The sequence below is a fragment of the Sphingomonas rosea genome (assembly GCF_039538065.1).
In the GTDB taxonomy this organism is placed as follows: domain Bacteria; phylum Pseudomonadota; class Alphaproteobacteria; order Sphingomonadales; family Sphingomonadaceae; genus Sphingomicrobium; species Sphingomicrobium rosea.
Genome location: NZ_BAABBR010000001.1, coordinates 110,137 through 164,598, shown reverse-complemented (window position 1 = coordinate 164,598; position 54,462 = coordinate 110,137). Strand labels below are relative to the sequence as shown.

Here is a 54,462-nt window from a genome sequence, read left to right as displayed (position 1 = left end):
CCACAGGTTCGACCGCTCGGTGTCGATCGCTGCATTGTCCATCAGCAGCTCGTCCTTGCCGCTCTGCAGGCGGGCGAGGATCGCGCTGATGTGGCTCTGCGCGCTCTGATACTGGCGGAAGTAGCCCTTCACCGACTTGCCGAAGGGGATGAGCCCGAACAGCTTGCGGCCCGGCGAGAGCGCGCCGTTGCGCTTGGGATCGAGCTCCTCGACCGTGGTGCGCAGCTGGGTGAGGTCGGCGCCGATGCCGGTGTCGCTGTCGATCGCCTTGACCGGACGGTCGAGAAAACGGTTCGACGCGCCGGCGGCCTCGGAAATCTCCTTGCGGCCCATGGCGGTGAGCTGGTCGACCTTCTTGCCGAATTCGGGGCTGTTGCTGTCGAGCGCCACAAGCTCGTCGACGAAGGTATCGACCTTGGTTTCGAGCTGGGTACGCTCGGCGTCCTTCAGCGGCACGAGCCCGGCGGCCTCCTGCGGCATGACCGGCTGCAGCACGTCGGGTGCCTCAAGCTTGAGCTTGGTCGCGGTCGTCGTCTCGGATGCAGTGGTCGCCATCGAAATCATTCCCCTTCTCGGTCGCCAACATGGCGGGGGTGCCATGAACGCGCAAGAAGCTGGGGTGTTTTATAGGAATAGCACAGTGGTGCTGCAAGCGGTGGGCGGCGTCAACACGGCGTTAACCCTGCTTCCAAGCAATTCGCTCACCTTGTTGGGGCTAGAGCCGGCTTCGAGAACATGATTTCGCGAGGCGTTTGAGATGCTGCGATTGCTGAAAAAGCTCCGGCGCAACGAGCGCGGCAACGTGCTGATCGTGGTTGCCGCGGCCATTCCCCTGCTGGTGGGCTCGGCCGGCCTGGCCGTGGACACCATCCAGTGGGCGCTGTGGAAGCGCCAGCTGCAGCGCGCCGCGGACTCGGCCGCAATGGCGGGCGTCTACACGCGCATCGCCGCCAATGGCGACGCGAGCGGCGTCAGTGCCGCCGTGACGCAGGACCTCGCGCTCAACCAGAAGACCGGCATCACGCTCAAGAACGCGGCCGAGATCGATACCAGCATGGCGGACACGTCGACCATGACCAACCAGGTTAAGGTAACCCTGGCGATCCAGAAGCCGCTGACCTTTAGCTCGGTCTACATGACCTTCACGCCGACGATCACCGCCACCTCGACGGCCGCGGGCGTGATCACCTCGGGCGGCGAATTCTGCGTCATCGGCCTCGACCGGCGGACGAGCATCACCGGCATCAACATCCAGGGCTCGACCACGCTCGACATGGGCAAGTGCTCGCTGATCGCCAATTCGGCCAACCCGACCGCGGCCGCGACCAACACCGGTGTCGGCTCGACCGTCATCGCCAAGCGGCTTGCCGCGGCGGGCGGCATCGCCAAGTCGGCCAAGTGGACCGTCGAGGGCTACGATCCCTACAGCCCGCCGATCGCGGATCCGTATGCGTCGGCGCCGATGCCATCGAGCTCGAGCCAGTGCACCAGGACCATCTCGATCCCGAAGCAGCAGAACCAGTATCCGCTCGACCGATCGACCATCGACAAAAAGGGCGACATCGTCTGCGTCACCGGCGGGATGGACATCGGCGGAAAACTGACCCTCGGTTCGGCAACCTACGTGCTGACCGACGGCGGCGACCTGAACATGAATTCCTCGGGGACCGAATTGAACTGCACGAGCTGCAGCTTCCTCCTGACGAATTTCAGCGACCCGACCGCTTCCGGCAACATCAAGCTGACCGGCGGCAAGATCAACGTTACCGCGCCAAGCGCCGATGGCGAGACCTACAAGGGCATTGCCTTCTACCAGGATCGCCGCGCGACCGACGGCAGCAATGCCAACTTCCAGAACCGCGTGACCGGCAACGACGGGTCGATGGTGACCGGCGCGATCTACACGCCGAACCGCTTCCTCCTCTATAACGGTGCGTCGAGCGTGACCTCGGGACCGGCCTGCGTGCAGATCATCGGCAAGCGCGTCGAGTTCAGCGGCAACAGCAAGATCAAGTTGAGCAGCGAATGCACCGGGTCGGGCCTGAACCCGATCGGCAGCAATGCCGTGAAGGTGAGGCTGGTCGCATGATCGGGCGCCTTCGCCACTTCCTCCGCGACGAGGGCGGTGCGGCGGTCGTCGAGCTGGCGCTGTGCACCACCATGTTCTCGGTGATGATCGCCGGCGTCGCGGACATGAGCAGTGCCTACAGCCGCAAGCTCGCGCTCGAGCAGGCGGTGCAGCGCGCGCTCGAGAAGCAGATGCAGACGACCGCGGACGACCTGCCCGAGGCGACGATCAAGTCCGAGGCGGTGCTCCAGGCCGGTGGCGGGCTGACCGAGGACCAGGTGACGGTGACGCGCACCCGCTATTGCAACGGGGTCGCGCAGAGCACCTACGCCGGCGGCTGCGGCACCCAGACCCGCACGCGCTACCTCAACGTCAAGGTCTACGACGACTATTCGCCGATCCTGCCGGCGATCAAGTTCGGCCCGGTGACGAGTGACGGCAAGTATCGCGTCGGCGCCGAAGCGGGAGTGCGGATCGAATGAACCTGCTTCGCAAGCTCCGGCGCGACGAGGGCGCGGCGACCGTGATCGAATTCGCGGTGGCGCTGCCGACGCTCGTCGTGATGCTGTTCATGATCTATCAGATGGGGCTGCTGTTCCGGGCCAATTCGGGTATCCAGCACGCGCTGGGCCAAGGGGCCCGGCAGGCGACGTTGTGGCCGACCCCGAGCACGACCACGATCAAGCAGAAGATGCAGGACAGCGTCTACGGCATCGGTCCGGGGACGTTCACGATCAGCGAGCCCGACGTCAAATATGACGACACGGCCAAGGCGACCTATTGGGACCTCACCGTGACCTATACGCAGGCCACCAGCCTGATCGTCTATCCGGGCCCCAACGTCACGATCACCAAGTCCAAGCGGGTCTGGGTCGCGAGCTGAGCGCCTAGCGGCCCCGCGCCGCGAAGAAGGCCATGATCTGTTGGCGGACCTCGTCGGAGGTCAGGCGCTCGGAGAAATGGCCGTTCTCCCAGTCCATCCGCTCGAGCACCTCGTCGTGCGCGGTACCGCGCAGCAGCCGCTGGGTGAGGCGAAGCGCCTGCGGGGGGCGGGCGAGGAGGGTCTGGACGACGGCGGCGAGCGTCTCGTCGAGGGTCTCGGCCGAGGCGCGGTGGGTGACGAGGCCGAAGCGCTCCGCTTCCTCGACCCCGAACGCCTCGCCCAGCAGCAGATATTTGGCCGCGAGCTGGCGGCCCGCCATGCGCGGGAGGATCAGCGAACTCGCCGCCTCGGGGACGAGGCCGAGCTCGGTGAAGGGCATCTTGAAACGGGTGCCGTCAGCGGCGACGACGAGGTCGCAGTGGAACAGCATGGTGGTGCCGATGCCGATGGCATTGCCGTGGACCGCCGCGACCAGCGGGACCCGGTTGGTCGCTAGCGCCTTCAGGAGCCGCCAGACCGGGATGTCGGTCTGCCCGTCCTGCGGCATCTCGGCCATGAAGTCGGCGAGGTCGTTGCCGCCGGTGAAATCGACGCCCGCGCCCTCAAGCGTGATGACGCGAATGCTCTCGTCGTCCTGCGCCGAGGCGACCGCATCGGCCATGGCGGCATACATGGCGACGGTGATCGCGTTGCGCCGCTCGGGCCGGTTGAGGAGGATCCGGAGCTGCGCGCCGCGGCGCTCGACGAGAACGTGGGTTGTCATGGACGCTGTTGTGCCGTGCCGCTAAGCGGAGGGCAACCGTAGCCCCAAGGACATGTGCACCCCATGAAGTTCTTCGCCGACACCGCCGACATCGCCGACATCCGCGAGCTGATGGACACGGGCCTCCTCGACGGGGTGACCACCAATCCGAGCCTGGTGAAGAAGTCGGGCGGCGATTTCATCGAGACCGTGACCGAAATCGCGAAGATCTGCCCGGGTCCGGTCTCGGCCGAGGTGGTCGCGCTCGACCATGCCGAGATGATGCGCGAGGCCGAGGTCCTGCGGAAGATCGCCGACAACATCACGATCAAGGTGCCGCTGACGCTCGACGGCCTCAAGACCTGCAAGGCGCTGACCAGCGACGGCACGATGGTCAACGTGACCCTGTGCTTCTCGGCCAACCAGGCGCTGCTCGCGGCCAAGGCGGGGGCGAGCTTCGTGTCGCCGTTCGTCGGCCGCCACGACGACGTCGGCTATCCGGGGATGGAACTGATCGCCGACATCCGGATGATCTACGACAATTACGACTTCGGCACCGAGATCCTGGTGGCGAGCGTCCGCAACCCGATCCACGTCCACGAGAGCGCCAAGCTCGGCGCCGACGTGATGACCGCGCCGCCGTCGGTCATCAAGCAGCTGTTCAACCACCCGCTGACCGACAAGGGCATCGCCGCCTTCCTCAAGGACTGGGAAGCGACCGGCCAGAAGATCGGCTGACGATCCGGAGGCCACTGGACGTTAACCCTTTGGCTTATACAATTGCTGGCATGGGACAGATCCTCTCCTTCGAGGACCATGCGCTGGCACGTTTGCGGGCGCGGGCCGAGGCCGCCGAGGAGGCGCGTGAAGACTTGCTCGCCTTCGCCCGCGGCCAGTCGGGGGCGGTCGCGGCGATCCACCGCGCGGTGCTCGCCGCGATGGAAGCGACCGACTTCGACCACCTCCTCCACATCGTTGTGCAGGAATGGCCGCTGATCCTCGGCCTCGACGCGGTCGCGCTGGGGCTGATCGTCGGGGAGCGCGGCTTCCGGATCGACAGTTCGGGCGTCCAGCATTGTGAGGCGGCGCTGCTCCGGCAGTGGATCGCGGGCGAGGAGCCGGTGGAATTGCGGACGGTCGAGCGGGGCCATGCGCTGTTCGGGCCGGCGTCGGACCTGATCGGGGCCGAGGCGCTGATCCGGATGCCCGACGCCATTCCCGAGGCGGTGCTGATGCTCGGCCAGCGCGGGAGCGAGCCGCTCGACGGGCGTCACGGCTCGGAACTGCTGCTGTTCCTCGGCGCGACGCTTGGCGCTATCCTGCGCCGGTGGACGCTCAACCCCTGACCGACGCGCGGGCGCTCGCCGCCCGCTTCGACCATCACCTGCGTCTCGAGCGGCGGAGCAGCCCGCATACGGCGCGCGCCTATGTCGCGACCGCGCACCGGTTGCTCGAATTCCTCGGCGTGCATCGCGGCGAGGTCGCCACCCCGGCCGCGCTGCTGACGCTTCCGGCGGTGGACCTGCGCGCCTTCCTCGCCCAGCGGCGCGGCGAGGGGCTGGGCCCGTCGGCCGCCGCGCGCGAAATGTCGGCGGTGCGCGCGTTCCTGAAGTTCGCCGCCGAGCAGCAGGGGGCGCCCCCGGCGCTGCCGCGCGTGCAGGCGCCGAAGCGCCCGCGTACCCTGCCACGCCCCGCCTCGCCCGAAGACGCGGTCGCGCTGGCCGAGGAGACGGGCGCGCTGGCGCACCAGCCGTGGATCGCGGCGCGCGACACGGCGCTCCTCCTGCTGCTCTACGGGTCGGGCCTGCGGATCAGCGAGGCGCTGGCGCTTGCCGCGAGCGCGCATCCGCTCGGGAGCACGGTCCGGGTGACCGGCAAGCGGGGTAAGACGCGGGTGGTGCCGGTGCTGCCGATGGTGGCGACGGCGGTGGCCGATTATGTCGCGCAATGTCCCTGGCCGCTGGACAAGCAGGAGCCCTTGTTCCGCGGCGCCCGGGGCGGGCCGCTCAGCGCCGACGTGGTCCGGCGGGCGGTGGCGGCGGCGCGGCGGACGCTCGGGCTCGACGACAAGCTGACGCCGCATGCGCTTCGCCACAGTTTCGCGACGCATCTCTTGGCGGGCGGAGCGGACTTGCGGACGCTGCAGGAACTGCTCGGCCATGCGAGCCTGTCCTCGACCCAGATCTACACCGCGGTCGATGCGGCGCACCTGCTCGACGTCTATCGGCATGCGCATCCGCGGGCGTGAGTTCGGGGGGCGGGGGACTGTCGAGGCGGTCGGCTTGGTGTGGGGATTAACCGCCGCCTCGACATGAAAGGGAGTGCGGCCCGGCCGCTTAACAAGGCGCTAAATAACTGAAATGGATAAAGATCGCCGCTGATTTGCGGTGACAATTATGCCCATCTCGGATCAGTTTGCCGGGCGAAACCGGATCACGCGCCACAGATAGCCGAGCACCATCGTCGCCAGGATCGCGTTGCTGATCGGCCCGATCCAGTCGTCGACCTCGTTGAAGCGCTCGCGCAGCATGAAGCCGGCATAGGCGAGCGCGGCGGTCCAGCCGGCGGTGCCGATGGTCGAGGCGATGAAGAAGGTCTTGAAGCGCATCTTGAGGAGCCCGGCCGGGACCGAGACAAGGCTCCGCACCGTCGGCAGCATCCGGCCGAGGAAGACGAAGAAGGTGCCGTTCGCACGGAACCAGCGCTCGGCGCGCTGCACTTCGGCCCAGTCCATGGTCAGCCAGCGACCGTAGCGGTCGATGAAGGGCTTCAACCGGATGATCCCGAGTGCGCGGGCGGCAAGATACCACACGATGTTCCCGAGCATCGCGCCGGCGGTGCCCGAGGCGATCGCCCAGCCGAGGCTCATCTGCCCCTTGGCCGCGGCGACGCCCGAGACGGACATGATCACTTCCGACGGGATCGGCGGGAAGATCGTCTCGAGGAACATGAGAAAGGCGACGCCGAGATAGCCCGACTGCTCGATCATCCGGACGACCCAGTCACCCACGTTGGCCGACCTTCTCGATGGCGTCCCAGATCAGGCCCGCGCTGTTGATGTCTTCGAACCTGTCGAGCGCGACGAGGCCGGTGGGTGAGGTGACGTTGATCTCGGTCAGCATGCCGCCGATGACGTCGATCCCGACGAACAGGAGGCCGCGGCGGCGAAGCTCTGGCCCGAGCGCGGCGCAGATCTCGCGCTCGCGCTCGCTGAGCGCGGTCTGGTGCGCCGAACCGCCGGCGGCGAGATTGGAGCGGATTTCGCCCTTGCCCGGCACGCGGTTGATTCCGCCGATCGGCTCGCCGTCGACGAGGATGATGCGCTTGTCCCCTTCGCTGACCGCCGGAAGGAAGGCCTGGGCAATGAACGGCTCGCGCCAGGTCTCCGAAAAGAGCTCGGCGAGCGCGCGCAGGTTGGAGCCGTCGCGGCCGATGCGGAACACCGCGGCGCCGGCGTTGCCGTGGAGCGGCTTCAAGACGATCTCGCCATGCTTCTCGTGGAAGGCGGTGAGCTCGGCCATGTCGCGGGTGATCAGCGTCGGCGGCATGAAGCGCGCGAAGTCGAGCACGAACATCTTCTCGGGCGCGCTGCGGACGTTGGCGGGGTCGTTGACCACCAGCGTCTTGCCTTCGAGCCGCTCGAGCAGGTGCGCGGCGGTGATGTAGGCGATGTCGAACGGCGGATCCTGCCGCATCAGGACGACGTCGATGTCGGCCTCGAGGTCGATCGGCGCCGGGTCCTGCGCCGAATAATGGTCGCCCTCGACCCGCTGCACGCGGATCTCGCGGGCGAGCGCCCGGAGCCGGCCGTCCTCGTAGGTCAGCTGGTCGGCGGCGTAATGGAACAGGCGGTGCCCGCGCGCCTGCGCTTCGAGCATCAGGGCGAAGGTCGAATCGCCCGCGATATTGATCTGTTCGAGCGGATCCATCTGGACCGCGACGGCGAGGGTCATGAAAGCTCCCGGGAATTCTGGTCAACGCCCTTAGTCGCCGCCTGCTCCGCTGTCATCCGTGCCACACGTCGACGAGATGGCGCGGCGCGCGCCACGGCACGATGAAGATGGCGTCGATCCGGACCGTCTCGGCGTCGCCCTGGAAGCGCGGCAGGAGCAGGGCGGCGGCATCGGCGACGCGGCGGAGGCGGTGGCGGTCGAGCGACCAGTCGGCGGCCTCGTCGGTCGCGCGGGCCTTGACCTCGACGAAGGCGAGAACCTTGCCCCGGCGCGCGACGAGGTCGACCTCGCCGACCTTGGTCTTCACGCGGGTGCCGAGGATCGACCAGCCCTTGAGGCGCAGAAAGGTCGCGGCGACCGCCTCGGCCTGACGACCGCGGCGCTCGGCCGTGGCCCGGTCAGCGCGCGACGGGGGTCTCCGGCTTGGGGCAGCGCAGGTAAAGCGTCGAGGGGCCGAGCGCGGGGACGATCCGCATCCGGTCCTCGGACAGGCGGACGAGCTTGCTGGCGACCGGTTCGCCGGCCTTTTCCTCGTCGCCGCCGCCTTCGGCATAAGCGGTCGGCTGCTGGACGAGCTGGCCGTTCCTGACCGCCCATTCGCCCATGGCTTCGCCATGGAGGTAATGGCCGTCGGACTGGAAGAAGAGCGCGGTGAAGGCGGCGCAGCCTTCCATCTGGTCGCCCTTGTCCTGGTCGGACACCCACAGGCCGCGTAGCCAGTCTTCGCTGGGCGCGACGGTGGCGACGCGGGTGGCGGCGGGGCGGGGCTTGGCCGGCGCCTTGCCATGGTGGGTCGGGGCGGCAGCGAGCATGAGAGCGGTAAGAATGATCATTTCGCGAGCTCTAACGCCCGATCGTAGACGAGTTTCCGTTTGATCCCAAGTTGAAGCGCCACTGTTGCCGCGGCGCGACTCGGGCTCTCGCCGGACTCGAGCGCCTGGCGGAGCGCCGCGTCCATTTCCTCGGGGCCGGGCGCGGCGGCAGCAGCCGGCGGGCCGACCACGACCACGATCTCGCCCTTGGGGGAAAGCGACGCGTAGCGCGCGGCGAGCTCGGCCAGCGTGCCGGTGACGCATTCCTCGTGAAGCTTGGTCAGTTCGCGCGCGACGGCGGCGTCGCGGGGACCGAGCTGGGCGGCGAGCGCGGCGAGGCTGGCGCCGAGGCGTGGGCCGCTTTCGTAGAAGATCAGGCTGGCGCGGATCGCGGCGATCTCGGCGATGGCGTCGGCGCGCGCCTTTTCCTTGGGCGGGAGGAAGCCGACGAACAGGAAGCGGTCGGTGGGCAGGCCCGCGAGCGTCAGCGCGGCGACCGCGGCGCAGGGGCCGGGAATGGTGAAGACCTCGTGGCCGGCGGCACGGGCCTCGCGGACGAGCTTGTAGCCGGGGTCGCTGATGAGCGGGGTCCCGGCATCGCTGACCAGCGCGATCGCCTCGGTGCCGAGGCGGGCGACCACGGCCTCGCGGTCGGCGGCGTCGCTATGGTCGTTGTAGGTCCGCATGGGCACGGCGGCGCCGGCATGCTGGAGGAGGCGGGCCGAGACGCGCTTGTCCTCGGCCAGCACCAGCGCGGCCCCGCGCAGGACCTCGGCGGCGCGCGGGCTCAGGTCCCCGAGATTGCCGATCGGGGTGGCGACGATGTAGAGGCCGGGTGGCGGGGGCGTGGACATGGACATGGGAAGCTCGAACGTCATGGCATTCTCGCTCGGGGCCGCACAAGGGCGGCGTTGGTTTGTTCTCGGGATCGCGGCGACGCTGCTTGCCTCCTGCGCGACCGGGCCACGGCCGGGACCAGGGCCGATCGATGGCGGGCGGACCAATCGTGTGGCGGTGCTGGTGCCATTGTCAGGACCCGATGCGGCCGTCGGCCGCGCACTTGGGCAGGCCGCGCGACTGGCGATGTTCGACACCGGCAGCAAGGCGTTCGAACTGACCGTCTACGATACCGGCGAGGCAGGCGCGGTCGCCGCGGCGAACCGCGCGCTTGGCGCGGGCAACGACCTCATCCTCGGGCCGCTTCGGGCCGACGACGTGCGCGCGGTGGCCCCGCTCACCCAGCGGGCGCGCGTGCCGGTGATCGCGTTCAGCAACGACGCCGATATTGCCGCCTCGGGCGTCTATGTGCTCGGGTTCACGCCGAGCCAGGCGGTGGCGCGGGTGGTCGGGCAGGCCGCCGCGACGGGTTCACGGCGATTCGCGGCGGTGGTGCCGGCCTCGACCTATGGCCAGCGTTCGGCCCGGGCGATGTCGGTGGCGGTGCAGCGTGCCGGCGGCCAGGTGGTCGGGGTCGAGACCTACGACCGGCCGGAGAATGCCAGGGCGGCGGCGCAGCGGCTCGCGAGCCGCGGCTATGATGCCGTGCTGCTGGCGGACAGCGGGCGGCCGGTAGCGCTCGCGGCGCAGGGCGTTCGGCCGGGGGCGCGGATCCTCGGGACCGAGCTGTGGGCCTCGGCCAATCTCGGCAGCGTGCCGCGGCTGCGGGGCGCCTGGTATGCCGCGCCGACGCAGGGACAGTGGGGGCAGTTCGTCGGGCGCTACAAGGCGCGCTATTCCGGCCAGACCCCGCCGCGGATCGCGAGCCTCGGCTATGACGCGGTGCTGCTGGGCGTGCGCGCGGCGCGCGGCTGGCAGCCGGGGCGGCGCTTCCCGCTTGGGGCGATCGACGACCGCGAAGGCTTTGCCGGGGTCGACGGCATCTTCCGCTTCGGCCCCGACAATGTCGCCGAGCGCGCCTTCGAGGTGCGCCAGGTGACCGCCGGCGGGTCCTCGCTCGTGAGCCCCGCGCCGACCAGGTTCTGAGTCTCCGCACCGGCGCAAAAAGCGCTGGAAATCGCCCCGCGACCGAGTCATCCTGCTGTCACAGTTCACAGTGGGAGCGGGGGAAATGCTTTCGTTGTTGGTTGGGCTCGCCGCGGTCGCGGCCCCGGTGGATAGCGGCGCGCAACGGAAGGCGTTCGTCGCCTGCCTCAGGACCGTCGTCACCAAGGCACAGGAAGAGAAGAAGGCGTCGGGCGATTTCGACGGCATGGCCAAGGCGACCTGCGCCGCACAGATGAGCGCGTTCCGCAATGCGCTGGTCTCGGTCGACGTCGGCAACGGCCGGCCGCGCAAGCCGGCGGAGAGCGACGCCGACGCACAGATCGCCGACTATATGTCGACCTATGCGGAGCGGGTCTCGGCCGGGGGCTGAGGGTCGGCGATCAGCCCGAGGATCGTGTCGAGAAGGAGGCGGCCGGCCTCGGTCGTCCTGAGGCGGCGGCCATTGCGGACGAGGTGGCCGCTCGCGATCAATCGGGCGACCGCCTTGTCGTCGAGCAGGCGGGCGAGGCCGAAGCGCTCGGCGATCGCTAGCGGGTCGATCCCCTCGGCGAGGCGAAGTCCCATGACCAGCGCCTCGTCGGCGGCCTCGATCGGTGACAGGGGCGCTTCCTCGACCATGCCGTGGCCGTTGCGGGCCAGCCCGGCGAGATAGTTTTCGGGCTTGCGGTGGCGAACGGTGCGGAGCCCCGAGCGGCGACCGTGCGCGCCCGGCCCGATCCCGGCATAGTCGCCGTAGCGCCAGTAAGTGAGGTTGTGGCGGCTTTCTTGGCCCGCCCGCGCGTGGTTGCTGATCTCGTAGGCGGGAATGCCCGCGGCAGCGGTGCGCTCAGCGGTCAGCTCGAACAGGTCGGCCGCCGCCTCGGTGTCGAGCGGCGCGAACTTGCCCGCGGCATGGAGCGCGGCGAAGCGCGTGCCGGGTTCGATCGTCAGCTGGTAGAGCGAGAGGTGGCCGGTGCCGAAGCCGAGGGCGCGGGCGAGCATCGCGTCCCAGGCCTCGGGCGTCTGGCCGGGCAGCGCATAGATGAGGTCGAAGGAAACGCGCCCGAACTGCCGCTGCGCGACGTCGAGTGCGCCGAGGCCCTCATCGACCGAATGCGCGCGGCCGAGGAAGGCGAGGGCCCGGTCGTCGAGGCTCTGGAGTCCGAGGCTGAGGCGGTTGACGCCGGCGGCGGCGAGGTCGGCGAAGCGCGCGGCCTCGACCGATGAGGGGTTTGCCTCGAGCGTGATCTCGAGGTCGTCGGCCGCGGGCCAGAGCTTGCCGGCCTCCTCGATGAGCGCGGCGGCGGTGCCGGGGTCCATCAGCGAGGGCGTTCCTCCGCCGAAGAAGATGCTGGTCAGCCGGCGGTCCGGAAGGAGCGCGGCCTCATGGCGCAGATCGGCGAGGAGCGCGGCGCGCCAGTCCTGCTGGTCGACGCTCTCGCGGACGTGACTGTTGAAGTCGCAATAAGGGCATTTGCTGACGCAGAACGGCCAGTGGATGTAGAGGGCGAGATCGCCCTTCGCGCCCGCATCGTTCGTGCTGAGCGACGTCGAAGCACGCTCGGGCAAGCGACCTTCGACGTCGCGCGTCGCGCTGCGCTCAGGACGAACGAGACTGGTCAAGGAAATGTACCAGCTGCTCGAACGCTTTCGCGCGGTGGCTCATGGCGTGCTTGGCCTCGGGCTCCATCTCGCCGAAGGTCTGCTCGTGGCCGTGGGGGACGAAGACGGGGTCGTAGCCGAAGCCATTGGCTCCGCGCGGGGGCCAGACGAGGTGGCCGAAGACCTTGCCCTCGAAGCTCTCGGTGCGGCCGTCGGGCCAGGCGAGCGTCAAAGCGCAGGTGAAATGCGCGTCGCGGCCCGCCTCGGGACCGGCGTCTGAAAGAGCCTTTTCGACCCGCTCCATGGCGAAACCGAAGTCGCGCTTGCCGGTCTCGTCCTCGGCCCAGCGGGCGGAGTGGATCCCGGGCTCGCCGTGAAGCGCGTCGACGCTGAGGCCGCTGTCGTCGGACAAAGCGGGAAGGCCGGTTTGGTCGGCGGCGGCGCGGGCCTTCAGCTCGGCATTGGCGACGAAGCTGGTGCCGGTCTCCTCGGGCTCGGGGAGGTCGAGTTCGGCGGCGCCGACGCATTCGATCCCGAACGGAGCGACGAGCGCGCGGATTTCGCGCAGCTTGCCGGCGTTGTGCGTCGCGATGACGAGGCGAGGCCCGACCGCGTTCACCGGCCGGTGGCCTTGCGCTGCGCCTCGAAGATCTGGTCGCAGCCGATCCGCGCGAGGCGGAGCAGGCGAAGCAGGCCCTCTTCGTCGAAGGTCGCGCCCTCGGCGGTCAGCTGCGCTTCGCAGATCGCGCCATCCGACGTCAGGACGAAATTGCCGTCGCTCCCGGCGTTCGAATCCTCGATGTAGTCGAGGTCGAGCACCGCGGTGCCGTCGTGGAAGCCGCAGCTCACCGCCGCGACCTGGGTGCGGATCGGGTCGGCCGAGAGCTTGCCCATGATCCCGTCGACCGCGAGGCGAAGCGCGACCCAGGCGCCCGAAATGGCGGCGGTGCGGGTGCCGCCGTCGGCCTGGATGACATCGCAATCGAGGACGATCTGGCGCTCGCCGAGAAGCGACAGGTCGGTGACGGCGCGCAGTGAGCGGCCGATCAGGCGCTGGATTTCCTGGGTGCGGCCCGACTGCTTGCCCTTGGCCGCCTCACGCGCGCCGCGGGTGTGGGTGGCGCGCGGCAGCATGCCATATTCGGCGGTGACCCAGCCCTGGCCCTTGCCGCGCAGGAACGGCGGGACCTTCTCCTCGAGGCTGGCGGTGACCAGCACGCGGGTGTCGCCGAAGCTGACGAGGCACGAGCCTTCGGCATGCTTGGTGAAGCCGGCTTCGAAGCGAAGTTCGCGCATCTGGTCGGGGGCGCGGCCGCTGGGGCGCATGGGTCTGTTCTCCTGATTGATTTGCGATGCCCCTTACCCGCTGGTCCCGAGCGAAGTCGAGGGACCGTGTCTCGACCTCGCTCGACACTAACGGATTGAGAGAGGGGATCACCCGACCTACATCACCCTCATGCAGCCACCGCTCCCCGAACTGACCGACCGCATGCGCTCGATCTTCGGCACGGTGGTCGAGGCCTATCTCGATCGCGGGCAGCCGGTGGGGTCGAAGAGCCTGTCCGGCACGATCAACCTGTCGCCCGCCTCGATCCGCTCGGTCCTCGCCGAGCTGGAGGGGCGGGGCCTGCTCACCCATCCGCACACCTCGGCGGGGCGGATCCCGACCGAGACCGGGCTTCGGCTGTTCGTCGACGGGATCATGCAGACCCACCTGCCGAGCGTCGAGGAGCGCGCGGCGATCGAGGCGCAGGTCCGCGACCGCCCGCTCGAGGAAGCGCTGTCGAGCGCGATCGGGATGCTGTCGGGGCTGTCGGCCTGCGCCGGGGTCGTGGTCGCGCCCAAGATCGAGCGGCGGCTCCGCCAGCTCGCCTTCGTGCCGCTGGGGCAGGGGCAGGCGCTGGCGGTGATCGTCGGCGAGGACGGCAGTGTCGAGAATCGCGTGGTGGTCCTCCCGCCGGGCATGACCGCGCCGGCGCTGACCGAGGTCGCCAATTATGTGACGAGCCGGCTGGCGGGGCTGACGCTCGCGGAGGCCGAGACCCGGCTGCGCGCCGAGATCGCCGACCATCGCGCCGCGCTCGACCGGGCGGCGGCCGAACTGGTCGCGACGGGTCTTGCGGAATGGCGCGAGGACGGCGCCGACCGCCCGATCCTGATCGTCAGGGGCCAGGCCAATCTCCTCGACGAGGGCGCGGCGGCCGATCTCGAACGGGTCCGCAAGCTGCTCGGGGAGCTCGAGGACCGGCAGGAAATCGCGCGGCTGCTCGAAAGCGCGCGCGAGGGCGAGGGTTGCCGGATCTTCATCGGCTCGGAAAACCGGATGTTCGCGCTGTCGGGCTCGAGCGTCATCGCCGCGCCCTATCGCGGGAGCGAGGGACGGGTGGCAGGCGTTGTGGGGGTGATCGGGCCGACGCGGTTGAACTATGCGCGGATCGTTCCCATGGTGGATTATACGGCGCAAGCACTCACACGATTGATGGGATAGGAATGGACAAGCTTCACGACGAGGCCGAGGAAATCCGCGCGGAAACCGCGGAAAACAGCCCCGAGCTTCAGGAACATGACGAACTGGCCGAGCTTCGCGCGAAGCTCGAGGAGGCCGAGCAGAAGGCGCTTTATGCGGCCGCCGAGGTGCAGAACGTGCGTCGCCGCGCCGATCAGGAGAAGGCGCAGGCCGTGACCTACGCCAACACCGGTTTCGCCCGCGACATGCTGAGCGTGAAGGACAATCTCGACCGTGCGCTGAGCCATATTCCGGCGGGCGCGCGCGAGGGCGACCTCAAGAATTTCATCGAAGGTATCGAGGCGACCGCGCGCGAGCTCGACGCGGTGTTCGGCCGCAACGGGGTGACCCGGGTCGAAGCCAAGGGCCTGCCGCTCGATCCCAACCGCCACCAGGCGATGATCGAGATCGTTTCGGACCAGCCGCCGGGCACGGTGATCGAGGAGATGCAGGCCGGCTACGTCCTGAAGGACCGGCTGCTTCGCCCCGCGATGGTCGGGGTCGCCAAGTCGGCCTAGCCTGAAGCTAGATGACCTCGCGCTTCTGCTTCGCGCCTTTGGTGGCGAGGCTGAAGCGGGGGTCGGGGGCCGTCCCGTCGAGCGCGAGTTCGGCGGCGATCCGGCCGACCTCGGGGCCATGCTTGAAGCCGTGGCCCGACCCGCCCCCGACGAGGATCAGCCGCGGCTCGTCGGGGTGGCGGTCGATCAGGAAATCGCCGTTCGAGCTGTTCTCGTACTGGCAGACCTCGGCGGTCGCGAGCGGCGCGCCGCGCAGGCCCGGAAAGCGGCGGTCGCGAAAGGCGACGATCTCGGCCAGCGCCTGGTCCGAGAAGCGGCGGTCCTGCGTGTCGGGATCGACTTCGGGCCCATGCGCGTCATGCGCGAACTTGACGCCTTTGCCCTCGAGATCGGGGAATCCGTAAAAGACGTCGCCGCCGTTGAAATCGGCCCAGCCCGGCATTTGCGCGGGGCTGTAGCGCGCGTCGCCCGCCGGCGGCGCGAAGGTGAAGACTTCCTGCCGCGTGGCGACGATCCGGCCACCGAGCAGCCGCGGGAACATCTTCGGCAGCCATGGCCCGAGCGCGAGGACGATCCGGTCGGCCGCGGGGACGCCGCTGACCCCGTCGATGTGGCGCTGCTCGAAGCTGCCGCCGCTCGCGACGAAGCGCTGGACCAGGGTCTGCACCGCGCGCCGCGCCATGAGCGCGCCGAAGCGCGGCTCGAACATCCCTCCCTCGACCCCAGTGAAGTCGATCATCGGGAAGCGGGCCTGGAGCGCCGCCTTGTCTAGCGACTGGGTGGCGAGCCCGAGCCGGCGATGCACTTCGAGGCTGGCGAGCAGGTAGGAGAGGTCGTTCTGGAAGAAGAACAGGACGCCGTGGGGGATGAGGATGGGAAGGCCCGCGGCCTTGCTCAGGCCCTGCCATTCGGCGAGGCTGGCGAGCGCCATCCGCGCGTAGATCTCGTCCCTGCCGTAGCCCGCACGGGTCATGCGCGATTCGCCGCCCGAGCTCGACCGGCTGTGGGCCGGGCTCCAGGCGTCGATCAATGTCACCTTCGCGCCGCGGCGGCGGAGCTGCTCGGCGGTCCAGCTGCCGAACACGCCCGCGCCGACCACGCTCACCAGCGGCGCCGATCCGAGCCGCTGGGCCGAGACAATGGCCGGGGCCGAAACGGCAGCGCCGCCCGCTCCGAGGAGGAGCGAGCGGCGCGTCACGTTCGGCTTTCCGGGTCGGCTCACCCGCGTTCGGGCGCGGGGGCCGGCGGCGGCGGGGGCGGCGGCGGCACCGGGCAGGCGTCGATCGCGAGGATCACCGAGCCGTCGCTGCAGGTCTGCGTCGCGGGAATCCCCGGCGGCGGCGGCGGCGGGGGCGGCGGCGGCGGCGGGGCCACGGCCACCGGCTCGTCGCGGAACTTGTACCGCATCGTCAGCCCGATCGTGCGCGGCTGGCCGATATTGTAGCCGATCCGCGCCCGCGCCCCGCGCTCGCGGTCGAGGCTGAGGAGCGGCGTCTTGTCGAACAGGTTGTTGATGTAGAGCTGGACCCCGAAGCCGTTGTCGAAGTCGAGCCCGGTCGAGAGATTGACGAGCGTGTAGGCCGGCAGGCGGAAGGTGCCGACGTCGTTGACGCCCGAGCCGTATACGTTGGTCCCGAGGTCGTAGAACAGCGCGTTGCCGATCCGCGCCACGCCCGCTTCCTGGTCACCCGGCTGGGTGAAGCGATTGCCGACGCGCTGGACACTGGCGGTGCCATACATCTCCATCGTGTCGGTCAGGCGCGCGCCGTAGGTCGCGCTGGCGGCGAACTGGTAGCGCGGGACGGTCGGCAGGCGGTTGCCGTCGCGGATGCCGGCGATCGGCTGCGCTTCGTTGACCGTCGGCGTCGACGGGTCGTCGGTGGCGAGCACGCTCGAATCGAACTTGGCGTCGGTGATGCTGCCCGCGAAGCTCAGCGAGAAGCCCTCGGCGGCGCGCAGGTTGAACTCGGCCTCGACGCCCTTGGCATGCGCCTTGGGGACGTTGAAGACGACGCGCGACGAGCAGCTGCCCGCGTCCGCGGTGACCTGCAGGTTCTTGATGTCGTTGTAGAAGGCCGCGGCGTTGAAGGTGACGGGGCCGCGGCTGAACTTGAGGCCCGCCTCGTAGTTCCAGAGCGTCTCGTCCTTGTAGGTCTTGCGCCCACCGAAGGTCCGCGCGTCGGGGCCGGTTTCGCCGCCGGTGCAGAGCGGGAGGTTGAGCGGGTCGTTGACGCCGCCGAGACGGAAGCCCTTGGCGGCCTGGAGGTTCACGCTGAGGTTGCGGTTGGGCTCCCAGGTGACGATGCCGCGCGGGGTGAAGCCATTCGACTTGGTGCGGTCGCCGATGTTGCGGTCGCCGTTGGCGAAGATGCCGCCCGAGATGAAGTCGCGGGTCTCCTTGAAGTCGTAGAAGCGGCCGCCGGCGGTCACCTTAACCTGGCCGAGGTCGTAGCTCGCTTCGCCGAACAGCGCCTTCTGCTTGATCTTGTAAGGGATGTCGGCGTTGTACGGGCTGTCAGCCGGGAAGCCGTTGCGGGTCTGCGCAATGAGCACGCCCGGCGCCGCGGCGTTGAGGAAGATCTGCCCGAACGGATCCGAGCCCGGGGTGGGCAGGCGCTGCGTGTAGGTGCGGTCGACGTTCGAATAGAAGCCGCCGAGCACCCACTGGAAGGGCCCGTTGTCGGACGAGCTCAGCCGGACTTCCTGGGTCCATTGCTCGACCCCGGTGGTGTCGACGAGGTTCGACGGCAGGCGGGCGGCCGCGGCAGCGGCGGGGGTGAGGCCGGCGAAGGAAACATAGACCGAGCCGGTCAGCGCCGAGGCGTCGCGGCTGACGAGGATGTCGCGGTTGATGTAGCTGGTGACGCTGGTCAGCTCGGCGCCGCCGAAGTCGTAGCTGGCCGTGAGGTCGGCGAGCCGGGTCTTGTCCTTGAACTTCTCGCGCAGCAGCAGATACTGCTGGCGCTCGCCCAGCCGCGGCGCGGTGGTGGTGAACTGGTTCGAATAGAAATTGTAGATTTCGGCGCGGTTGAAGCCGTCGGCGTGCACTTCCTGGTGGACGTAGCGCGGCGTGATCTTCAGCTCCGGGATCGGCTGCCACAGGATCGAAATGCGCGCGCCGGCCCGCGAGCCGTCGTTGACATTATTGCCCGCGGCCGGCCCGATCGCGTCGATGAAGCCGGCATAATGGGTGCCGTAGCCGACGACGCGGATCGCGGCGGTGGGGCCGAGCGGCAGGTTGAGCGCGCCCTTGAGGTGATAGCCGACGTCTTCCTCGGCGACCGTGTTGATGTTGGCCTCGATCTCGCCTTCGGTGACGCCGATCTTGGGCTGGTTGGTGATGTAGCGGATGGTGCCGCCGACGCTGCCCGAGCCGAACAGCGTGCCCTGCGGCCCGCGCAGGGTCTCGACACGGTTGAGGTCGAACAGGTCGAAGTCGGGGGTGAAGAGCGACAGCGAGACGACGCTTTCGTCGAGATAGACGCCGACCTGCTCCTTCACGCCCGGCTGGTCGCGGACGATCTGGCCGGCGGACACGCCGCGGACGCTGACCTGGCTCTGGCCCGGCCCGAGGTTCTGGACGGTGAGGCCGGCGACGTTGCGGCTGATGTCCTCGATCGTCGTCGCGTTGGCGCGCTGGATGTCGCCCTGCGTCTGCGCGTTGATCGAGAAGGGGACGTCCTGGACCCGCGAGGCGCGCTTGGTCGCGGTGACGATGATCTCGCCGCCCGCATTGGCATCGGACGGCGGGGCGGGCGGGTTGGCGGCCTGCGCCTGCTCTTCGGACGCGGTCTGGGCCTGGGCGGGGAGGGCGAACCCGAGCGTGGCGACACTGGCCAGCAAGGTTCGGCGGCAGGCGGCGGTCAGGCGCATCGATGGTCCCCTTTTTGGTTCTGTGGGGCGAAGCTAACCCTTGTTGTGACGGGGGCGAAAGGGTGCGCGCGCCCGGCGACGCAAGAAAGTGACGCTCCTGTGGCCGCGATGTGACAGTCGCTCAGGCGTCGCGAAAGGGCAAAATTCTCTCGATTTCGGCGAGATCGGCGGCGCTGGCCGGGCGGATGCCGCGGCGTTGCAGATACGCATGCCGCACCAGCTCGGCCTGCTGCTCCAATCCATATCGGAGGAAGGGCCGTCCCTCGCGATAGGTATATCCGTAGCGGCAGAAGGGGTGGCGCATCAGCGGCAGGAACAGCTTGCCCGCGCGCTGGGTCTGCCAGACATGCGTCATTTCGTGGATGAAGAGGCCCTGGAGCGACCATTCGGCCTTCGCGAAATCCTCACGCCAATTGGGGTCGGCCGGGTGGAAGTGGATGCTGCCGGTCGGCGCCATCACGATTCCGCGCGGCTGGAACGGCCACCATTTGCCTCTGACGAGGCGGACCTGGGCATAATCGATGCGCTCGCCGAACACCGAGCGCGCCATGGCAATCTCGCCGTCGGTCAGCGCGCGTTCGGGTCGGCTCATGGGGGCGCCTCTGTCGTCAAGTCTTGGCAAGGCGGAATCGCCTCGCTAACGCGTTGGCCAAATCCTAACGGGAAGGGAAGAACAGATGAGCGAGACTGCAGAGCGGGTTAAGAAGATCGTTGTCGAGCATCTCGGCGTTGAAGCCGAGAAGGTCACCGAGGAAGCCAGCTTCATCGACGACCTGGGCGCCGACAGCCTCGACATCGTCGAGCTGGTGATGGCGTTCGAGGAAGAGTTCGGCGTCGAGATCCCCGACGATGCGGCCGAGAAGATCACGACCGTCAAGGACGCGATCGACTATATCGACCAGAACAAGGGCTGAGCTAGCCGACCCGACGGATTGTTGGCAGACCACAGGCTCGGCTCCATGCCGGGCCTGTTCTGCGTTTAAGGAGGATTGCCCATGCGGCGTGTTGTCGTCACCGGACTTGGACTCGTCACCCCGCTCGGGGCCGACGTCGAGACGACGTGGCGCAATCTTCTGGCCGGCAAGAGCGGGGCGGGTCCGATCACCCGCTTCGACGCGTCGGACCAGAAGTGCCGCATCGCCTGCGAGGTGAAGCCGGCCGGCCATGAATATGGCTTCGACCCGAACAAGCGCGTCGACCACAAGGTCCAGCGCCAGGTCGATCCGTTCATCGTCTATGGCATCGATGCCGCCGGCCAGGCGCTCGAGGATGCCGGGCTCACCGAACTGGACGAGGCGACCAAGGAACGCGCGGGCTGCTCGATCGGATCGGGCATCGGCGGGCTTCCGGGGATCGAAAGCGAATCGATCGTCCTCCACGAAAAGGGCCCCGGCCGGGTGTCGCCGCACTTCGTGCACGGGCGACTGATCAACCTCATCTCGGGTCAGGTCTCGATCAAATACGGGCTGATGGGGCCGAACCACGCGGTCGTCACCGCCTGTTCGACCGGCGCGCATTCGATCGGCGACGCGGCGCGGATGATCAAGGACGGCGACGCCGACATCATGCTCGCGGGCGGGGCGGAATCGACCATCAATCCGCTCGGCGTGGCCGGCTTCGCGCAGGCGCGCGCGCTCAACATGAGCATGAACGACACGCCCGAAAAGGCGAGCCGCCCGTATGACAAGGATCGCGACGGCTTCGTCATGGGCGAAGGCGCCGGCGTGGTGGTGCTCGAGGAATATGAGCATGCCAAGGCGCGCGGCGCGAAGATCTATGCCGAGGTCGTGGGCTACGGCCTGTCGGGCGACGCCTATCACGTGACCGCCCCGCATCCCGAGGGCCGCGGCGCCGAGCTGGCGATGCGGATGGCGCTCAAGAAGGCCGGCATGGGCCCGGGCGACATCGATTACGTCAACGCGCACGGCACCTCGACCATGGCCGACACGATCGAGCTGGCGGCGGTGAAGCGCGTGCTCGGCAACGATCTGCACGGCGCGTCGATGAGCAGCACCAAGTCGGCGATCGGGCACCTGCTCGGCGGCGCGGGCGCGGTGGAGGCCATCTTCTGCATCCTCGCGATCCGCGACCAGATCGTGCCGCCGACGCTCAACCTCGACAATCCCGACGAGGGTACCGAGGGCGTCGACCTCGTGCCGCACACCGCCAAGAAGCGCGAAGTGAAGGCCGTGCTGAACAACAGCTTCGGCTTTGGCGGCACCAATGCCAGCCTCGTCATGAAGGCGGTGGACTGACGTCGTGCTCCGGCGAAAGCCGGAGCCGAGATCATTCAGGGTGAGGACGTCACCGGGCCCCGGCCTTTGCCGGAGCGCGGGTCGTCACATCTCGCCGCGGGCCTTCCGAAGCGCGAACCACTTGCGGACATTCTCGTTATGCTCCGCCAGCGTCCTGGCGAAGACGTGGCCGCCCGTACCATCGGCAACGAAATAGACATAGTCGTTGACCTCGGGGTCGAGGACGGCAGCGATGCTGTCGCGGCCGGGGTTGGCGATCGGGCCGACCGGAAGCCCGGCGCGCTTGTAGGTGTTGTAGCCGGTGTCGGCCTCGAGCTCGGAGCGGAGGATCCGGCGGCCGAGCGGCTTGCCCTTGGTCACCGGATAGATGACCGTCGGATCGGCATCGAGCTTCATGCCCATCCGCAGCCGGTTGCAATAGACCCCCGCGACGCGGCGGCGCTCGGCGGGCTTGCCGGTTTCCTTCTCGACGATCGAGGCGAGGGTGATCGCCTCGGCCGGGGTCGAGACCGGGCAGGAGCCCACCTTCCGCTTTGCCCAAAGCTCGGCGAGCGTCCGCGTCATCGCCGTTTCCATGCGCGCCGCGACGGCCGCGCGGCTTTCGCCCTTCTGGAAGCCATAGCTGTCGGGGAGGACCGAACCCTCGGCCGGGACCGGGGCGGGGCCGGTCAGCGCGGCGACCGACTCGAGTTTCTCGGCGACGAGGATACTGGGCGTGCCCTCGGGAATGGTGATGAGGCGCTGCACGGGCTGGCCGTGCTGGAGGATGTCGAGCAGTTTCGCGCCGCTGGTGCCCGCGGGCACCTCGAATTCACCCGCCTGGATGCCATCGGGCGAGCCCAGCACCTTCGCAAACAGGCGGTAGGTGGTGCAGCCGCCCCGCACGAGGCCCTTCTTCTCGAGGCCCGGACAGAGACTGGTGAGGGTCGCGCCTTCCTCGACGGTGACCGTGGTCGGCTTCGATGCGCCGCCGGTCCACCAGAGAAAGGTCGTTGCGAGCGCGGCGAGGACGAGCGCGGCCAGCCCAAGCGCGAGCAGCCGCTTCATGCGATGGCGCTGAGCGGCAGGTAGCCGACCTGGTCGCCGGCATAGCCCCAGGCCCAGCCGCGGCTCTTGTCGAGGAGGCGCAGGTCGGTGCCGGCCTCGAGCTCGGCGACCGGCTCGGCATTCGCGTCGGGCGCGGCGCGCAGCGTCGCGTCACGGCCGAGCGTGGCGGGAAGCGGGACGGCGTAATGGGAGGCGATCACGATCCCGGCGAGCGCGACGTCGGCGAGGTCCTGGCGATAGGCGTGGGTACGGGGGTCGGGCCGGCTCGACGGGCCCGCGAGCGGGAAGCCGCCCGGCGGGACGTCAGCGGTGGGCGTGGGCGAGCTGGCCGAGGGCGGGACGGCGTTCGGCGTCTCGGTCGCCACGTTCGCTGCCCCGGATGTTACGTTTGAAGCCTTCAAGGAAATCTGCCCCGCTGCTGGTCCGGACGACGAACACGTTGCGGCGGTCGTCCTGGTCTCGTTCGCGGCGGAGATAGCCGAGCGCCCCCAACGTATTCAAGGCGCGGGTCACGACGGGTTTGGAGACGCCGAGAATTCGGGCCAGGCCGCGCACAGTGTGCGGCCCGGGGGTCAGGTAGACGATCATCAGCAGGGCCATCTGACGATTCGTCAGATCGGGCTCACCTGATCGGACGTATCCGACCAGAGCGCGCATCCACCCGCTTAGCGAAGCATCGCTCATTGGACGTGAAACTCCTCGCCTGGCTAGCGTGGGTGGTTAACCGGCGAGGGGGGGAATTGTTGCGCTCCGATGAAGGAAGCGCATGAAAAAGCGTTAGTGCCGCCGAGTATAGCGCGCCGAAAGCGCCGAATAAACCGCCCGAAGACCCAAAGCTTCGCCGCCCTTGGGACGGCCCGGCCGAGGAACAGGACGCCAGGCGAAGGTGTCGAGGTGCGCCCAGAGCGTGTTCTCCGGAACGAACCGGCGAAGAAACAAGGCGGCGGTGATTGTCCCGGCAAAGGGCGAGTCGGCGCTGTTCGACAGGTCGGCGAGCTCGCTCTTCAGCATCTCGTCATAGCCGTCCCACAACGGCAGGCGCCACAGCGGATCCCCGACCTCGGTGCCGGCGGCGAGGAGCTCGGCGGCGAAACCGTCGTCGTTGCTGAAGGTGGCGGGCAAGTCAGGGCCGAGCGCGATCCGCGCCGCGCCGGTCAGCGTGGCAAAGTCGACGATCAGTTCGGGCTTCTCCTCGCCCGCGCGGGTCAGCGAATCGCCGAGGATCAGGCGTCCTTCCGCGTCGGTATTGTCGATCTCGACCCGCAGGCCGTTGCGGCTGCGCAGGATGTCGCCGGGGCGGAAGGCGGCGCCGGAGACGGCATTCTCGACCGCGGGGATGAGGAGGTGGAGGCGCACGGGCAGGCGCTCGCCGACGATCAGCCGGGCGAGCGCGAGGGCATGGGCCGCGCCGCCCATGTCCTTCTTCATCAGCCGCATCCCGGCGGCAGGCTTGAGGTCGAGGCCGCCGCTGTCGAACACCACGCCCTTGCCGATGACGGCGATGCGCGGGTGGTTGGGATCGCCCCAGGTCGCCTCGATGAGGCGCGGCGCGCGCGACGGCTCGGCCGCGGCGCCCACGGCGTAGATCATCGGATAGCCCTGGGCGAGCGCGTCGCCCTTGGTGACGGTGACCTCGGCACCGGCGGATTTGGCCCAGTCGCGGACCGCCTGCTCGAGCTCGGCCGGGCCGAGGTCGCCGGCAGGGGTGTCGACGAGGTCGCGGACTTGGCCGGTGGCCTCGGCGAGGCGGACGATCTCGGCGACGCGGGCGGGCTCGCCGCTGAGGAGGACGCGGGGACCGGCGGGGGTGTCGGGCTTGCTCTTCCACGTGGTGCGCGTGTGCTGGGCGAGGAGCCAGCCGAGCGCCGACAGGCCGGGCGCGACTTCACCCGCGACCCTGTAGGTGCCCTCGGGGAGCCGCTCGGCAGCGGCGGCGAGGCACCAGGGCGTGAGGCTGGCGAGCCTGGCGACCCCGACCAGCACCTCGACGTCGGCGGTGGGCGACGGGCCGGGGATGACGAGCACCTGGCCGGGCTTGGCCTCGAACCGGGCGGCCTCGATCAGCGCCTTGCGCGCCCCGGCATGCGCCTTGAGCCATTCGGGGAACAGGGTCGCGTCGACGAGGTGGAGCGGGCGGGCGGTTTCGCCGCGGTTCGGTCGGAGGAGCGCGGCGAAATCGGTCATCAATCGTCCTTGGTGGGTACGCCGAACAGATCGTGCTCGTCGCTTTCCTCGATGAGCGCGGCCACGATGTCGCCGGCGCGAAGGTGGCCCGCGTCGCGCAGGTGGACCTCGCCGTCGATCTCGGGGGCGTCGGCCTTGGAGCGGCCGGTCGCGCCGCCGGTCTCGGGATCGACCGCGTCGATGATGACGTCGAGGCTGGAGCCGACCTTGGCGGCGAGCTTCTCGGCGGAGATGCGCGCGGTCAGCTCCATCACGCGGGCGTAGCGCTCTTCCTTGACCTCGGGGGCGACATGGCCGGGCAGGTCGTTGGCGGGGGCGCCTTCGACCGGCTCGAAGCGGAAGGCGCCGACGCGGTCGAGCCGGGCTTCGGCGAGCCACTGGAGGAGATAGTCGAAATCCTCCTCGGTCTCGCCGGGGAAACCGACGACGAAGGAGGAGCGGATCGCGATGTCGGGGACTTCGCGGCGCCATTGGACCAGCCGCTCGAGCACCTTGGCCTCGTTGGCCGGGCGACGCATCGCCTTGAGCACCTTCGGGGAAGCGTGCTGGAAAGGGATGTCGAGATAGGGGAGGACGAGGCCCTCGGCCATCAGCGGCATCACGCGGTCGACGTGCGGATAGGGATAGACGTAGTGGAGCCGGACCCACGGCCGCTCGCCCTCGGGCGTGCGAAGCTCACCCAGCGCGCGGGCGAGGTCGGTCATGTGGGCGCGGACGTCGCCGCCCTTCCACGGCCAGGCGGCGTGCTTGAGATCGAGGCCGTAGGCGCTGGTGTCCTGGCTGATGACCAGCAGCTCCTTCGTCCCCTGCGCGAGGAGCTTTTCGGCTTCGCGGAGGATGGCGTCGGGGCGGCGCGAGACGAGGTCGCCGCGGATCTGCGGGATGATGCAGAAGGCGCAGCGGTGATTGCAGCCCTCGGAAATCTTGAGGTAGCTGTAGTGCTTGGGCGTGAGCTTGAGCTGCGGCGAGGCCTGCGGGACGAGGTCGAGATAGGGCGAACGCGGCGCGGGCGCGGCCTCGTGGACCGCGGCGACCACGTCCTCATAGGCTTGCGCGCCGGTGATCGCGAGGACGTTCGGGAAGCGGGCGCGGATGACCTCGGCCTCGCGGCCCATGCAGCCGGTGACGATGACCCGGCCGTTCTCGGCCAGCGCCTCGCCGATCGCTTCGAGGCTCTCTTCCTTGGCGGAATCGAGGAAGCCGCAGGTATTGACGAGGACGACGTCGGCGCCCTCGTAGTCGGCGCTCATCTGGTAGCCGTCCGAGCGGAGCTGGCCGAGGATGCGCTCGGAATCGACGAGGTTCTTGGGACAGCCCAAGGAGACCATGCCGACGCGCGGCGGGGTGGGAAGAATGGTTGCCATGGCGGAAGGCCCACGCCGTTAACGAAAAACTGCGGCCAAAGCTAGGCGGGCGGAGCATTAACCTTTCTGAACAAGGTCTCGAATGTCATGGGGTCCGCGAGTCGTTTCCCGTCTTGCGCGCCCTGCCGCTCCGATGGCGCGTGATCTGGCGGCGATGCCGAACCAAGCCATGCGAAATCCTACTTTGCAACCGCCTTGACGATGGTCTCGTCGAGGGTCGCGAGGCGGACCCCGAAGCGATAGGCCTTGAGCCGGTTGAGGATGGTGCGGCCGTCGGGCTGGAGGGCGAGTTCCTGCTCGATCCGCATCCCGCCGGGGGTCACGTAGCCGATGAAGGCGCGGGGTCCGCGGACGGTGACGCTGACGGGGCCCTTGGCGTCGGTCAGGGTCGAGACGTAGCCGCCGGGCGTCCGCTGGATGATCCACAGGCGCGTGCGGGGCTTCTTGGTCCCTTCGGTGATGCGCTGGACGAGGCGGAGGCCGTCGGGGGTGGGCGTGCCCTCGCTCTCGACCCGCACGGGCGAGGCCTTGCCGACCACGGGGCGAAGCGTGGCGGTGCCGCTCGAGGCGCCGGTGAAGAAGGCGATGGGGTCGAGCGGCGCGGTGCCGGCGGGAAGCTCGTCGGCGGCGGTGCAGGCGCCGAGCGGGAGCAGGGCGAGCACGAGCAGTGCGAGGAGGCGCTTACCCACGGCCGGCGACCAGCTGGTCGACCACGCCGGGGTCGGCGAGGGTCGAGGTGTCGCCCAGCTGGTCGAGCTGGCCTTCGGCGATCTTGCGCAGGATCCGGCGCATGATCTTGCCCGAGCGGGTCTTGGGGAGGCCGGGGGCGAACTGGATTCGCTCGGGGATGGCGAGGGCGCCGATGTGCTTGCGGACCTCGGCGTTGAGCTCGGTCAGGATGGCCGGGGAGCCTTCCTCGCCGGCGTTCAAGGTGACGAAGGCGTGGATCGCCTGTCCTTTCAGGTCGTGCGGCGCGGCGACCACGGCGGCCTCCGCGACGAGGGGATGCGCGACCAACGCGCTTTCGACCTCGGCGGTCCCGATGCGGTGGCCCGACACGTTGATGACGTCGTCGACCCGGCCGGTGATCCAATAGTCGCCGTCGGCGTCGCGGCGGCAGCCGTCGCCGGTGAAATACAGGCCGGGATAGGTCCGGAAATAAGTGTCGATGAAGCGCTGGTGGTCGCCCCAGACGGTGCGCATCTGGCCCGGCCACGAGCTGGTGAGGCAGAGGTTGCCGCTGACGTCGTTGCCGGGGATTTCGTGGCCCTCGGCGTCGACGAGGATCGGGGCGATGCCGGGGAGGGGCCGGGTGGCGCTGCCGGGCTTCATCGAAGTGGCGCCGGGGAGCGGGGTCATGAGCACGCCGCCGGTCTCGGTCTGCCACCAGGTGTCGACGATCGGCAGGCGGCCGTCGCCGACCACGTCATGATACCAGCGCCAGGCCTCGGGATTGATCGGCTCGCCGACGGTGCCGAGGAGGCGCAGGCTGTCGCGGCGGTGCTTCACCACCGGCGCGTCGCCCTCGCGCATCAGGGCGCGGATGGCGGTGGGGGCGGTGTAGAGGATGGTGACTCCGAGCCGGTCGATCGTCTCCCACAGCCGCGACGCGTCAGGGAAGGTGGGCACGCCGTCGAACATGACGGTGGGGACGCCGTGGAGGAGCGGGCCGTAGAGCGTGTAGCTGTGCCCCGTCACCCAGCCGATGTCGGCGGTGCACCAGAAGAGGTCGTCCGCGCGCGGCTCGAACACCCAGGCGAAGGTGGCCGCGACCCAGGTGGCGTAGCCGCCGGTGGTGTGGACCACGCCCTTGGGCTTTCCGGTCGAGCCCGAGGTGTAGAGGATGAAGAGCGGATCCTCGGCGCCCATCGGTTCGGCCGGGCAGTCGGCGGCGAGGCGGTGCTTGTGATCCTCCCAGCGGACGTCGCGGCCCCGAACGAACGGCACGTCGGCGCCGGTGCGGGTTATGACGATGACGGTCTCGACCCCGGGAGCGAGGTCGCAGGCGGCGTCGACATTGGCTTTCAGGGGAATGTGCTTGCCGCCGCGAAGCCCCTCGTCGGCGGTGATGACGACGCGCGCGCCGCAATCCTCGATCCGGCCGGCGACGCTTTCGGGGCTGAAGCCGCCGAACACGACCGAGTGGACCGCGCCGATCCGCGCGCAGGCGAGCATGGCGGCGGCGGCCTCGGGGATCATCGGGAGATAGAGGATGACGCGGTCGCCCTTGCCCACGCCGCGCTCCTTGAGGAGGTTGGCAAAGCGGCAGGTGTCGGCGTGAAGCTCGGCGTAGGTGACGGCGCGGCCGGTGCCAGGCGCGTCGGGCTCGAACACGAGCGCGGTGTCGTCGGCCTTGGCCGGCAGGTGCCGGTCGAGGCAGTTGGCGGACAAGTTGAGGACGCCGTCCTCATACCATTTGATGTGGAAGGCGTCGGCGTCGAACGACCAGTCGCCGGCCCTGGTCGGGAAACGGTCCCAGTCGAGCCGCCGCGCCTGATCCAGCCAGAAGGCCTGGGGATCCGAGGCATGGGCCTCGTGCAGCGCGGCGAGCTCGGCCGGTGTCATCAGGCGGTTTGCTCCATGTCGATCACGAAGCGGTAGCGGACGTCGTTCTTCAAGAGGCGCTCATAGGCCTCGTTGACCTGATCGATCGCGATATGCTCGGTCTCGGGATAGATGCCGTGCTCGGCGCAGAAATCGAGCATCTCCTGCGTCTCGGGAATGCCGCCGATGGCCGAGCCGCCGACCGCGCGGTTCCAGAAGATGAGGTTGGCGCCGACGAAGCCCGGCATCTCGTTCAGCGCGCCGACGATCACCATCCGGCCCGAGCGGCCGAGCAGCTGGAGATAGCCGTCGATCTCGTGGCTGACAGGGATGGTATTCAGAATGAAGTCGAAGCGGGTGCGCGCGGCCTTCATCTGCGCCTTGTCGGTCGAGATGATGACGTCGTGGGCGCCCAGTGCGCGGGCATCCTCGCCCTTTTCGGGGGTGGTGGTGATGATGGTGACGTGGGCACCCATCGCGACCGCGAGCTTGACCCCCATGTGGCCGAGGCCGCCGAGGCCGACCACCGCCACCTTGGTGCCCTCGCCCACGCCATATTGGCGAAGCGGCGAGTAAGTGGTGATGCCGGCGCAGAGCAGAGGCGCGACTTTGGCGATGTCCATGCCGTCCGGGACCTTGCAGACGAAATGGTCTCGCACGACGATGTGGTCGGAATAACCGCCCTTGGTGTTCGAGCCGTCGTGGCGATCGCGGCCGTTGTAGGTGCCGACATTGCCCTCGCGGCAGAAGACTTCCCAGCCCTCGAGGCACTGGTCGCACTTCATGCAGCTGTCGACCATGCAGCCGACCGCGACCGTGTCGCCGACCTTGTGCTTGGTGACTTGCGGACCGACCGCGGTGACGGTGCCGACGATCTCGTGGCCAGGAACGCAGGGATATTGCGTGCCCTTCCAGTCGCTGCGGGCGGTGTGGAGGTCGGAGTGGCAGATGCCGGCGTGGCTGATCTGGATCGCCACGTCGTCGGGACGCAGGTCGCGGCGTTCGAACTCCATGGCGCGGAGGGGTTGGTCGGCGGCGTCGGTGCCATAGCCCTTGGCGATGGTGGGCATGTCTAGTCAGTCTCCTGCGCGGTCCAGCGTGCGCTGGGCCTGGATCAAGTGGGGTTTGTCGACCATTCGGCCGTCGACGCTCAACACACCAGCCGAGGGTTCGGCGGCAAAGGCTGCGACGATCTGCCGCGCATGCGCGATCTGTTCGTCGGTGGGGGAGAAGGCCTCGTTGATCGGCACGACCTGCGCCGGGTGGATGGCGAGCTTGCCGGTGAAGCCGTCACGGGCGGCGTCCAGCGCCTCCTCGATCAGGCCGGGCTCGTCGCGGAAGTCGGCGAAGACCCCGTCGACGGGCTGCACGCCCGCGGCCTGCGCGCCGGCGAGGCAGAGCGTGCGGGCGAGCTGGTAGGGGAAGGTGTAGCGGCCCTTGCGGTCCTTGTTGGACGCGGCGCCGAGCGCGGCCGACAGGTCCTCGGCGCCCCAGCTCATCGCGGCGAGCGGCGAGGATTTGACGTCGCGGTAGGAGAGGAGGCCGAACAGCGAGGCGGCGGTCTCGGTGACGATGGCGTGGATCGGGATCGAGCCGGTGCGGTGCTGGAGCTCGACGATGTCGGCGCCGCTCTCGGCCTTGGGCAGCATCACGCCGTGGATGTCGGCCTTGCCGAGCAATTCGAGATCGAGGCGATGTTCCTCGGTGCGAAGCGGATTGATCCGGACCCACCATTGCGGGCCGCCCGAGCGGGCGGGGAGGGCTTTCAGGATCTCGCGGGCGCGGGACTTTTCGGGGAGCGCGACGCTGTCCTCGAGGTCGAAGATGATGGCGTCGGCCTGGCTTTCGAGCGCCTTGGCGATCTTCTTCTCGCTGTCGGCCGGGACGAACAGCCAAGAGCGGGGCTGGCGGCTCATGCGGCGGGACGTTTGTGGATGAGGGCGGTGCGCTTCATCGTGCAGACGGTTGCCCCATGCTGGTTGATCGCGCGGTGCGCCCAGGTGACGAGCCCGGCGGTCGGACGCGAGTTGCTTTCGCGTGCGCCGATGCATTCGCTCTCGAAGTGGAGCGTGTCGCCGATGAAGACGGGGCTCGGCAGCCGGACCTCGTCGAAGCCCATGTTGGCGACGAGCACGCCCTCGGTGGTGTCGCTGACCGACGCGCCGACGAGCAGCGAGAAGGTGAAGCAGCTGTTGACGAGGATCCGGCCGAACTCGGTGTCCTTCGCGGCCTCGGCATCGAGGTGGAGCGGTTGCGGATTGTGGGTCAGCGTCGAGATCAGCAGATTGTCGGTCTCGGTGACGGTGCGGCGGAGGGCATGGGCGACGGTCTGGCCGACCTCCCATTCCTCGAAAAAGCGTCCGGGCATGGGAGGTGTTTAGCGACGCCCCTTGGCCCCGTCATCCCCGCGTAGGCGGGGATCCACCTTTCTTTCCGATGGCCATGAGAGGCAGGTGGATCCCGGATCAAGTCCGGGATGACGTTAGAGAAGAAGCCCCGCCATCGCCTCGGTGATGGCTTCGCCGTCGAGGCGATATTCGCCGTAGAGGTCGTGGAGGTTGCCGGTCTGGCCGAAGCGGTCGACGCCGAGCGGCGCGACGCGGTGGCCGAGGACGGCGCCCAGCCACGAGAGCGAGGCGGGCGCGGCGTCGCACAGGGTGACGAGACGCGCGCTGGGCGCGAGGCGGCCGAGCAGGCGCGCGACGTGGCTGTCGGCGGGGCTACCGTTCCAGCGGCTCGCGCTCGACACGCTCCAGCCGCGATGGAGGAGATTGGGGCTGGTGACCGAGAGGAGTCCGAGACCCGGGACGTCGTCGGCAAGCGCGTCGAAGGCGGCGAGCGCCTCGGGCATGACCGCGCCCATGGCGACGATCGCGGCTTCCGCTTGCGGGCCGGGTTCGCGCAGCCAGTAGCCGCCTTGAAGCGCATCGGCCTGCCAGTCGTCCGACGCGCGGGGCTCCTGCGCCAAGCTGCGGGTGGAGAGGCGGAGGTAGGTGCTCTCGCCCTGCGGATCGTCGATCAGGCGGATCGCCTCGCGCATGAAGAGCGCGAGTTCGTCGGCGAAGGCGGGTTCGTAGTGGCGGAGGCCCGGCTGGCCGAGCGCGATCAGCGGCGGGTTGATCGACTGGTGCGCGCCGCCCTCGGGCCCGAGCGTCAGGCCGCTCGGCGTCGCGACGAGGAGGAAGCGGGCGTCCTGGTAGCAGCCGTAGTTGAGGCTATCGAGGCCGCGGGCGATGAACGGGTCGTAGAGGGTGCCGATGGGGATCAGCCGGTGGCCGAAAAGGTCGCCCGACAGGCCGGCGGCGGCGAGCATCAGGAAGAGGTTCGATTCGGCGATTCCGAGCTCGACATGCTGGCCCGCGTCCTTCGCCGCCCACTTCTGCGCCGACGGGATCTTCGCTTCGGCGAAGACGTCGCGGATCGCGCGGCGGTGGAACAGCCCGCGATTGTTCACGAAGGCGCCGAGGTTGGTCGAGACGGTGACGTCGGGCGAGGTGGTGAGGATGCGGTCGGCGAGGCCGTCGCCCGACTTGGCGAGGTCGAGGAGGATCCGGCCGAAGGCGGCTTGGGTCGACTGCTCCTCGCCGGTGGGGGTGGGGAAGACCGGCACCGGCCAGCTGGTGAAATTGCGCGGCTCCTTCTGGCGGCGCACCCTGGTCTGGTCGACCAGTGCCTGGACGCTCGCGCGGGCATTGCCGCCGAGGCCGGCGAGCGGCTCCCATTCCTGACCATCGGCGATTCCGAGCCCGTCGCGATAGGCGGCGAACTGGGTCGGGTTCATCAGCCCGGCGTGATTGTCCTTGTGGCCGGCGAAGGGGAGGCCGTAGCCCTTGACGGTCCAGGCGATGAAGACGGTCGGGACGTCGTCATTCGCCGCCGCGAAGGCTTCGGTGAGGCTCGCCATGCAGTGGCCGCCGAGGTCGCTGAACAGCGCGGCGAGCTGGTCGTCGTCGTGGGCCGAAAGGAAGGTCGCGGCCCTGTCGCCGAGATCCTTGTCCACGCGCGCCCGCCACGCCGCCCCGCCCTGGTAGAGGAGCGCGCTGTGGTCGGCGTTGGGCAGCGCCTCGAGCCAGTCCTTGACCGCCGGTGCGGCGGCCAGCGCGGCGGCGAGCTTCTTGCCGTGGCGCAGCTCGACCACGCGCCAGCCGCAGGTGCGGAAGATGTCGTCGAAGCGCTCGAACATGCGGTCGGCGCTGGTCGCGTCGAGGCTCTGCCGGTTGTAGTCGACGATCCACCACAGGTTGCGGACGTCGTGCTTGTGGCCCTCGATGAGCGCTTCGTAGATGTTGCCCTCGTCGAGCTCGGCATCGCCCATCAGCGCGACGAAGCGGCCGCGCTTGTCCGCCGGCAGGGCGTCGCGGGCCGAGAGCCAGTCCTGGACGAGGCTCGCGAAGAGGGTGATGGCGACCCCGAGTCCGACCGATCCGGTGGAGAAATCGACCGGGATCCTGTCCTTGGTGCGCGAGGGATAGCTTTGCGCCCCGCCGAAGCCGCGGAAGTTGGCGAGCGTCTCCTTGTCTTGGCCGCCGAGGAGATAATGGATGGCGTGAAGGACGGGGCCGGCGTGGGGCTTCACCGCGACCCGGTCATTGGGGCCGAGCGCATCGAAATAGAGGGCGGTCAGGATCGCGCTCATCGACGCGCTCGAGGCCTGATGCCCGCCGACCTTCAGTCCGTCGGCGCTGTCACGAACGTGATTGGCGTGGTGGATGATCCACGAGGCGGTGAAGCGAAGGCGTTCTTCGAGGGTCGCGAGGGCAGCGAGATCGGTCATCCACCGCGCCTAGCAAAGCAAGTCCGGTAAGGGCTAGGCCGCCGCGGCCTGGTCGTGCTCGTGATCGAAGCGGCGCTGCGCCTCGTGGATCTCGGCGACGTTGGCGATCGCCCAGTCGGACAGGGCCGCGATCGGGCAGCGGAGCGATTCGCCCAGGGGGGTCAGCGCATAATCGACCCGGGGCGGGATCGAGGGCGTGACCGCGCGGCTGACGAGGCCGTCGCGCTCGAGATTGCGCAAGGTGAGGGTCAGCATCCGCTGCGAGACGGCGGGGATTTCGCGGCGCAGCTCGTTGAAGCGGCGGGGCCCCTCGCCCAAGGTGGTCACGACCAGCACCGACCATTTGTCGCCGATCCGGCTGAGCAGGGTGCTGATGGTGCGGCAGACGGGGCTGGCAGGGTCCTTCATGGCGATCCTCTCGAAGTGGCCGGGCACATCGCTGTTCCCGGGCACAAATTTGTTCGTCGCCCACAATTTGGTGCGTTCTTGCGGGCGATCCTTGGGTGGTTACTTAGCGTGCTCCAGTTACAAAACAATACTAAGGAGCGAATAGTGACCATCCTCCAGCTCGACAGCAGCATCACCGGCGAGAACAGCGTCAGCCGCCAGATCACCCGCTCGATCGTCGAGCGGCTGGTGGAAACCGCGCCCGGGACGAACGTCATTCACCGCGACCTCGTCGCCGACCCGATCGATCACCTGACGCTCGGCGCCTTTGCCGACACCAGCGTACTCGACGAGTTCCTGGCGGCGGACACGGTGGTGATCGGCGCGCCGATGTACAATTTCACGGTGCCGACGCAGCTCAAGTCGTGGCTCGACCGGATCCTCGTGGCGGGCAAGACCTTCCGCTACACCGAGAGCGGCCCCGAGGGCCTCGCCGGGGGCAAGCGGGTGATCGTCGCGCTGGCGCGGGGCGGCTTCTACGGCGCCGGATCGCCGGCGAGCGCGCTCGAGCATACCGAGACCTATCTGCGCGGCGTGTTCGGCTTCATCGGGATCGAACCCGAGTTCGTCGCGGCCGACGGGATCGCGGTCGGCCCCGAGCAGCGCGAGGCGAGCCTTGCCACCGCGCTTGACGAAACGGTGCGGCTTGCCGCCTAAAGCGGAAAGTAACAGCAGGAGCCCCGTTCATATGGCCAATAACCGTCTCTCCGCATCCGCCCCGCTTGCCCATGGGGTGCTGCGGATCATGTCGGGGCTCCTGTTCCTCGCCCACGGGACGCAGAAATTCCTGTCGTTCCCGGCGGGCGAGCGCGCCGGAAGCGGGCTCGCGCTCGACAATCCGGGGGCCTATGCCGGGCTCATCGAACTGGTGACGGGCGTGCTGATCGCACTCGGCCTGTTCACCCGGCCGGCGGCGTTCCTCGCCTCGGGCACGATGGCGGCGGCCTATTTCATGGCCCATGCGCCGCAGAACTTCTTCCCCGTCAACAATGGCGGGGACGCGGCGGTGCTCTACTGCTTCGTCTTCCTCTACTTCGTCTTCGCCGGCCCCGGTGCGCTCAGCATCGACGGCTCGCGCGGGCCACGGGGCCGCTAGTCGCGGCGGGCGGCACGACCAGCGCCGCCCGCGCGTTCCCTTCGCTTCGAAGGAGAGCGCCGATGACCAAGCTCGACGACAAGCAGCGTGACGACCTGAAAGGCGGACAATTCGCCTTTCCAGAACAGCGCAAGGAGCCGCTCGAGGACGCGACCCACGTCCGCAACGCGATCGCGCGTTTCCATCAGGTGAAAGGCGTGACCGACGCCGAGCGCGACGACGCCTGGAAGCGGATCAAGGCCGCGGCCAAGAAGTATGATGTTGAAGTCAGCGAGAAGAGCTGGCGCGAGATCGGGAAGGATTGATCGGCAGCTATTTGGCCTTGCCGCACTTACCCTGCTTCGCGGTGTAAGCCGTCGGCGGCGGCGCCGAATAGGTCCAGCTGGCGATCTTCCAGGCCTCGCCCGAGCGCGCCATGACGAAGGTCATGTGGCCGTCGGCGGCCTTGGGGATACCGGCCTCGGTCAGACAATAAGTGGTGGGCAGGACGACATAGGCCCGTTCCCCGAAGCTCGTGCCCTGCGTCTGCCGGCCGTAAAGCATCCTGCCGCCCGCAATCTTCCGCGCGGCCGCGTCCTTTGAATAGTCGTCGAGCCAGCGCTTGACCGAGCCGTCGCCCGACCACTGGTAAGGCGCGAATTCGTCGATGATGACGGCGTCGGGGGCATGGGCATCGATGAAGGCCTGCACGTCGCCGGCGTTGAACTTGTCGAGCACGGTGGTGACGGCCTTTACCGCGTCATCGGCCGGTGCGGCGGCGACGGCCGGACCTGCAACGCATAGCGCGGCAATCGCGAGCAATTTCTGCATCTTAATCCCCCTGATCGGCCATGACACGCACGGGCGTTCGCGCTGGCGAGGCGCGGAGGCGGAGGAGAAGCTGGACCTCCCGCGGGGAGAGGTCAATCGCTCAGGCGAGCAGCCGCAGCGGGTTCTCGATCAGGGGCTTCAGCGCCTGGAGGAAGGTCGCCGCGTCCCAGCCGTCGACCACGCGGTGGTCGCAGGAGAGCGAGAGGTTCATCCGCTTGCGGATCTCGAGCTCGCCGTTCACGGGCACGACCTTCTCCTCGACCTTGTTGACCGCGACCGTCGCGACCTGCGGAGGCGAGATGACGGGGGTCGAGGCGATCCCGCCCCACGGCCCCAGCGACGAGATGGTGAAGGTCGGGTTCGACAGCTCCTCGCGGGTCGCCTTGCCGGTCTTGGCGGCGTCCGACAGGCGGGCGATCTCGGCGGCAAGCTGCCAGATCGAGAGGCGCTCGGCGTTGCGGATGACGGGGACCATCAGCCCGCTCGGGGTCTGCGCGGCCATGCCCATGTGGACGCCGCCGTGGCGGGTCACGACATTGGCTTCGTCGTCATAGGTGGCGTTGATCATCGGAAAGTCCGGGAAGGTGCGGACCAGCGCGGTGATCAGGAAGGGGAGGAGCGTGAGCTTGGGGTTCTGGCCCCGGTCGCGGTTCATCATCGCGCGGGTCTCTTCGAGCGCGGTGACGTCAAACTCTTCCACGAGCGCGAAGTGCGGGATGCGGCGCTTGGCGGCCTGCATGTTCTCCGCGATCTTGCGGCGGAGACCCACGACCTTGATCTGCTCGTCGGCACGCGCGGCGCCCGAGGAGCGGCCCGAGACCTGCCCGCCATTGTAGAGGAGGTAAGCGTCGAGGTCGGCGTGGCGGATGTGCTCGCCCTGGTGCTTCACCTGGCCAAGGTCGATGCCGAGGTCGCGCGCGCGGGCGCGGACGGCGGGGGTGGTGAGGATGGGGGTCTTGTGGGCTCCCGCATCGTCGTTCGTGCCGAGCGACGTCGAGCGACGCTCGTCCTGCTGTTCGGTCGGGCGCCCTTCGACTGCGCGCTCCGCGCTCCGCTCAGGACGAACGGGCTCCGGAGCGACCTCCAGCGTCGGATTGGCTTCTTCCTGCGCCGGCGTCGGGACCGCCGCGCCGTCGGCCAGCGGGACTTCCTCGGCCTCGGCGGCAGGCGCGTCGGCACCCTCGGTCTCGATTTCGACCAGCACCGAGCCGATCGCGATCTGGTCGCCGACTTCGCCCGCGAGGCTCTTCACCACGCCGGCGACGGGCGATTCCATCTCGACCGTGGCCTTGTCGGTCATCATGTCGGCGAGTTGCTGGTCTTCCTCGACGCGGTCGCCGACCTTGATGTGCCAGGCGACGATCTCGGCCTCGGCAATGCCTTCGCCGATGTCGGGGAGCTTGAACTGGTAGGTCGCCATCAGTCGGCCATCACTTTCTCGAGAGCCTGGCGCATGCGGATGGGGCCAGGGAAATAGATCCATTCATAGGCGTGGGGGTAGGGCGTATCCCAGCCGGACACGCGCCCGACCGGCGCCTCGAGGTGGTAGAAGCAGCGCTCCTGGATGAGGGTGACGAGTTCGCTCGCATAGCCGCTCGTCTTGGTCGCTTCCTGGACGACCAGCGCGCGGCCGGTCTTCTTCACGCTTTCCTCGATCGTCGCCATGTCGACGGGGACGAGGGTGCGAAGGTCGATGACCTCGGCGTCGATGCCATTCTCCTCGACGGCGGCGAGCGCGACGTGGACCATGGTGCCGTAGGCGATGACGGTGAGGTCGTTGCCCGGGCGGACGATCCGCGCCTTGCCGAGCGGCACGGTGTAGTGGCCGTCGGGCACCTCGCTGTCGGCATGCTTCGACCAAGGCTTCACGGGCTTGTCGTGATGGCCGTCGAAGGGGCCGTTGTAGATGCGCTTGGGCTCGAAGAAGATCACCGGATCGGGGTCTTCCACGGCGGCGATCAGCAGGCCCTTGGCGTCATAGGGGGTCGAGGGGATGACGACCTTCAGCCCCGCGACATGGGTGAACAGGGCTTCCGGGCTCTGGCTGTGGGTCTGGCCGCCGAAGATGCCGCCGCCATAGGGCGAGCGAATGACCATCGGCATCGTCCATTCGCCCGCGGTGCGATAGCGCATGCGGGCGACCTCGGAGACGATCTGGTCGTAGCCGGGGTAGATGTAGTCGGCGAACTGGATCTCGATGAGTGGCTTCAGACCGTAGGCCGCCATGCCGACCGCGGTGCCGACGATCCCGCCCTCGGAAATCGGGGCGTCGAAGCAGCGCTCCTTGCCGAATTCCTTCTGCAGGCCGGCGGTGGCGCGGAACACGCCGCCGAAATAGCCGACGTCCTCGCCGAAGACGACGATGTCGGGGTCGGCCGCCATGACCACGCGATGCGCGTCGTTGATGGCCTCGATCATGTTACGCGTGGGCATCTTAGCTTGCATCCCGTCCGAGGTAGACGCGGGCCTCGCCCAGCGCTTCCTCGCGCTGTTCGGCGAGGTGCCAGGGAGTGTCGGCATAGACGTCCTCGAACATCGAGCCGATGCGGTCGAAGCCCTGGCCGGGGAGGATGCCCTGCGCCTCGGCCTGCTTCTGCGCGGCGCGGACTTCCCTGTCGGCCTCGGCGACGAGCGCGGCGTGGCGTTCGTCGTCCCATTCGCCGAGCCCGACGAGATGCGCCTTGAGGCGTTCGACCGGATCGCCGAGCGGCCATTGCTGCGCTTCGCCGGCGGGGCGGTAGCCGGTGGGATCGTCCGAGGTCGAATGGCCCTCGGCGCGGTAGGTGAAGAATTCGATCAGGGTCGGTCCGGCGTTGGCGCGGGCGCGCTCGGACGCCCAGTCGACCGCGGCGTAGACGGCGAGCGCGTCATTGCCGTCGACGCGGAGGCCCGCGATGCCGTAGCCGACCGCGCGCGCGGCGAAGGTCGATTGCTCGGCCCCGGCGATGCCCGAGAAGCTCGAGATCGCCCACTGGTTGTTGACCACCGCGAGGATGACCGGCGCCTGGTAGACCGCGGCGAAGGTCAGGGCCGAGTGGAAGTCGCCCTCGGCCGTCGCGCCCTCGCCGATCCAGCCCATGGCGATCCGGCTGTCGCCCTTGATCGCGCTTGCCATCGCCCAGCCCACCGCCTGCGGATATTGGGTGCCGAGATTGCCCGAGATCGAGAAGAAGCCGTGCGGCTTGTCCGAATACATGATCGGCAGCTGGCGGCCGTGGAGCTTGTCGCCGGCATTCGAATAGATCTGGCACATCATGTCGGTGAGCGGATAGCCGCGCGCCACGAGCAGGCCCTGCTGGCGATAGGTCGGGAAGCACATGTCGTCGGCATGGAGCGCATTGGCGGCGGCGACCGCGATCGCCTCCTCGCCGGTGCACTTCATGTAGAAGCTGGTCTTCCCCTGCCGCTGGGCACGGTACATGCGGTCGTCGAAGGCGCGCACGGTGACCATGTCGCGCAGCATCTTGCGCAGCCGGTCGGGGTCGAGGCGCGGGTCCCACGGACCGACGGCCTGGCCGTTCTCGTCGAGCACGCGGACGAGATGGTTCGTCAGCGGGTGGGTCTCGGCGGCAGGCGCGGCGGAGTCGGGGCGCGGGGCCGCGCCGGCGGCAGGCACCACGACATTGGAGAAGTCCGGCGTGTCGCCCGGGCGATAGCTCGGCTCCGGCACGTGCAGGGACAGGGCCGGCGCATTGCGGCGGGTCTGGGGGTCGAGCTCGCTCATTGCCGCCGCCGCTTAAAGCGGTCGAGGCGAGGCGGCAACTCCGGCGGGCTGGACTTGGCGTTCGCGCGGGCTAGGCTCGCGGCCATGCACCGTCCCCTCATGGCGCTTGCCGCCTTCGTCGCCCTTTGCGCGCCCGCCGCCGCCCAGAGCCTCACGCCCGAGGAACAGCAGAAGATCGACGCCGCGGTGACGAGTTCGCTCGCGACCTATGGCGTCCCGGCCGCGTCGGTCGCGGTGGTGCGGGGCGGGCGAATCGTCATGGCCAAGGCCTATGGCAAGGCGTCCGAGACGCTGCCGGTGGCGAGCCCGGCCATGCCGTTCCAGATTGCGAGCAACTCGAAGCAGTTCACCGCCGCGGCGCTGCTGCTGCTCGAGGACGAGGGGAAACTCAGCCTCGACGACAAGGTCGCGAAATATCTGCCGGGGATCAGCGGGGGTGACCAGATCAGCATCCGCCAGTTGCTCAGCCACACCTCGGGGCTGCAGGATTACTGGCCGCACGACTACAGCTTCGCGGCGATGGCGAGGCCGGTGACGCCGCAGGGGATCGTCGACATCTGGGCCAAGAAGCCGCTCGATTATGTGCCGGGCACCAAGTGGCAATATTCGAACACGGGCTATGTCGTCGCAGGCATGATCGCCGAGAAGGTGTCGGGGATGCCGCTGCTCTCCTTCCTCCAGAAGCGCGTGTTCAAGCCGCTCGGCATGACCAGCGTGATGGACCAGGATCTCGCGATCGGCGCGCGTTATCCGCAGGGCTATGGCCGGGCGGCGCTCGGGCCGGTGCGGCCGGCGGTGCCGGCGGCGCGCGGCTGGCTTTATGCCGCGGGCGAATTGTCGATGACCGCCGAGGATCTCGCCAAGTGGGACATCGCGCGGATGAACCGGACTTTGCTTCCCGCCGACGACTGGGCCGCGCAGGAGACGAGCGTCAAGCTGACCGACGGCACCGATACGCATTACGGGCTCGGGGTCTTCAACGCCGACCGTGACGGGCGCCACGCCATCACCCACACCGGCGAGGCGGTCGGCTTCCTTTCGGTCAACAACGTCTATCCCGACGACAAGGCGGCGATCGTGGTACTGACCAACAGCTGGTCGGGCCGGGCCTATGGCGCGATCGCCCGGCAGATCGCGGGGATCGTGCTTCCGGCCAAGGCGACGCCGGTGGCGATGAGCGGCGAGGCGGCGATGACCGCGCGGACGCGGGCGCTCTACGATGCGCTGCGCCGCGGCGCGCTCGACCGCCGGCAGGTGACCGACAACCTGGCTTATTACTTCACCCCGCAGGTCCGCGCCGACTTCCAGTCGAGCCTGGCGCCGCTGGGCGATCCGACGGGCTTCGAGGTGCAGGGCGAGCCCGAGCTTCGCGGCGGGTTCGAGATCCGCTCGTACAAGGTGACCTATCCCACGCGCGCATTGTCGATCTCGGTTTTCACCGAGCCGGGCGCGAACGGGCGGTTCGAGCAGTTCCTGGTCAATCCCGCCTGAGGTTGACCGTCGGCGGGGGGATTGGCAGGGCTTTTCTCATGACCGACATCACCGATACGCCGCCCGACCGGCTCAGCCTCGACCCGCGCAGCCCGCATTTCGACGAAGCCAAGCTTCAGCGCGGTGTGGGTATCCGCTTCAACGGGGTCGAGAAGACCAACGTCGAGGAATATTCGGTGTCGGAAGGCTGGATCAAGGTCGCCGCGGGCAAGAGCCGCGACCGTTACGGCAACCCGATGCTGCTGACCTTGAAGGGCACGGTCGAGCCTTATTACGAGCGGGCGGCCGAGGGCGAGGGTCAGGCCGACACGTCGGAAGACTGAAACTTGCGTCACCCCGGGCCGGGCCCGGGGTGACGGTTTCAGCTAGACTGAAAACTTACAGCGAGTTGGTGCGGGTGGTGCCGCGGGCCGGGGTGGCCGAGGCGGGATAGCCCGGGTTCGCCTTGCGCTGCTTGTTCCACTGATAGAGCTTCTTCGCGCCCCAGCCGATGGTGAGCGCGGTGCCGAGCGGCCCGAGCCCACGCGCGGCGATCCGCGCACCGGCAACGCCCAGGAGCGCGCCCTTCAGGCCGTCATTGCGGCCGGCCATGCGGTTGCCGATGATGGCGCCAGCGATCTTCCCCAACATGTGTTTTTTCCTCTTGTTCATGGCGCGAGGACAGCCCCGCGCGGGTCACGCGTCAAGACGCGCCATCGCCATTTCGGGTTCCCGCGGCGGCCGGTTGGGAAAAGCCGCCATGCCTCACGGTGAAAAATCCCAACACGGGCCGCCGGGACGGGCTGATCACGTCAAAAACCCCGGAAAACGGCAATTGGCACGCTGTCTGCATGATGAACGACATGGCCGGTCAGGGGATCGGCCAGAAGAGACAGGAGCCTATAGTGAACATCAAGACGACCCTCCTTTCCGCGATCGGCGCGCTGGTCCTGAGCGGCCTGGCGGTCGGTTCCGCGATTGCCCCGGCCGGCGTTGCCATCGCCGCCCCCGTGAAGATCGCGCAATATGCTTGATCGCGCACTGGCCCGCCCGGTCTCGCGGCTCGAATATCTCGGGTCGATCGAGGCGCCCGAGACTCCCTTGGGCCCGGTCGGCCAGGTGCTCGACACCGTCGACATCTGGCTGGCCGGCACCCTTCAGAGCCTGTTCAACCTCATCAAGCGCTAATCCCGCACCCCTCTATTCAAGGACGTTCGTCCCATGGACCGCCTTCCGTTCCGCCTTGCCACCCGCGACCGCAAGCTGCTCGGCGTCTGCGCCGGCATCGGCAACTCGCTCAACATCGATCCGACCTTCGTCCGGATCGCGTGGGTCGCGGTGCCGCTGTTGACCTTCGTCACCGTGTGGCAGGCGCTGCTGGCTTATTTCATCTGCGGCCTCATCGGCGCGGCGAAGAGCGGCAAGCTGCGGCGCCGCGGCGACTATGAGCGGATGGGCGACCATCGTCGGGCGAGCGTCCACGACGTGCGGACCAAGCTCGACACGACCGACCGCCGGATGATGGCGATCGACCAGCATCTTCATAACAGCGAAAGCGACGCCCTCGCCCGCGAGATCGAGGCGCTGCGCAAGGAGCAGGCGTGATGGATACGATTTCCCTTGGCCTCACCGGGCTGTTCGGACTGACCGGCCTGGTGCTCGCCGCCCACTTCCTCCTCAAGGGCTGGAACGGCTGGCTCGAAGTCCGCAAGATGGAGCTGGCGAGCGGTTTGCCGCGGCACGACACGGCGGTGGCGGGCGGCGGTCCGGACCTGATCGAACTGGCGGATCTGAAGGCCCGGGTCCGCAAGCTCGAGGCGATCGCCAGCGGGATCGACCTCTAGAGTCTTGCAGAGCGGGGAAGAAAAAGGGCTCCGGCCAAGCGCCGGGGCCCTTTTTCGTGTCAGAAGCCGAGCCGGGCGGTGAGCCGGATGTCGCGCCCGGGGCCCGGGGCATAGTCCTTGAGCAGGCTGGTGTGGCGGCGGACCGTCACGTCGAAGATGTTGTTGGCCTGGAGCCCGAGGTTGAGCTGCGGCCGGCTGGCGAGGGGCTTCCAGTTGAGCGAGGCGTTGACGAGGGTGAAGGCCCTGGTCGGAGTCTCGACCGGCGCGGTGCGGTTCTGGGCGAAGCTGTGCTCGAGCTCGACCCGGCCGTCGACATTGCCCTTGCGGCCCTCGACCCCGCCGAGGAGGCGGAGCGGCGGGATCTGCGGGGCCGGGCCGAAGCCCTTGATGGTCGCGCGGACGGCGTCGGCGACGCCCTCGACCGACCAGTCGATCCCGCCCAGGACGCCGACCTTGGCGTTGGTCTCGAGCTCGAAGCCGGTGAAGTTCGCGGGGGCCTGGCTGTACTGGTAGACGGGCAGGTCGTCCTCGACCGCGCCGGTCAGCGCCTGGTAGATGTAATTGTCGAAGTGCGTCCGGTAGACCGAGGCGGTGATCGTCAGGGGCCCGCTGGTGCGGCGCAGGGTGCCCTCGATCGAGGTGCTCTTTTCCTTGCCGAACAGGGGATTGCCGATCTCATAGGCCTGGGTGCCGCCATGCGGGCCGTTGGCGAACAGTTCGTCGGTCGAGGGTGCGCGCTCGGTGTAGGAGAGGTTGACGCCCGCGCGCAGGTTGCCGCCCAGATTATAGCTTCCGCCGACCGAGCCCGAGAGGCTGGTGAAGCGGCGGGTGATGGCGGCATTGCCGATGGTCGCATCGGCCGCGGCCTCGAGCCGGCTCTTCTCGACCCGGCCGCCGACCTCGACCCGCAACGGGCCGGTCTCGTAATTCTGGAGCGCGAACAGGCCGAACTGGCGCTGGCGGTTGGGCGGCAGGAACTTCTCGTCGCCCTCGATCGACACGCGGCGGTTGAGCGCCTGGACGCCGAACCCGCCGCCCCAGCCATCAATCGTGCGCTGGACGATTTCGATCCGGCCTTCCTGCGCCTTGGAGCGGAAGGTGCTGTTGATCTCGCCGGTGTCGGCGGCCTGTTCGAAGTGACGATATTTGGCGCCGCCCGCACGGATTCGGACCTGGTCGATGAAGCCCTTGCCGACGGGGATTTCGGCGCGGGCGTCGTAGCGGGTCTGCTTGACGTCGAGGCGCACCGCCTCGGCTTCGACCGCGGGGTCGAGGCTGTAGCGGATGGGCGTGCCGTAATTGTTGTCGAGGCGGCTGATCGAGACGCCGACGTTGAGCGGGCCATCGACCCAGGCGAGGCCGCCGGCGACTTCGCTGCTCTTTGCCGAGGAATTGGGCAGGCGGCCCTTCAAATCGGCGAGGGCGCGGATTTCGGGATCGGCGCTGGCCGCGGCCTGGTCGCGCAGCGGCTTGGCGAGGACGTAGCCGCCGATCTCGAGGTCGTCGCTCTTCACCCAGCTGCCGTCGCCGTGGAGGACGAGGTGCGAGGTGAGCGGCACGTCGACCCGGCCATTGGTCGAGCGCTCGTTGGACGCGCTTCCGTAAGCGCCGATCAGGTCGACGTGGAGCGGGCTCTCGGGGACGGCGCGGGGAATGCGCGAATCGATCACGTTGACGACGCCGCCGCTCGCCGAGCTTCCGAACAGGAGGGCGGCGGGGCCGCGGAGGACCTCGATTCGGTCGGCGGTGAGCGGGTTGATCGCGACGGCGTGGTCGGGGCTCGAGCTCGACACGTCGAAGCTGCCGATGCCGTCGGTGAGGATGCGGATGCGGTCGCCGGAGAGGCCGCGGATGATCGGGCGGCTGGCATTGGGACCGAAGCCGGTCGAGGCGACGCCCGGCTGGCGCTGGAGCGTCTCGCCGATGGTCGGGCGAACTTCGCGGGCGAGCTCTTCGGAGGTGAGCACGCTGGTCCCGCCGAGCACGTCCTCGCGGTTGCGGCGGATGCCGGTGACGACGATCGCATTGTCCTGCGCGCTGTCATGGTCGCTGGCGCGGGCCGGGGCCGGGGCGGGGGCAGGGGCAGGAGCGGGCGCGGCGGGCTGGGCGGCGGTGGTCTGGGCGGCGAGCGCCGCGGCGAGGGTCAGCAACATGGGTAGGCTCCGCTAGACTGATATTCGTCGTTCGGCGGGCGCCCTACGAGCGATGATACATTGTGACAAGCGTCGGATCGCGCGGCTTCGACGAAAGGGGCGTGCGCGTCGGCGGAATGGGGCTAGAGGGGAGGCATGACCGATCCCCGCGCCACCTTCGTCACCCATCTCGAATGCTCGCTGACGGGCGAGCATTATGCCGCGAACGAGGTGCATAACCTCGGCAAGGCGGGGCGTCCGCTGCTGGTGCGCTACGACCTCGAGGCGGTCGGCCGCGTGCTGACGCGCGACGTCGTGGGTGCGCGTGCGCCGGGGATGTGGAAGTGGCGTGAGCTGCTGCCGCTGCCCGCCGGGTCGGCGCCGGTCAGCCTCGGCGAGATCGAGACGCCGCTGCTGCCGCTTGCGAACCTGTCGGCGAAGGCCGGGGTCGCGCCGCTCATGGTCAAGGACGAGGGCCGGCTTCCGACCGGCTCGTTCAAGGCGCGCGGGCTGGCGATGGCGGTCAGCATGGGCAAGCATTTCGGAATCACCGACATGGCGCTTCCGACCAACGGCAATGCCGGCGCCGCGCTCGCGGCCTATGCGGCGGCGGCGGGGATCCGGGCAACGGTCATCTGCCCCGAGGAAACGCCGCCGATCAACGTCGCCGAGGCCGAAGCCTATGGCGCGCGCGTGCTCGTCGCCGACGGGCAGATCGACGAGTGCGGACGGCTGGTCGGCGAGGGCGCGGCGGCGGGGCGCTGGTTCGACGTCTCGACGCTGAAAGAGCCGTACCGTGCCGAGGGCAAGAAGGTGATGGGGCTCGAGCTTGCCGAGCAATATGGCTGGCGGCTGCCCGACGTCATCTTCTATCCGACCGGCGGCGGCACCGGCCTCATCGGCATGTGGAAGGCGTTCGCCGAGATGGAAGCGGCCGGGCTGATCGGCTCCGAGCGACCGCGGATGGTGGCGGTCCAGGCGACCGGCTGCGCGCCGATGGTCCGGGCGTGGGAACAGGGCGACGAATTTGCCGAGCGCTGGGAAGATCCGGCGACGGTCGCGACGGGCATTCGCGTGCCCAAGGCAGTGGGTGACTTCCTGATTCTGCGCGCGGTGCGTGAAAGCGGCGGCTTCGCGATCGCGGTCGAGGAAGAAGCGATCCATGCCGCGCTCGGCGATGCGGCGCGCGAGGACGGGATGCTGCTTTGCCCCGAGGGCGCGGCGGTGCTCGCGGGCTGGCGGCTGGCGCTCGAGCGCGGGCTGGTCGGCCGGGACGAGCGCGTGCTCCTGTTCAATTGCGCGGCGGGCAACAAATATCCGCTGCTTCCGACCGCACCGCACATCCGCCTGGCGGAGAGCAACGGCGCGACGCTCTAGGCCGTCTGGCCATTGGTCGAGCCCTACGGCCTTTGGTCGAGGCGCCGCCCACGCCTGCCGACGCGGGCCTTCACAATGTGGTCAGGAATCCCAACCTAAGGGTCAGGACACGGCGGCCAGATTTGATGGCGTGTCCATAAGTCTCGGAACGGGGAGCTTTTTCGGCAGGTGGCACGATGCGTGCATCTGGACGGACAAGCGCCGGCCCGAACGGTCGCCGAATGGAGAAGACAAATGAAGTGGCTGCCCGGACCCGATTACTTTCGCAACAATGTCGCCTTCCGCAACGACACGTTGCTGGGCGTCTGCGAAGCACTGGGTCATGATCTCGGCTTCAACCCGAACTTCCTGCGCGTGCCGCTGGCCGCGGGGATCATCTTCGCGCCGATGCTGATGGTCGGCATCTATCTCGCGCTGGGCGTGCTCGTGTTCGTGAGCCGCACCTTCTTCCCGGACCGCGTCGAGCAGGTCGCGGCGGCCCCGGCCGCGCCGACCGTGGCGGAGCCGGTGAACGAGGCCATCGAACTGCCCCGCGCCGCCTGACGACCCACGAGGGGTGGGCGAACCCACCCCTCGCTTACCCCTCAGTAATTATAGGCGCGCTCACCGTGTGCGCTGATGTCGAGGCCTTCGCGCTCGGCATCCCTGGCCGGCCGAAGCCCGATGATCTTGTCGATCGCGAGGAACAGTAGGGCCGAGACGCCGCCCGACCAGGCGAGCGTCAGCGCGACTGCCTTCACCTGCGTCAGCACCTGTCCCGCGATGTCGTAGGTGCCGGGGACCGCGGGCAGGACATTGTAATCGAACCAGCCCTGCCCGCCGAGCGCGGGCGCCGCGACGATCCCCGTGCCGATCGCCCCGACGATCCCGCCGATGCAGTGGACGCCGAAGACGTCGAGGCTGTCGTCGTAGCCGAAGCGGCCCTTCACCTTGGCGACGAAGAAGAAGCAGACCGCCGAGGCGACCGCGCCAAGCAGGATCGAGGTGCCGGGCGCGCCATAGCCGGCGGCGGGCGTGATCGCGACGAGGCCCGCGACCGCGCCGGTGGCGGCGCCGAGCAACGACGACTTCCTGTGCACCGCCTGCTCGATCCCCGCCCAGACCAGCGCGGCCGCGGCCGCCGCGACGAGGGTGTTGAGGAAGGCGAGGGCGGCGAGGCCATTGGCCTCGAGCGTGGAGCCGGCATTGAAGCCGAACCAGCCGACCCACAGCAAGGAGGCGCCGATCATGGTCATGACGAGGCTGTGCGGGGGCAGGGGCTCCGAATTGTAGCCGATGCGCTTGCCGATCACGAGGCAGCCGACGAGCCCCGCGATGCCGGCATTGATGTGGACCACCGTCCCGCCGGCGAAGTCGAGCGCGCCCCAACCGTAGATGAGGCCATGGTCGCCCGGCTGGTTGGGCAGGAAGTCGGGGCCGGCCCAGTACCAGACCATGTGCGCGACCGGGAAATAGACGATGGTCAGCCACAGCACCACGAACAGCATCAGCGGCCAGAAGCGGACCCGCTCGGCGAAGGCGCCGACGATCAGCGCCGGCGTGATGCAGGCGAAGGTCATCTGGAAGACGATGTAGGCGAATTCGGGGATGTAGACGCCGTTCGAGAAGGTGGCGGCGAGGCTGCTGGTCGTCACGCCCGACAGGAAGGCCTTCGACAGGCCGCCGATGTAGGGGCTGCCGCCGGTGAAGGAGAGGCTGTAGCCCCAGCCGACCCAGACGAGCGCCGCGATCGAGACGATGGTCAGCACCTGCATCAGCACCGACAGCATGTTCTTGGCGCGGACCAGCCCGCCGTAGAAGAGCGCGAGGCCGGGCACCGACATCATCAGCACGAGGGCCGAGGAGACGAGCATCCAGCTGGTGTCGCCCTTGTCGGGTGTCGGTGCGGGCGCCCCTTGCGCGAAGGCCGGCGCGGCGAGGCTCGCCGCCATCAGGAACGCCGCGCCGAAGCGGCCAAGCCTGCTCGAAAGCCCCATCGTCATCCCCTCCCTAGAGTGCATCGTCGCCGGTCTCGCCGGTGCGGATCCGGACCGCTTTCTCGAGATCGAGGACGAAGATCTTGCCGTCGCCGATCTGGTCGGTGCGCGCGGTGGTCTCGATCGCCTCGACGACGCGCGGGGCGAGATCGTCCTCGACCGCGACCTCGATCCGCGCCTTGGGCACGAATTGCGTGTCATATTCGGCGCCGCGGTAGAACACCGGCTGGCCCTTCTGGCGGCCGAAGCCGCGCACTTCCGACACGGTCATGCCCTGCACGCCCGCCTCGATCAGCGCCTCGCGCACGGGCTCGACCATGAATGGCTTGATGATGGCGATGATGAGTTTCACCTTGTTGCCCCCTCCCTTGTCACGGCATCAGAAACTGGCGCCGAGCGAGGCGACGATCCCGCTCCCGGCGATCTGGCGCCCGCGCGGGCTGAAGGCGGTGGCGTCGGTATCGACATAAGCGACGCCGAGGGTGAGGCCGCGCCACGCCGCCGACGCGCCGAGGCTCCAGTCGGTGGTCGATCGGCCGATGGTGATGAAGCTCGGCCCCTTGCTGTGGCCGAGGTGGCCGGTCAGGCTGATCGGGCTATCGGGCACCGCAAGGCTGACGTCGCCCGCGAGGTAGAGATTGTCCTCGCGCCCGTTGCCGACCGACAGCGCATTCTGCCTAGGCGCGTAGGCGATGCTACCCTTGATGCTGGCCGGCCCCACGGCCTGCGTGATCGAGGCATAGGGTTCGACGAAGTCCGAGGCGACGCCGCCCGAGCCGGGGTAATAGTAATAGAGCACGCCGGCATCGATCGTGGTCGCGCCGAAGCTGTGCTTGACGCCCGCGATGAGGTCGAGCTCCTGATCGGCGCCGTGGGCGACATAGTCGTCGATCGAGGAGCCCCAGACCGAGGCGTAGACGCCCGATTCGTGCTCGACGGTGACGAAGCCCTGGAGGGCGGGGCGCCGGTCGGTCTGCGAGATGCCTCGGAAGCGATAGTCGGTGACGAGCGTGGCGCCGCCGTGGATGGTGATCGGGGCCTTCTTCTCCTGCGCGGCGGCGGGTGTCGCGGCGAGCCCGAGAAGAAGGCCGATGACAGTGGTGACGGTGATGATGCGCATGGTCAGCCCCCGTTGATTTGAGGAGCCCCGATTGCCCGACGGGAGGCTCCGCTTACGCATTCAACGAGTGGATGATGCAGAGCTTTGCTGCGGCGCACAACGGCAGCAGAGCGCCGTGAGAATATTTCACGCGCGATATGATTTTGGCCCTGTTTGACAACGACTTAGCTCAGTCCAAGTGTGCCATCCGGGGCATAACTCATTCAGATTGCTGTGAAACGTCATGTCGTGAGAGCGATGGAGGCTTATTCCCGAGGCTATTGCAGGCCGGAGCAAGACTCGTCAGTCTGCTCGCAATCCAGTGACTTATTGTGCGTTGCAGCAGCGAGAGGTGTGACGGATTGGACGGCTTGCCCAAGGCCCAGGGATTGTACGATCCCGCCCGCGAGCATGACAGCTGCGGCATGGGCTTCGTCGCCCACGTCGGCGGCGCGGCGAGCCACCGGATCATCGCGCAGGGGCTGGAGATCCTCGCCAACCTCCATCATCGCGGCGGGGTCGGAGCGGACCCGGAGATGGGCGACGGGTCGGGCTGCCTGATCCAGTTGCCCGACGCGCTGTTGCGCGACTGGGCGGACGGCCGGTCGATCAGCCTGCCCGCGCCGGGCAGCTATGCGGTGGCGATGTGCTTCCTGCCGGTCGATGCCGACAGCCGGGCGCTCGCCGAGGAACGGCTCGAGCAGTTCGTCCGCAAGGAAGGACAGATCTTCCTCGGCTGGCGTGACGTGCCGGTCGATCCCGGCGTACTCGGCGCCTCGGTGCAGGCGACCGTCCCGGTGATCCGCCAGGCGCTGGTCGGGCGCGGTCCCGACACGCGCGAGGGCGATGCGTTCGAGCGCAAGCTGCTGACGATCCGCAAGCAGACGCTCAATCCGCTGGCCGAGCTTGCCGAACGCCGAAAGCAGCCGGCGCTGACCGATTTCTACATTGCGAGCTTCTCGAGCCGGACGCTCGTCTACAAGGGGCTGCTGCTGCCCCACCAGGTGGGCGAATTCTACCGCGACCTGGCAGATCCGCGCGCTGTGTCGGCGCTGGCGATGGTGCACCAGCGCTTCTCGACCAACACCTTTCCGAGCTGGCGGCTGGCGCACCCCTACCGGTTCATCGCGCACAACGGCGAGATCAACACGGTGCGCGGCAACGTCAACTGGATGAACGCGCGGCGCCGCACGCTCGAATCGCCGCTGCTCGGCGCCGACCTCGACAAGATGTGGCCGATCATCCCGCACGGCCAGTCGGATACCGCCTGCCTCGACAACGCGCTCGAGCTGCTGATCGCCGGCGGCTATTCGCTGCCCCACGCGGTGATGCTGCTGATCCCCGAGGCCTGGGCCGGGCATGCCGAGATGGAGCCCAGGCGCCGCGCCTTCTACGAATATCATGCGGCGCTGATGGAGCCGTGGGACGGCCCCGCTGCGATCGCCTTCACCGACGGGCGGCAGATCGGCGCGACGCTTGATCGCAATGGCCTGAGGCCGGCGCGTTTCCTCGTCACCGACGACGACCTGGTGGTGATGGCGTCGGAGAGCGGCGTGCTCCCGATCCCGGAGGAACGAATCGTCCGCAAGTGGCGGCTCCAGCCCGGGCGGATGCTGCTGATCGACTTCGCCAAGGGGCGGATCGTCGAGGACGAGGAGATCAAGGCCGAGCTGGCCGGGGCCGAGCCTTATGGCGAATGGCTCAAGGAGACGCAGTTCAACCTCGCCGACTTGCCGGCGGGGTCGAACCCGCTGGTGCGGCCGCCCGACGAGGAGGTGTTCCGGCGGACCCAGCTCAGCTTCGGCTATACCGAGGAGGACCTGCGGCTGTTCCTGACGCCGATGGCGTCGGCTGCCGACGATCCGGTGGGCTCGATGGGGACCGACACGCCGCTCGCGGTCCTGTCGGCCAAGCCGCGGCTCCTCTACGATTACTTCAAGCAGAACTTCGCGCAGGTGACGAACCCGCCGATCGACCCGATCCGCGAGAGCCTGGTGATGAGCCTCGTTTCGATGATCGGGCCGCGCCCCAATCTCCTGGGGCGCAACGCGGGCAACCACAAACGGCTCGAGGTCAGCCAGCCGATCCTCACCAACGAGGATGTGGAGAAGATCCGCTCGATCCATGACACGTTGGACGGCGCATTCCGGACCGCGACGCTCGACGCGACCTGGCCGAGCGGGGGCGATGCGCAGAGCCTCGAGGCCGCGCTCCAGCGGCTGTGCTGGGAAGCGACCGAGGCGGTGCTCGCCGACATCAACGTGCTGATCCTGTCGGACCGCAAGGAAGGGAAGGGGCGCATTCCGATCCCGGCCGCGCTGGCGACGGGAGCGGTGCACCATCACCTCATCCGGCAGGGCCTGCGGATGCAGACGGGCCTCGTGGTCGAGACGGGTGAAGCGCGCGAGGTGCATCATTTCGCGGTGCTCGCGGGCTATGGCGCGGAGGCGATCAACCCGTGGCTGGCGTTCGACGTGATCGACGCCTTGTGCGAGCGCGGCAAGGTCGCGCTGGCGCCCGACAAGGCCCAGGCGAACTATATCAAGGCGATCGGCAAGGGCCTCCTCAAGGTCATGTCGAAGATGGGGATCTCGACCTTCCAGAGCTATTGCGGGGCGCAGATCTTCGACGCGGTCGGGCTGAACAGCGCCTTCGTGCAGCGCTACTTCACCGGTACCTCGACGAGCATCGAGGGCGCGGGGCTGGAGGAGATCGCCGACGAGAGCGCAGCGCGGCACCGGGCGGCGCACGGCGCCGAGGTCGAGCGGCTGGGCGTCGGCGGGCTCTACGCCTTTCGCGCGGGCGGCGAAGCGCATGCCTGGACCCCCGCGACGATCGCGCATCTCCAGCATGCGGTCAGGGGCAATCTTCCGGACAAGTATCGCAGCTATGCCGCCGAGATGAATGCGCGGAGCGGCGAACTGCTGACCATCCGCAGCCTGCTCGATTTCCGCCCCGCCGGGCCGGCGGTGCCGCTGGACGAGGTCGAGCCCGCGAGCGAGATCGTCAGGCGCTTTGCGACCGGCGCGATGAGCTTCGGCTCGATCAGCCGCGAGGCGCATACGACGCTGGCGCGGGCGATGAACCGGATCGGCGGCAAGTCGAACACGGGCGAGGGCGGCGAGGAGCGGACACGGTTCGCGACCGACGAGCGCTCGAGCATCAAGCAGGTCGCCTCGGGCCGCTTCGGGGTCACCGCCGACTATCTGGTCAATGCCGACGACATCCAGATCAAGATCGCGCAGGGCGCCAAGCCCGGCGAGGGCGGGCAGTTGCCGGGGCACAAGGTCGATGCCGCAATCGCCGCGGTCCGGCACTCGACACCGGGCGTCGGGCTCATCTCGCCGCCGCCGCATCACGACATCTATTCGATCGAGGATTTGGCGCAGCTGATCTTCGACCTGCGCTCGGTCAATCCGGCCGCGCGAGTCTCGGTCAAGCTCGTGGCCGAGGCGGGCGTGGGGACGGTCGCGGCGGGCGTGGTCAAGTGCACCGCCGACCACCTCACCATCTCGGGCTACGAAGGCGGGACCGGGGCTTCGCCGCTGACCAGCCTGACGCATGCCGGAAGCCCGTGGGAGCTGGGGCTAGCGGAGACCCAGCAGACGCTGATGCTCAACGGGCTTCGCGACCGGATCGTGGTGCAGGCCGACGGGGGGCTGAGGACCGGGCGCGACGTGGCGGTGGCGGCGCTGCTCGGCGCGGACGAGTTCGGCTTCGCGACCGCCCCGCTGATCGCGGCAGGCTGCATCATGATGAGGAAATGCCACCTCAACACCTGCCCCGTGGGGATCGCGACGCAGGACGAACGGCTGCGGGCCAAGTTCGCCGGGAGCCCCGAGCATGTGGTGAACTATTTCTTCTTCGTCGCCGAGGAATTGCGCGAGATCATGGCCGGGCTGGGGGTCCGCTCGGTCGAGGAGATGATCGGCCGCGTCGACCTCTTGCGGGTCCGCGAGGCGGCCGGGGGCAAAGCGGCGGGCGCGGACCTGTCGAAGCTTCTGCGATCGGTCGACGCGGCCGCGCCGCGCCGCTTCCGAGCGGGGGTCAAGGCGCCGGCCGCACACCGAATCGACGAGGTGCTGATCGGCCGGCTCGACGGCGCGCTGCCGGTGCGGATCGAGCTTGCGATCACCAACGTCGACCGCTCGGTCGGAGCGCGGCTGTCAGGCGAGATCGCGCGGCGGTTCGGGCCCGACGGGCTCGACGATGGGGCCATGCACGCCGTGCTGACCGGCACCGCGGGACAGAGCTTCGGCGCCTTCCTCGCGCCCGGCGTCACGCTCGACCTCGTCGGCGACGCGAACGACTATGTCGGCAAGGGGCTGAGCGGGGGTCGGCTGGTGGTCCGGCCGCCCGACGGGGTCGCGCGCGAGGCGGCGGCCAACATCGTCGTCGGCAACACCTGCCTTTATGGCGCGACCAGCGGCGAGGCTTTCTTCAGCGGGGTCGCAGGCGAGCGCTTTGCGGTGCGCAATTCGGGCGCGGTGGTGGTGGTCGAGGGGACGGGCGACCACGGCTGCGAATATATGACGGGCGGGACGGTGGTCGTGCTCGGATCCACGGGGCGCAACTTCGCCGCCGGCATGTCGGGCGGCGTCGCTTACGTGTGGGACCCGGAGCGGACGTTCGAAAGCCGCTGCAACCTTGCCGGGGTCGCGCTCGAGGCGGTCGAGGACGAGGGCCATCTTCGCACTCTCGTCGAGCAGCATGCGCAGCTGACGGGAAGCGCCCGGGCGCGCGCCATCCTCGACGACTGGGCGAAGGCGCGGGGGCAGTTCGTCCAGGTCATGCCGCACGAATATCGCCGCGCGCTGGCGCAGGCCGTGCTGGCGGCGGAGTAGGCGCATGGCGAACCCGACCGGTTTCCTCGACATCGAGCGGCGCGAGCGCAGCACCCGGCCGGTGGCCGAGCGGGTGCGCAGCTGGGACGAATTCACCGCGCCTCTGGGACCCGAGGAAGCGGGCCGGCAGGCGGGGCGCTGCATGGAGTGCGGCATTCCCTTCTGCCACTCGGCCTGCCCGGTGAACAACCTCATTCCCGACTGGAACGAGCTGGTCAGCGAGGGCGACTGGAAGGCGGCGGCCGAGCGGCTGCACGCCACCAACAACTTCCCCGAGATCACCGGCCGGGTCTGTCCCGCGCCCTGCGAGGCGGCCTGCACGCTCAACCTCGAGGACGCGCCTGTCACGATCAAGTCGATCGAATGCGAGATCGCCGACCGGGCGTTCGGCGAGGGCTGGGTGGCGCCGCGGCTGGCGGCGCGCGGCACCGGGCGGCGGATCGCGATCGTCGGCTCGGGGCCGGCCGGGCTCGCCTGCGCCCAGCAGCTCGCGCGGCAGGGGCATAATCCGACGGTGTTCGAGAAGGCCGACCGG

58 protein-coding genes and 1 pseudogene (2 of these 59 cut by a window edge) are annotated in these 54,462 nt (G+C 68.8%); 25 read left to right on the top strand and 34 right to left on the bottom strand.

Annotated elements, in window-relative coordinates:
• Positions 1–555, bottom strand: the 5' portion of a protein-coding gene (locus ABD693_RS00880; protein ID WP_344695067.1) for a toxic anion resistance protein. Its footprint begins 654 nt before the window's first position; only the first 555 of its 1,209 coding nucleotides appear in the window; its start codon is at positions 553–555; its stop codon lies off the left edge, out of view.
• A gap of 202 nt (positions 556–757) precedes the next feature.
• Between ABD693_RS00880 and ABD693_RS00875 the strand changes: the two genes are divergently transcribed.
• Genes ABD693_RS00875 through ABD693_RS00865 form a run of 3 tightly spaced genes read left to right on the top strand, consistent with a single transcriptional unit; the run spans position 758 to position 2,951 of the window.
• A complete protein-coding gene (locus ABD693_RS00875) occupies positions 758–2,089 on the top strand; it encodes a pilus assembly protein TadG-related protein (protein WP_344695066.1) in 1,332 nt (443 codons plus the stop codon).
• Entirely contained in the window at positions 2,086–2,550 is a 465-nt protein-coding gene (locus tag ABD693_RS00870; RefSeq protein ID WP_344695065.1) for a TadE/TadG family type IV pilus assembly protein, read from the top strand. Before ABD693_RS00875 ends, ABD693_RS00870 begins: the two co-directional genes overlap by 4 nt.
• Positions 2,547–2,951 (top strand): TadE/TadG family type IV pilus assembly protein, encoded by a 405-nt coding sequence (locus tag ABD693_RS00865; protein ID WP_344695064.1) that lies wholly within the window; start codon positions 2,547–2,549, stop codon positions 2,949–2,951. Before ABD693_RS00870 ends, ABD693_RS00865 begins: the two co-directional genes overlap by 4 nt.
• Positions 2,952–2,955: 4 nt before the next feature.
• On the opposite strand, the gene ABD693_RS00860 is transcribed toward ABD693_RS00865, so the two are convergent.
• Positions 2,956–3,714 carry an enoyl-CoA hydratase-related protein gene (locus ABD693_RS00860; RefSeq protein WP_344695063.1) on the bottom strand — a complete coding sequence of 253 codons (759 nt, stop codon included), beginning with the start codon at positions 3,712–3,714 and terminating at the stop codon, positions 2,956–2,958.
• Positions 3,715–3,777: 63 nt separating this feature from the next.
• On the opposite strand from ABD693_RS00860, the gene fsa reads away from it, so the two are divergent.
• Genes fsa through ABD693_RS00845 form a run of 3 tightly spaced genes read left to right on the top strand, consistent with a single transcriptional unit; the run spans position 3,778 to position 5,941 of the window.
• Positions 3,778–4,431 (top strand): fructose-6-phosphate aldolase, encoded by a 654-nt coding sequence (gene fsa / locus ABD693_RS00855; protein ID WP_344695062.1) that lies wholly within the window; start codon positions 3,778–3,780, stop codon positions 4,429–4,431.
• 50 nt (positions 4,432–4,481) lie between these two features.
• Positions 4,482–5,039 carry a DUF484 family protein gene (locus tag ABD693_RS00850; protein WP_344695061.1) on the top strand — a complete coding sequence of 186 codons (558 nt, stop codon included), beginning with the start codon at positions 4,482–4,484 and terminating at the stop codon, positions 5,037–5,039.
• Entirely contained in the window at positions 5,021–5,941 is a 921-nt protein-coding gene (locus ABD693_RS00845; RefSeq protein WP_344695060.1) for a tyrosine recombinase XerC, read from the top strand. The genes ABD693_RS00850 and ABD693_RS00845 overlap by 19 nt, the downstream gene beginning before the upstream one ends.
• Before the next feature lie 162 nt (positions 5,942–6,103).
• On the opposite strand, the gene ABD693_RS00840 is transcribed toward ABD693_RS00845, so the two are convergent.
• The 5 genes and pseudogenes from ABD693_RS00840 to rsmI form a co-directional block, all read right to left on the bottom strand.
• The gene (locus tag ABD693_RS00840; protein WP_344695059.1) at positions 6,104–6,703 is read right to left on the bottom strand and encodes a DedA family protein; all 600 of its coding nucleotides are present in this window, start codon (positions 6,701–6,703) and stop codon (positions 6,104–6,106) included.
• Positions 6,696–7,646 carry a glutathione synthase gene (gene gshB / locus ABD693_RS00835; protein ID WP_344695057.1) on the bottom strand — a complete coding sequence of 317 codons (951 nt, stop codon included), beginning with the start codon at positions 7,644–7,646 and terminating at the stop codon, positions 6,696–6,698. The genes ABD693_RS00840 and gshB overlap by 8 nt, the downstream gene beginning before the upstream one ends.
• Before the next feature lie 52 nt (positions 7,647–7,698).
• Positions 7,699–8,043: pseudogene (locus ABD693_RS00830) on the bottom strand (YraN family protein); the annotation flags it as partial.
• A gap of 1 nt (position 8,044) precedes the next feature.
• A complete protein-coding gene (locus tag ABD693_RS00825) occupies positions 8,045–8,479 on the bottom strand; it encodes a hypothetical protein (protein ID WP_344695056.1) in 435 nt (144 codons plus the stop codon).
• Entirely contained in the window at positions 8,476–9,312 is an 837-nt protein-coding gene (rsmI, locus tag ABD693_RS00820; protein WP_344697547.1) for a 16S rRNA (cytidine(1402)-2'-O)-methyltransferase, read from the bottom strand. The genes ABD693_RS00825 and rsmI overlap by 4 nt, the downstream gene beginning before the upstream one ends.
• Between rsmI and ABD693_RS00815 the strand changes: the two genes are divergently transcribed.
• Together ABD693_RS00815 and ABD693_RS00810 are read left to right on the top strand one after the other, a co-directional pair.
• Positions 9,311–10,441, top strand: coding sequence for a penicillin-binding protein activator (locus ABD693_RS00815; RefSeq protein WP_344695054.1), 1,131 nt, complete (start codon positions 9,311–9,313; stop codon positions 10,439–10,441). The two genes, rsmI and ABD693_RS00815, sit on opposite strands and share 2 nt — an antisense overlap.
• A gap of 85 nt (positions 10,442–10,526) precedes the next feature.
• Complete coding sequence (locus ABD693_RS00810; protein WP_344695053.1) at positions 10,527–10,832, top strand: hypothetical protein; 306 nt, start codon at positions 10,527–10,529, stop codon at positions 10,830–10,832.
• Here the strand turns inward: ABD693_RS00810 and hemW are convergent.
• Genes hemW through rph form a run of 3 tightly spaced genes read right to left on the bottom strand, consistent with a single transcriptional unit; the run spans position 10,802 to position 13,369 of the window.
• Complete coding sequence (gene hemW, locus ABD693_RS00805) at positions 10,802–12,010, bottom strand: radical SAM family heme chaperone HemW (RefSeq protein WP_344697546.1); 1,209 nt, start codon at positions 12,008–12,010, stop codon at positions 10,802–10,804. The two genes, ABD693_RS00810 and hemW, sit on opposite strands and share 31 nt — an antisense overlap.
• Positions 12,011–12,041: 31 nt before the next feature.
• On the bottom strand, positions 12,042–12,662 hold the full coding sequence (gene rdgB, locus ABD693_RS00800) for an RdgB/HAM1 family non-canonical purine NTP pyrophosphatase (RefSeq protein ID WP_344695052.1): 621 nt from the start codon (positions 12,660–12,662) through the stop codon (positions 12,042–12,044).
• Complete coding sequence (gene rph, locus ABD693_RS00795) at positions 12,659–13,369, bottom strand: ribonuclease PH (protein WP_344695051.1); 711 nt, start codon at positions 13,367–13,369, stop codon at positions 12,659–12,661. Before rph ends, rdgB begins: the two co-directional genes overlap by 4 nt.
• A 130-nt stretch (positions 13,370–13,499) precedes the next feature.
• Here rph and hrcA point away from each other — a divergent pair, with 130 nt between their 5' ends.
• Positions 13,500–14,531 (top strand): heat-inducible transcriptional repressor HrcA, encoded by a 1,032-nt coding sequence (gene hrcA, locus ABD693_RS00790; RefSeq protein WP_344695050.1) that lies wholly within the window; start codon positions 13,500–13,502, stop codon positions 14,529–14,531.
• 2 nt (positions 14,532–14,533) lie between these two features.
• A complete protein-coding gene (locus tag ABD693_RS00785; protein ID WP_344695049.1) occupies positions 14,534–15,067 on the top strand; it encodes a nucleotide exchange factor GrpE in 534 nt (177 codons plus the stop codon).
• Between the two features lie 7 nt (positions 15,068–15,074).
• Here ABD693_RS00785 and ABD693_RS00780 read toward each other — a convergent pair whose 3' ends face one another.
• The 3 genes from ABD693_RS00780 to ABD693_RS00770 all read right to left on the bottom strand — a co-directional run bounded on the left by ABD693_RS00780 (position 15,075) and on the right by ABD693_RS00770 (position 19,532).
• On the bottom strand, positions 15,075–16,265 hold the full coding sequence (locus ABD693_RS00780; protein WP_344695048.1) for an FAD-dependent oxidoreductase: 1,191 nt from the start codon (positions 16,263–16,265) through the stop codon (positions 15,075–15,077).
• 20 nt (positions 16,266–16,285) lie between these two features.
• Positions 16,286–18,940 (bottom strand): TonB-dependent receptor, encoded by a 2,655-nt coding sequence (locus ABD693_RS00775; RefSeq protein WP_344695047.1) that lies wholly within the window; start codon positions 18,938–18,940, stop codon positions 16,286–16,288.
• 121 nt (positions 18,941–19,061) lie between these two features.
• Positions 19,062–19,532, bottom strand: a complete 471-nt coding sequence (locus ABD693_RS00770) for a vgr related protein (protein WP_344695045.1) — start codon at positions 19,530–19,532, stop codon at positions 19,062–19,064.
• An 85-nt stretch (positions 19,533–19,617) separates the two neighbouring features.
• On the opposite strand from ABD693_RS00770, the gene ABD693_RS00765 reads away from it, so the two are divergent.
• Together ABD693_RS00765 and fabF are read left to right on the top strand one after the other, a co-directional pair.
• On the top strand, positions 19,618–19,854 hold the full coding sequence (locus ABD693_RS00765) for an acyl carrier protein (RefSeq protein WP_344695044.1): 237 nt from the start codon (positions 19,618–19,620) through the stop codon (positions 19,852–19,854).
• 81 nt (positions 19,855–19,935) lie between these two features.
• Complete coding sequence (gene fabF, locus ABD693_RS00760; protein ID WP_344695043.1) at positions 19,936–21,195, top strand: beta-ketoacyl-ACP synthase II; 1,260 nt, start codon at positions 19,936–19,938, stop codon at positions 21,193–21,195.
• An 84-nt stretch (positions 21,196–21,279) separates the two neighbouring features.
• Here the strand turns inward: fabF and mltG are convergent, their stop codons facing one another.
• The 12 genes from mltG to ABD693_RS00700 form a co-directional block, all read right to left on the bottom strand.
• Positions 21,280–22,242: an endolytic transglycosylase MltG gene (gene mltG / locus ABD693_RS00755; protein ID WP_344695042.1), complete on the bottom strand. Its 963-nt coding sequence runs from the start codon at positions 22,240–22,242 to the stop codon at positions 21,280–21,282.
• On the bottom strand, positions 22,239–22,607 hold the full coding sequence (locus ABD693_RS00750; protein ID WP_344695041.1) for an SH3 domain-containing protein: 369 nt from the start codon (positions 22,605–22,607) through the stop codon (positions 22,239–22,241). The genes mltG and ABD693_RS00750 overlap by 4 nt, the downstream gene beginning before the upstream one ends.
• A complete protein-coding gene (locus ABD693_RS00745) occupies positions 22,546–22,926 on the bottom strand; it encodes a MarR family transcriptional regulator (RefSeq protein WP_344695040.1) in 381 nt (126 codons plus the stop codon). Before ABD693_RS00745 ends, ABD693_RS00750 begins: the two co-directional genes overlap by 62 nt.
• 93 nt (positions 22,927–23,019) lie before the next feature.
• The gene (locus tag ABD693_RS00740) at positions 23,020–24,426 is read right to left on the bottom strand and encodes a leucyl aminopeptidase family protein (protein WP_344695039.1); all 1,407 of its coding nucleotides are present in this window, start codon (positions 24,424–24,426) and stop codon (positions 23,020–23,022) included.
• A complete protein-coding gene (gene rimO / locus ABD693_RS00735) occupies positions 24,426–25,790 on the bottom strand; it encodes a 30S ribosomal protein S12 methylthiotransferase RimO (RefSeq protein WP_344695038.1) in 1,365 nt (454 codons plus the stop codon). The genes ABD693_RS00740 and rimO overlap by 1 nt, the downstream gene beginning before the upstream one ends.
• Before the next feature lie 179 nt (positions 25,791–25,969).
• Positions 25,970–26,479 carry a hypothetical protein gene (locus tag ABD693_RS00730; protein WP_344695037.1) on the bottom strand — a complete coding sequence of 170 codons (510 nt, stop codon included), beginning with the start codon at positions 26,477–26,479 and terminating at the stop codon, positions 25,970–25,972.
• Positions 26,472–28,355: an acetate--CoA ligase gene (acs, locus tag ABD693_RS00725; protein WP_344695036.1), complete on the bottom strand. Its 1,884-nt coding sequence runs from the start codon at positions 28,353–28,355 to the stop codon at positions 26,472–26,474. Before acs ends, ABD693_RS00730 begins: the two co-directional genes overlap by 8 nt.
• Positions 28,355–29,404: an NAD(P)-dependent alcohol dehydrogenase gene (locus ABD693_RS00720; protein ID WP_344695035.1), complete on the bottom strand. Its 1,050-nt coding sequence runs from the start codon at positions 29,402–29,404 to the stop codon at positions 28,355–28,357. The genes acs and ABD693_RS00720 overlap by 1 nt, the downstream gene beginning before the upstream one ends.
• Positions 29,405–29,410: 6 nt before the next feature.
• A complete protein-coding gene (locus tag ABD693_RS00715; RefSeq protein WP_344695034.1) occupies positions 29,411–30,250 on the bottom strand; it encodes an HpcH/HpaI aldolase/citrate lyase family protein in 840 nt (279 codons plus the stop codon).
• Positions 30,247–30,702 carry a MaoC family dehydratase gene (locus ABD693_RS00710; protein WP_344695033.1) on the bottom strand — a complete coding sequence of 152 codons (456 nt, stop codon included), beginning with the start codon at positions 30,700–30,702 and terminating at the stop codon, positions 30,247–30,249. Before ABD693_RS00710 ends, ABD693_RS00715 begins: the two co-directional genes overlap by 4 nt.
• Positions 30,703–30,816: 114 nt before the next feature.
• Positions 30,817–33,108 (bottom strand): transketolase, encoded by a 2,292-nt coding sequence (locus tag ABD693_RS00705; protein ID WP_344695032.1) that lies wholly within the window; start codon positions 33,106–33,108, stop codon positions 30,817–30,819.
• A 33-nt stretch (positions 33,109–33,141) separates the two neighbouring features.
• Positions 33,142–33,516, bottom strand: coding sequence for a winged helix-turn-helix transcriptional regulator (locus tag ABD693_RS00700; RefSeq protein ID WP_344695031.1), 375 nt, complete (start codon positions 33,514–33,516; stop codon positions 33,142–33,144).
• A 144-nt stretch (positions 33,517–33,660) separates the two neighbouring features.
• Here ABD693_RS00700 and ABD693_RS00695 point away from each other — a divergent pair, with 144 nt between their 5' ends.
• The 3 genes from ABD693_RS00695 (at position 33,661) to ABD693_RS00685 (ending at position 34,956) form a co-directional block, all read left to right on the top strand.
• Positions 33,661–34,212 (top strand): FMN-dependent NADH-azoreductase, encoded by a 552-nt coding sequence (locus ABD693_RS00695; protein ID WP_344695030.1) that lies wholly within the window; start codon positions 33,661–33,663, stop codon positions 34,210–34,212.
• A gap of 31 nt (positions 34,213–34,243) precedes the next feature.
• Positions 34,244–34,651: a DoxX family protein gene (locus ABD693_RS00690; RefSeq protein ID WP_344695029.1), complete on the top strand. Its 408-nt coding sequence runs from the start codon at positions 34,244–34,246 to the stop codon at positions 34,649–34,651.
• 62 nt (positions 34,652–34,713) lie between these two features.
• On the top strand, positions 34,714–34,956 hold the full coding sequence (locus ABD693_RS00685; protein WP_344695028.1) for a DUF6582 domain-containing protein: 243 nt from the start codon (positions 34,714–34,716) through the stop codon (positions 34,954–34,956).
• 7 nt (positions 34,957–34,963) lie between these two features.
• Here ABD693_RS00685 and ABD693_RS00680 read toward each other — a convergent pair whose 3' ends face one another.
• From ABD693_RS00680 to ABD693_RS00665, 4 genes are all read right to left on the bottom strand, one after another.
• Complete coding sequence (locus tag ABD693_RS00680; protein WP_344695027.1) at positions 34,964–35,461, bottom strand: nuclear transport factor 2 family protein; 498 nt, start codon at positions 35,459–35,461, stop codon at positions 34,964–34,966.
• A gap of 100 nt (positions 35,462–35,561) precedes the next feature.
• On the bottom strand, positions 35,562–36,881 hold the full coding sequence (locus tag ABD693_RS00675; protein WP_344695026.1) for a dihydrolipoamide acetyltransferase family protein: 1,320 nt from the start codon (positions 36,879–36,881) through the stop codon (positions 35,562–35,564).
• Positions 36,881–37,894, bottom strand: coding sequence for an alpha-ketoacid dehydrogenase subunit beta (locus ABD693_RS00670; RefSeq protein WP_029940245.1), 1,014 nt, complete (start codon positions 37,892–37,894; stop codon positions 36,881–36,883). The genes ABD693_RS00675 and ABD693_RS00670 overlap by 1 nt, the downstream gene beginning before the upstream one ends.
• A 1-nt stretch (position 37,895) precedes the next feature.
• The gene (locus ABD693_RS00665; RefSeq protein WP_344695025.1) at positions 37,896–39,185 is read right to left on the bottom strand and encodes a 3-methyl-2-oxobutanoate dehydrogenase (2-methylpropanoyl-transferring) subunit alpha; all 1,290 of its coding nucleotides are present in this window, start codon (positions 39,183–39,185) and stop codon (positions 37,896–37,898) included.
• A gap of 84 nt (positions 39,186–39,269) precedes the next feature.
• Here ABD693_RS00665 and ABD693_RS00660 point away from each other — a divergent pair, with 84 nt between their 5' ends.
• A complete protein-coding gene (locus tag ABD693_RS00660; RefSeq protein ID WP_344695024.1) occupies positions 39,270–40,676 on the top strand; it encodes a serine hydrolase domain-containing protein in 1,407 nt (468 codons plus the stop codon).
• A gap of 47 nt (positions 40,677–40,723) precedes the next feature.
• Positions 40,724–40,999 carry a DUF3297 family protein gene (locus tag ABD693_RS00655; RefSeq protein ID WP_344697545.1) on the top strand — a complete coding sequence of 92 codons (276 nt, stop codon included), beginning with the start codon at positions 40,724–40,726 and terminating at the stop codon, positions 40,997–40,999.
• A gap of 55 nt (positions 41,000–41,054) precedes the next feature.
• On the opposite strand, the gene ABD693_RS00650 is transcribed toward ABD693_RS00655, so the two are convergent.
• Positions 41,055–41,306 carry a hypothetical protein gene (locus ABD693_RS00650; RefSeq protein WP_344695023.1) on the bottom strand — a complete coding sequence of 84 codons (252 nt, stop codon included), beginning with the start codon at positions 41,304–41,306 and terminating at the stop codon, positions 41,055–41,057.
• Between the two features lie 119 nt (positions 41,307–41,425).
• Here ABD693_RS00650 and ABD693_RS00645 point away from each other — a divergent pair, with 119 nt between their 5' ends.
• Genes ABD693_RS00645 through ABD693_RS00630 form a run of 4 tightly spaced genes read left to right on the top strand, consistent with a single transcriptional unit; the run spans position 41,426 to position 42,499 of the window.
• Positions 41,426–41,689 (top strand): hypothetical protein, encoded by a 264-nt coding sequence (locus ABD693_RS00645; protein ID WP_344695022.1) that lies wholly within the window; start codon positions 41,426–41,428, stop codon positions 41,687–41,689.
• Positions 41,682–41,843, top strand: a complete 162-nt coding sequence (locus ABD693_RS00640; RefSeq protein WP_344695021.1) for a hypothetical protein — start codon at positions 41,682–41,684, stop codon at positions 41,841–41,843. The genes ABD693_RS00645 and ABD693_RS00640 overlap by 8 nt, the downstream gene beginning before the upstream one ends.
• A 33-nt stretch (positions 41,844–41,876) precedes the next feature.
• On the top strand, positions 41,877–42,260 hold the full coding sequence (locus ABD693_RS00635; RefSeq protein ID WP_344695020.1) for a PspC domain-containing protein: 384 nt from the start codon (positions 41,877–41,879) through the stop codon (positions 42,258–42,260).
• Positions 42,260–42,499 (top strand): hypothetical protein, encoded by a 240-nt coding sequence (locus ABD693_RS00630; protein ID WP_344695019.1) that lies wholly within the window; start codon positions 42,260–42,262, stop codon positions 42,497–42,499. The genes ABD693_RS00635 and ABD693_RS00630 overlap by 1 nt, the downstream gene beginning before the upstream one ends.
• 59 nt (positions 42,500–42,558) lie before the next feature.
• On the opposite strand, the gene ABD693_RS00625 is transcribed toward ABD693_RS00630, so the two are convergent.
• A complete protein-coding gene (locus tag ABD693_RS00625; protein WP_344695018.1) occupies positions 42,559–44,652 on the bottom strand; it encodes a TonB-dependent receptor in 2,094 nt (697 codons plus the stop codon).
• 135 nt (positions 44,653–44,787) lie between these two features.
• Here ABD693_RS00625 and ABD693_RS00620 point away from each other — a divergent pair, with 135 nt between their 5' ends.
• Both ABD693_RS00620 and ABD693_RS00615 read left to right on the top strand, forming a co-directional pair.
• A complete protein-coding gene (locus ABD693_RS00620; protein ID WP_344695017.1) occupies positions 44,788–46,008 on the top strand; it encodes a threonine synthase in 1,221 nt (406 codons plus the stop codon).
• Between the two features lie 234 nt (positions 46,009–46,242).
• Entirely contained in the window at positions 46,243–46,551 is a 309-nt protein-coding gene (locus ABD693_RS00615) for a PspC domain-containing protein (RefSeq protein ID WP_344695015.1), read from the top strand.
• Between the two features lie 41 nt (positions 46,552–46,592).
• On the opposite strand, the gene ABD693_RS00610 is transcribed toward ABD693_RS00615, so the two are convergent.
• Genes ABD693_RS00610 through ABD693_RS00600 form a run of 3 tightly spaced genes read right to left on the bottom strand, consistent with a single transcriptional unit; the run spans position 46,593 to position 49,104 of the window.
• Positions 46,593–47,984, bottom strand: a complete 1,392-nt coding sequence (locus ABD693_RS00610; protein WP_425567287.1) for an ammonium transporter — start codon at positions 47,982–47,984, stop codon at positions 46,593–46,595.
• A gap of 13 nt (positions 47,985–47,997) precedes the next feature.
• Entirely contained in the window at positions 47,998–48,336 is a 339-nt protein-coding gene (locus tag ABD693_RS00605) for a P-II family nitrogen regulator (protein WP_344695014.1), read from the bottom strand.
• A gap of 27 nt (positions 48,337–48,363) precedes the next feature.
• Positions 48,364–49,104, bottom strand: coding sequence for a TorF family putative porin (locus ABD693_RS00600; RefSeq protein ID WP_344695013.1), 741 nt, complete (start codon positions 49,102–49,104; stop codon positions 48,364–48,366).
• Between the two features lie 341 nt (positions 49,105–49,445).
• On the opposite strand from ABD693_RS00600, the gene gltB reads away from it, so the two are divergent.
• A complete protein-coding gene (gltB, locus tag ABD693_RS00595; RefSeq protein WP_486387606.1) occupies positions 49,446–53,927 on the top strand; it encodes a glutamate synthase large subunit in 4,482 nt (1,493 codons plus the stop codon).
• Between the two features lie 4 nt (positions 53,928–53,931).
• A protein-coding gene (locus ABD693_RS00590) for a glutamate synthase subunit beta (protein WP_344695010.1) crosses the window boundary here: on the top strand, positions 53,932–54,462 show its 5' portion. It continues 864 nt past the right edge of the window; 531 of the gene's 1,395 nt are visible here — the first part of the coding sequence; it begins with the start codon at positions 53,932–53,934; the stop codon falls past the right edge of the window.

Coding starts and splice junctions, on each gene's coding strand:
- ABD693_RS00875 (WP_344695066.1), top strand. CDS start 758: ATGCTGCGATTGCTGAAAAAGCTCCGGCGCAACGAGCGCGGCAACGTG.
- ABD693_RS00870 (WP_344695065.1), top strand. CDS start 2,086: ATGATCGGGCGCCTTCGCCACTTCCTCCGCGACGAGGGCGGTGCGGCG.
- ABD693_RS00865 (WP_344695064.1), top strand. CDS start 2,547: ATGAACCTGCTTCGCAAGCTCCGGCGCGACGAGGGCGCGGCGACCGTG.
- ABD693_RS00860 (WP_344695063.1), bottom strand. CDS start 3,714: ATGACAACCCACGTTCTCGTCGAGCGCCGCGGCGCGCAGCTCCGGATC.
- fsa (WP_344695062.1), top strand. CDS start 3,778: ATGAAGTTCTTCGCCGACACCGCCGACATCGCCGACATCCGCGAGCTG.
- ABD693_RS00850 (WP_344695061.1), top strand. CDS start 4,482: ATGGGACAGATCCTCTCCTTCGAGGACCATGCGCTGGCACGTTTGCGG.
- gshB (WP_344695057.1), bottom strand. CDS start 7,646: ATGACCCTCGCCGTCGCGGTCCAGATGGATCCGCTCGAACAGATCAAT.
- ABD693_RS00825 (WP_344695056.1), bottom strand. CDS start 8,479: ATGATCATTCTTACCGCTCTCATGCTCGCTGCCGCCCCGACCCACCAT.
- ABD693_RS00815 (WP_344695054.1), top strand. CDS start 9,311: ATGGACATGGGAAGCTCGAACGTCATGGCATTCTCGCTCGGGGCCGCA.
- rsmI (WP_344697547.1), bottom strand. CDS start 9,312: ATGTCCACGCCCCCGCCACCCGGCCTCTACATCGTCGCCACCCCGATC.
- ABD693_RS00810 (WP_344695053.1), top strand. CDS start 10,527: ATGCTTTCGTTGTTGGTTGGGCTCGCCGCGGTCGCGGCCCCGGTGGAT.
- rph (WP_344695051.1), bottom strand. CDS start 13,369: ATGCGCCCCAGCGGCCGCGCCCCCGACCAGATGCGCGAACTTCGCTTC.
- hrcA (WP_344695050.1), top strand. CDS start 13,500: ATGCAGCCACCGCTCCCCGAACTGACCGACCGCATGCGCTCGATCTTC.
- ABD693_RS00785 (WP_344695049.1), top strand. CDS start 14,534: ATGGACAAGCTTCACGACGAGGCCGAGGAAATCCGCGCGGAAACCGCG.
- ABD693_RS00775 (WP_344695047.1), bottom strand. CDS start 18,940: ATGCGCCTGACCGCCGCCTGCCGCCGAACCTTGCTGGCCAGTGTCGCC.
- ABD693_RS00770 (WP_344695045.1), bottom strand. CDS start 19,532: ATGAGCCGACCCGAACGCGCGCTGACCGACGGCGAGATTGCCATGGCG.
- ABD693_RS00765 (WP_344695044.1), top strand. CDS start 19,618: ATGAGCGAGACTGCAGAGCGGGTTAAGAAGATCGTTGTCGAGCATCTC.
- fabF (WP_344695043.1), top strand. CDS start 19,936: ATGCGGCGTGTTGTCGTCACCGGACTTGGACTCGTCACCCCGCTCGGG.
- mltG (WP_344695042.1), bottom strand. CDS start 22,242: ATGAAGCGGCTGCTCGCGCTTGGGCTGGCCGCGCTCGTCCTCGCCGCG.
- ABD693_RS00745 (WP_344695040.1), bottom strand. CDS start 22,926: ATGAGCGATGCTTCGCTAAGCGGGTGGATGCGCGCTCTGGTCGGATAC.
- ABD693_RS00740 (WP_344695039.1), bottom strand. CDS start 24,426: ATGACCGATTTCGCCGCGCTCCTCCGACCGAACCGCGGCGAAACCGCC.
- rimO (WP_344695038.1), bottom strand. CDS start 25,790: ATGGCAACCATTCTTCCCACCCCGCCGCGCGTCGGCATGGTCTCCTTG.
- acs (WP_344695036.1), bottom strand. CDS start 28,355: ATGACACCGGCCGAGCTCGCCGCGCTGCACGAGGCCCATGCCTCGGAT.
- ABD693_RS00720 (WP_344695035.1), bottom strand. CDS start 29,404: ATGCCCACCATCGCCAAGGGCTATGGCACCGACGCCGCCGACCAACCC.
- ABD693_RS00715 (WP_344695034.1), bottom strand. CDS start 30,250: ATGAGCCGCCAGCCCCGCTCTTGGCTGTTCGTCCCGGCCGACAGCGAG.
- ABD693_RS00710 (WP_344695033.1), bottom strand. CDS start 30,702: ATGCCCGGACGCTTTTTCGAGGAATGGGAGGTCGGCCAGACCGTCGCC.
- ABD693_RS00705 (WP_344695032.1), bottom strand. CDS start 33,108: ATGACCGATCTCGCTGCCCTCGCGACCCTCGAAGAACGCCTTCGCTTC.
- ABD693_RS00700 (WP_344695031.1), bottom strand. CDS start 33,516: ATGAAGGACCCTGCCAGCCCCGTCTGCCGCACCATCAGCACCCTGCTC.
- ABD693_RS00690 (WP_344695029.1), top strand. CDS start 34,244: ATGGCCAATAACCGTCTCTCCGCATCCGCCCCGCTTGCCCATGGGGTG.
- ABD693_RS00685 (WP_344695028.1), top strand. CDS start 34,714: ATGACCAAGCTCGACGACAAGCAGCGTGACGACCTGAAAGGCGGACAA.
- ABD693_RS00680 (WP_344695027.1), bottom strand. CDS start 35,461: ATGCAGAAATTGCTCGCGATTGCCGCGCTATGCGTTGCAGGTCCGGCC.
- ABD693_RS00675 (WP_344695026.1), bottom strand. CDS start 36,881: ATGGCGACCTACCAGTTCAAGCTCCCCGACATCGGCGAAGGCATTGCC.
- ABD693_RS00670 (WP_029940245.1), bottom strand. CDS start 37,894: ATGCCCACGCGTAACATGATCGAGGCCATCAACGACGCGCATCGCGTG.
- ABD693_RS00665 (WP_344695025.1), bottom strand. CDS start 39,185: ATGAGCGAGCTCGACCCCCAGACCCGCCGCAATGCGCCGGCCCTGTCC.
- ABD693_RS00660 (WP_344695024.1), top strand. CDS start 39,270: ATGCACCGTCCCCTCATGGCGCTTGCCGCCTTCGTCGCCCTTTGCGCG.
- ABD693_RS00650 (WP_344695023.1), bottom strand. CDS start 41,306: ATGTTGGGGAAGATCGCTGGCGCCATCATCGGCAACCGCATGGCCGGC.
- ABD693_RS00640 (WP_344695021.1), top strand. CDS start 41,682: ATGCTTGATCGCGCACTGGCCCGCCCGGTCTCGCGGCTCGAATATCTC.
- ABD693_RS00635 (WP_344695020.1), top strand. CDS start 41,877: ATGGACCGCCTTCCGTTCCGCCTTGCCACCCGCGACCGCAAGCTGCTC.
- ABD693_RS00630 (WP_344695019.1), top strand. CDS start 42,260: ATGGATACGATTTCCCTTGGCCTCACCGGGCTGTTCGGACTGACCGGC.
- ABD693_RS00625 (WP_344695018.1), bottom strand. CDS start 44,652: ATGTTGCTGACCCTCGCCGCGGCGCTCGCCGCCCAGACCACCGCCGCC.
- ABD693_RS00620 (WP_344695017.1), top strand. CDS start 44,788: ATGACCGATCCCCGCGCCACCTTCGTCACCCATCTCGAATGCTCGCTG.
- ABD693_RS00615 (WP_344695015.1), top strand. CDS start 46,243: ATGAAGTGGCTGCCCGGACCCGATTACTTTCGCAACAATGTCGCCTTC.
- ABD693_RS00610 (WP_425567287.1), bottom strand. CDS start 47,984: ATGGGGCTTTCGAGCAGGCTTGGCCGCTTCGGCGCGGCGTTCCTGATG.
- ABD693_RS00600 (WP_344695013.1), bottom strand. CDS start 49,104: ATGCGCATCATCACCGTCACCACTGTCATCGGCCTTCTTCTCGGGCTC.